Here is a 57,671-nt window from a genome sequence, read left to right as displayed (position 1 = left end):
AACCGCGCCCGACGGTTCGGACGTTCTTAATGGCCTTTTCCCCATAAGGTATTCCTTCTTCCTTCTTCCTTCTTCCTTCTTCCTTCTTCCTTCTTTTTTGGTAAAATTCCCCAAATATTGCGTGTAAATGACCGCAGCCACCTAAAATAAACTCTGTAGTTTGTGAAAGGGTATGCAAATTTGACTGCTTTCCATCACAATTAATGCAACTTTTATGGTGCTAAATATTCTTGCGCTGCCCTTAGCGTTTCAATTTACATCGCCGGGCCCAATTATTTTTCAACTTGGCCCCGTAGCCATTCGCTGGTACGGGCTGTTGATAGCTTCTGCCGTCTTGATTGGGGTCAGTCTGTCCCAATACTTGGCCCAAAAACGCCGCGTCAACCCGGAATTATTGGGTGATTTGGCAATTTGGCTGGTTCTGGGCGCTATTCCCTGTGCTCGAATTTATTACGTGGCTTTCGAGTGGCCGCAATACGCCCAGAGACCTGAAGATATTCTTGCAATTTGGAAAGGCGGAATTGCCATTCACGGGGCGATTTTGGGCGGAACAATCGCAGCTTTAATTTTTGCGAAAATTCAGCGAGTTTCTTTTTGGCAATTGGCAGATTTAATCGCACCTTCGGCAATTCTCGGTCAGGCGATCGGACGCTGGGGAAATTTCTTTAACTCCGAAGCTTTTGGAAGTCCTACGGATTTGCCTTGGAAACTATATATTCCGCCAAACAGCCGCCCGCCCGCCTACGCTAATTTTGAATACTTCCACCCCACATTTCTCTACGAATCGCTGTGGAATTTGACAGTATTTGGGTTGCTTCTGACTTTATTTTTCCGCGATTTGCAGGGCAAAATTCGCTTGAAAACTGGTGCTTTATTTTTGGTTTATATCGCAGCTTACAGTTCCGGTAGAGTCTGGATTGAAGGGTTGCGGACTGATAGTTTGATGTTCGGGCCGCTGCGGACGGCACAGATGGTAAGCTTGACTGGGATTGTTTTAGGGTTGGGCGGGTTAGCTTGGCTTTATTTGCTCGATCGACCTTTACCCGATGTTGTCTCCCCCAATAGCGATCGGGCAAATATCGCTCAGAAATTCCCAGAGGATCAATAAAAAACCCCAGAGAGGTTAGTCTCTAGGGTTCAAAACCAGGGTGCATCTACCATCCCTTACTTCCAACCAAAATAGGTACATCCGGAAGAGTCCGTAAATTTAGCAAATTTTTTAGCAGCAATGAGTTTGACAGAGATTGAAGCCCTAATTCCAGGGGTATACATTGTAGGTGCAGGCCCGGGAGACCCGGATTTGTTGACTGTTAAGGCTCAAAAATTACTGGCTGCAGCCGATGTCATATTATTTGCTGATTCATTAGTCCCAGAGCAAATTTTGCAGGGGGTGCGCGCAGATGCTGAAGTTATTCAAACTGCGGATAAGACCCTCGAAGAGATTGTACCTTTGATGGTGGAACGAGTGCGCGAGGGGAAAAGCGTCATCCGTCTGCATTCGGGCGATCCCTGTCTCTACGGGGCTGTCGGGGAACAAATGCAAGCTTTGGCTTCCGAGGGAATTGCTTTTGAGGTAATTCCGGGAATTAGCGCTTTCCAACTTGCCGCAGCTAAACTTAAAATTGAGTTGACAGTTCCGGGAATTGTACAGACAATTATTTTGACGCGAATTAGCGGTCGAACCGAAGTACCCGAACGGGAAGAATTGGCGAGTTTAGCGGCTCATCAAGCGAGTTTGTGCCTGTATTTGAGTGCTCGCCATGTCGAACAGGCTCAAGCTAAATTGATGGAACATTACCCATCGGATTTGCCTGTAGCGATTTGTTATCGGTTGGGCTGGCCTGATGAAAAAATTGTGCTAGTTCCCCTTGACAAAATGGCCGTTGCTACGCGCGAAAATAATTTGATCAGAACGACAATGTATGTGATTAGTCCGGCGTTGGGAAAATCAGCAGAAGGGCGATCGCGCTTGTACCATCCAGATCACGATCGGCTTTTCCGTCAGTAGTCAGTAGTCTGTTGGCAGCAGTAGTAGGTTGGGTTGAGGGACGAAACCCAACATCTTAAGTACCTACACAAAATTAATTACACATCCGACTTTGTTACTCTTTAGACGTATCAAGGGTTTCAAGTCAACTCAGTCGGCAATTAATTTTGTTTACCTACTTAATGAGTGTTGGGTTTCGTTCCTCAACCCAACCTACAGAATAAAAACTAATAACCAATCACCAATAACCAATGAAAGATTTAACTCGCAGACAATTTATCACTGTCACCGCATTAAGCGCCGGATTTGCCTTAGCAGTTCATCCTATTGCGGCTGCCGTTATCAATACCGATGCTGCTGGTTTAATAGCAGGTGAAGTAAAAATTCCGGTAAAAGAAGGCTCAATTCCAGCCTACAGAGCAATGCCAGCCAGTGGCACTAACTTTCCAGTAATTTTAGTAATTCAAGAAATCTTCGGAGTTCACGCCCACATTCAAGATATTTGCCGCCGTTTTGCTAAATTAGGTTATTTAGCGATCGCCCCAGAAATGTTTGCCCGTCAAGGTGATGTTTCTAAAATCACCGACATCCAAGAAATTATTAGTAAAGTTGTCTCGAAAGTTCCCGACGCTCAAGTTATGTCGGATTTAGATGCTACCGTAGAGTGGGCACAAAAGTCAGGAAAAGGCAATATTAATAAGTTGGGAATTACAGGATTTTGCTGGGGTGGCAGAATTGTTTGGCTGTACTCTTCCCACAACCCGAAAGTCAAAGCTGGAGTGGCTTGGTACGGGCGTGTAGTTGGCAATTCTACGGCTTTAACTCCCAAACAGCCGATCGACATTGCAGCAACTTTGAAAGTGCCTGTATTGGGGCTTTACGGCGGCAAAGACGAAGGAATTCCCAACGATACAGTAGAGAAAATGCGGGAAGTTCTCAAAACTGGCAGCAGCGGTTCCGAAATTGTGCTTTATCCAGATACGCCGCACGGTTTTAACGCTGACTATCGCCCCACTTACCGGGAAAAAGAAGCTGAGGATGCTTGGAAACGGATGCAAGATTGGTTTAAGAAGCACGGAGTCGCACAATAGTTTTGAGATTTCTTCGTTCTTCCCACCCCTTCGCCTCTCTATGAGTTGTGAAGTTCCTAAACCCGGTTGATTCGTAGATATGTAGTCGCCCAACCAGGATTTTTTCGTATAAACGGAACTTCACGGGGTGACAACGCCGTCAAAACGTCCGTATCATCAGGGACATAGCCCTCAAACCCCTCTGAAAAAATGGTAGCTTGTTCCGTCTTATTGCCATTAATTCCTCAATGATTTTTTCACAACCTTCTATTCCTATTACCCAATAATGACCATACAATCCCATCCAAAAACTACTATGTCGGCGTATAGTTCGCGGTTCTTATGTGATGATCCCCACATATTTTTTAATACCAATTTTTTGAATTTATTTTCCTTGTAAAGTGGCGCAACTGTATGCAAAAGCTATCAATAAAATTAAAGTTTTTAAGCGCTCAGTAGAAGCGTAACTTTTTTCCAGATTATAGCCGACTGTTTTACAATCTTTGAACATAGCTTCGATTCCACTCCGACATTTAAAGGTGGCGACAGCTTCTTTCAGAGTTCCTAAATTTGTGAGCAGATACCAACCTTCGTCTTCCCCATGACCTCTATATCAACGATTCCAATAACCTGCAATATCAAATTTGCCAAACCCTTTTTGCTTGCGGTTCTTGAACATCCTTTAAATAAAAGCTAGTACCAGGCATTAAACCTAAATCACTTAACCGTTTAAAATTTTCTCCTTCTTCTTTAATAGATCGCCCCTTTTGTATTCTTAAAATAAACCTTACATTCTTTTCGCCTAACCATTTGGAAAGTTTGACGCTACCAAATTCGCGGTCTCCTATGAGCACGAATTTATTATATTTGCTCGCGCAGCGGGAAAATTGGTCTAATTATTTTTTTTGCTCTCCGATATTACGGCAGCCTTTTTTGGGTAAAATCTGCCAGTACAATGGTAAAGCTCTTTGCTGTCAAATTAGGCAGATGAAAAATATATTTCGCTCACGCCACTGCATCCTATCAATCGCAACTATCAATTCTTTCTGTTTGTTGAATTGAGTCCTTATGATGTATTTAATTAGAGGGAACCACAGTTTTTCAATATTGAGATCCGGTAATTTCAAAAATTGTTGAATGGCGCGTCTTTTAATCTCAAATGTGAGCGGGTATGGCATGACTGTTGCCAGCGATTCAATGCTTACTTGTTTATGTGCTTGCAGCAGAAAAACTAAAATTTGCAGAGTTAAGTATTCCGCTTTTTTTAGTTGTCTTTGGAAACAATTTTGGTAAAATGGAGGTAACATTGTATATAGATGGGTTTGCTTATAAAAATTGACCCCATCTTTTTTTACCAATTTCTTGGTAAGTTCCGATTAAACCCCTCTTGACGCAGAGGATACAGAGAAAGGGAAGAGAGAAAGATGAATAATTCCGATGCCAACGGATTTGATATAAAAAGCAAAACTCCCCACTTATCGGTTCGCGTGTTCTGCCAATAAAGCCTTTGCTCTTGGCTTGTAAATGAGATAAAACAGCGCTTCTATATAGCGGAGCATATCTTCGCAGTTTTCCTTGGAAGAGTAGTTCCAGAAACCGTAAGTCCGCGCCAGCGTCAGCAGCTTGGTAGTGTGAATTTTCCAGGTATACGTGCTATAAACTCGGTCAATGCCTCGCGTTGAAATTTCATACCAATAGTTGGGATTCTGTTCGCATTTCGATAAAAAATCTAGAATTTTTTGGGCGGTGTCCTGGTGGTTTATCGGGTTGATATAAAACCCATTTACGCCATCTTGAATAATTTCCAGCGGGCCGCCAAACTGCGTCCCGAAAGTGGGAATCCCGGTAATCATTGCTTCGAGAATTGTCAAGCCGAAAGCTTCAAATAATGCTGGCTGAACAAATATACCTTGGGTGTCGGCGATTACCCGGTAGATTTCGCCGGACAAACTTTTGGAAAGCCTCACTCCCAACCAGCGAATTTTACCGTGAAGGTTGTATTGGTCGATAATTGCGTAGAGCTTTTTAATTTCTTCTGCTTCTTCATAGTCTTCGGTTTCTTCGACCCGCAGCTTGCCAGCTACTAGAATTAAGTTGCATTTTTCTTGCAATTCCTGGCTTTTTCCGAACAATTCTGCTAAGCCTGTCAGGTTTTTAATGCGATCGAGCCGCGCCATCGAAAATAAAGGGCGCTTTTGCGGATCGTCGAGTTTTCCAAAGACTTGTTCCGGGTCTTCTAGAGTAAATAGTAATTCGTTGAGCCGATCGCGATCGCCCTGCACCCTGTCTTCTATCCGCGTGTAGGGAAAGTACACACTTTCGTTGACTCCCGGCGGCACTACGTTGAATTTAGGGCTGAACAGTTCAATCCCGTTCACAACGTGGTACAAATCCGGCATCGTAAAACAATGGTAAGATTCGTACTGACCGACACTATCGGGTTGGCCCACAATCTCTTGATAGGTGCTGGTGACAATACAATTAGCTGCATTCATGGCAATTATATCGGCAGTAAATTGCAGCGAAAAATGGTACTTTTCCTCTGATTCTTGCCAGTAGAGATTGCTCAACAAATATTTAGATTTTTCCAGCGCATGGGCAATATTGCACTGAGTAGTTTTGAGTTTGCGAGACAGCAAAAACGCTACCAAGTTGCCGTCGGAATAGTTGCCGACAATTAAATCGGGTTTTCCCTGAAACTCAGCCAGCAGTTCTTTTTCTGCATCGATCGCGTAAGTTTCCAAATAAGGCCAAATCTCGAATCTCGAAATCCAATTTTGAGTGAGTTTGGGATTGAACTCCCGGAAGGGAACCCGCAAAATCCAAGCATTTTCTGTGTCGTGAACTTTTTCCAAACGTTCGTTGCAGCGCGTGCCGTCGCTGTTAGGAATTAACCGGGTGAGAATAATGACTTTAGGTTTGACTCCTAAACTATCGAGACCGGCAAGATGAATGTCTTCTTGCAGTTGTTTCTCTAAACTCTTGGCTTGATCGAGGACATAAACTACCTGACCTCCCGTATCCGGTCGCCCCAAAACTCCTTCTTGGCCGAACCAGCCGTGAGGAGAAACTAGGACGATGTTGAAAATCATCGGGATGCGAGAAATAAATGCTTCTAGGGTTTGCGGATCGGGGGCATCAATTAATTCGTCAAGAAGTCCTAGGGTTTCATGCACGCGGGCTGCGGTATTTCCCCAACCTGCCTCCAAACCCATCATTTGCAGAACTAATCGAAATCTCTCGTAGGGTTCTTCTTTTTTAGAAATATCGCTGACACAGGTGAGGGCTTTTTTGATTTGTTCGGAAAGTTGTTCTTGGGATTTTATGCGATCGTTAATTAGTAATTGTACGCCGTTGTAGCGGTGAATTCGCAAGAAATTAAATAGAGTTTCCTGCCACTGTCTGGGGTCTTGAAATAGTTTGCTGGACAGGTATCGGTTGAGGAATTGCACTCCTTTGCCGATGTTTTTGGGGTCGCGAATTGTGGGGGAGTAGTCGTAAAAAGGGCCGAAATCTAGTTCGAGAATGTCGCCTTCTTGGGGGTGAAATTGGTTGACGAAGCGATCGCGCACATCGAGTAATTCTTGCACTGTCATCTGCTCAACAGTCAAGTCATCTGCAACTCGCACTATTTCCATTGTAGCAATTTTTGGTCGCAGCAGGACGCAAAGGCTGCCATCTTCGAGAATAATTTCCTGAACGTAGTCAATCAGTTTGCTTAAAAGAGAAAATTTATGGAACTGTTCGGGCTTTTCGTATTTGGTGCAGTAGGCGGCAAAAGCGTTAACTATGTCGTTTCGCAGTAAATATTTGTTTCCCAAAGCGCGTAAATCGCTGGCAAACTGACGCAAGTCGGCTTTTTCGTCGCTGGCAATAACAGCCTGAAAAAGTTCAGACATAGATACTCCCTTATTTAAAACTTTTTATTTCCGCTGGGAAATTAGGCGATACTCATATCATTTCCGGTGACACCGGAATGATGTTGACTGTTGACTGTTGACTGTTGACTGTTGACTGTTCACTGTCAACTCGAATTTAGTATTCCGATGCTAACGGATTTGATATCAAAGAGTATCGCCCTTTTTTGAAGCGGCTACTTTTTTTGTCATTTTAAAGTCTGCAATCTGAACTTGCTATCCCTCAAATGACATAAAACTCCCCGTATTTGTGGCGAATGTAACGGATAAAGGGATCGATAGTTAAAGGTGAACCGGTAACGCGATCGATCAATTCGACAGCGGTGTATTTGCGGCCGTGCTGGTAGATGTTTTGTTTTAGCCAGTCGTGGAGTACGGTAAAATTGCCCTGTTCTATTTCTACGGGAATTTCAGGATTGATTTTTACTGCTGTTTCGTAGAATTGGGCGCTCATCAAGTTGCCGAGGGTGTAACCTTGGAACATTCCGCCGATCGTACCAACATACCAGTGAACATCTTGCATCGCGCCTTCGCTGTCGGTAGCGGGGACAACGCCGAGGTCGGTTTTATAGCGTTCGTTCCAGGCTTCGGGGAGGTCTCGGACTGCTAGTTTTCCTTCTACCATTGCCAATTCTAGGTCAAAGCGGATGGCGACGTGGAGGTTGTAGGTTACTTCGTCGGCGTCGGTGCGGATGAGCGATCGCGAGACTTTGTTAATTGCCCGGTAAAATGCGTCAGTGGATACGTGTCCCAACTGTCGCAAAAATACGCCTTGGAGTTGCGGGTAGAAACATTCCCAAAAACCGCGGCTGCGCCCGACCAAATTTTCCCAAAGTCGCGACTGACTTTCGTGCACGCCGGAGGAAATGCCGCCTGCGAGAAGCGTACCTTCAAATTCCGGGGAATTTCCGAGTTCGTAGAGGGCGTGTCCGGCTTCGTGGATGCTGCTGAAGAGTGCTTGATCCAGGTGGTCTTCGTAGACGCGAGTGGTTATTCGCACGTCGTCTATGGAGAAGTTGGTCATGAACGGGTGCAGGGTGGTGTCTTGCCGTCCCCGCAGGAAGTCGTACCCCATACGTTCTACGACTGTGCGGGTGAATTCTAGTTGTTGGGATTCGGGAAAGTGTTGATGCAAGCAGGAGTCGTCGGCGGGAGGTTGGGAGGTGATGGCTTCGACTATCGGCACTAATTCTTGACGCAGTTTGGCGAAAAGCGGGCGCAGCAGGGATACTTTCATACCGTAGTCGCTGCGATCGATCAAAGGATCGGCGATGTGTTCGTAGCCGGGGAAAAAGTCGGCGTATTGCCTGCTTAATTCTAGGGTTTTTTCGAGATACGGCTCAACGGCTGCGAAGTTGTTGGCTGCCCTGGCCGCGGCCCAAGCTTCGTAGCTGTCGGCTTGGTGGCGGCAGAGTGCGGACATGAAGGTTGCGGGGACTCTGGAGGCGCGATCGTAGTCTCTGCGGGCGATGCGGATCAGGCTGGCTGCGGTGGAGTCGTAGGGGAGGGTTTGTTCGTAGAAACGCAAGTCTTCTAGGAGTTCACCTATTTTTGGATCTGTAAATTTTTCGTGGGATATTTGTTTGAGAGTAGCCAACTGGCGGCCTCTGGCACTTGCACCTTTGGGGGGCATATAAGTTGATTGATCCCAATGCAGCAGCGACGAGGCTGATTCGATGTCGTTAACTTCTCTGAGGTGGGCTGCCAGTTGAGCGAATTTTGCTTGAGTTTTGTCTAGGGTTTGCATGATTGGGGTTTATGGTGCTGTTTTGCCTACAAAGGTTGCAGTGCGGCATCGGTATCCATCAATCATTGCTACCCTGAAATCAAGCTAAAAACCGCACTTCTTCCCGTATTGTACGCAATTTAGAGTCATTTTTGCACAATTTCCGGTATTTCTGCGGATTGAGTTCGATCGCCTTGGATAGGTTTTCGATCGCCAGCCGGATGCTGGTAGCTACAAGTTCCTGACTGTTTGTGAGCTCGCCTGCTGCTTTTTCCAGGGCATAAACGCAAGCTTTTTGATAGTACAGGTTTGGATCGTCGGGTGTGAGTGCGATGATTTTATCGTAGGAGGCGATCGCTTCGGTAAATCGTTGAATTTTTTTGAGGGCGATGGCGCGGTTGTACCAGGCTTCGCTGTTGTCTGGCTGCAACTCTAGGGTTTTGTCCCAAGAGGCTATTGCTTCTTCAAAGCGTTGTAAGTTGGCGAAGGCTAAGCCACGGTTGTAAAAGGTTTCGCTGTCGTTTGGGTTGAGTGCGATGGCTTTGTCCCAGGAGGCGATCGCTTCTTCAAATTGTCCCATTTGTGCGATCGCCGTGCCGCGTTTGTTCCAGGCTTCGGCGGAATTCGGCCGCAGTTGCAGGATTTTGTCGTAGGAGGCGACGGCTTCCGGGTAGAGTTTTTCATCGGCTAGGGCTAAGCCGCGGTTGTACCAGGCTTGCTGCAAATTTGGTTTGAGTTCGATCGCTTTGTCGTAGGAGGCGATCGCCGCTGTATTTTGGTCGGATTTTCTCAGGGCCAATGCTTTGTTGTACCAAGCTTCGCAGTAGTCTGGTTTGATGGCTATAGCTTTCTCGTAGGAGGCGATCGCTTCTGATAATTTTTCTAAGCTGACGAGGGTGTTGCCGCGGTTCGTCCAAGCTTCGGGGTAGCTGGGCTTGACTTCGATCGCCTTTTCGTAGGATGCGATCGCTTCTGAGAGTCTGTTGAGCTTCCGCAAAACGTTGGCCCGATTATACCACGCTTCGGGATTGTTTGGTTGGATTTTTAGGGATTGGTTGTAGGCTGCGATCGCTGCTTCTAGCTGCCCCAATTTTCGGAGGGCTACGCCTTGGTTGTACCGCGCTTGATAAAAGGTTGGTTCGAGTTCGATCGCTTCTTCCCAAGATTCGATCGCAGCTTGGAATCGTCCCATTGCTTCTAGGGCGTTGCCGCGTTCGTACAAGGTTTGAGCCTTTTGGGTGTTGACTGCTATGGATTTTTCCCCTGAGTCGATCGGCTTTTCTATGCTGGCTAATTTTTGCAAGGGGTTTCACCTCTTTATTTTCTGTCTAATTGATTCTTTTCTTTTTTATATGCGATCTTTTTCGCGTTTGAGTGCTTTTGAGCGCGACTATTTGGCTATTTATGGCAATTTTACAGGAATTTGGGGAGTTTTTCAATTTTTTTCATTGTAATGCTAGAGCTGGGATTTGGAAGTATAGATTAATACTAATTTTTTTATAGGACTGCGTAGAAAAGAGGAAAGGGCGATCGTACTGAGGTGTGACAAACCTCACCCAAGATATCATTTTCACGTAACCCTTTTGAGCGATCGGCGGTTTAAACCGCGTCTTGTCAAGCGAAGTCCGCCTTTGCAGACTAATAAATAAGAGGGATATTTAAGGTAGATATGGTTTACCGTCAGCTATAGTATAAATGTCTTCTTCTGGGTCTAGGATCGAACCAAAATCAGGCTCGATTGCTACTGTTTTAATCCATTCAGGGTCGTGGAATGGCACGCCATCAGCTAAAGTGTAGATATCTTCTGCTGAGTCTCTCAGAGAATCAAAGGCTGGATTTGCGATCGCAGCTTTTAGCCATTCATATTCTTCGAGTTTTGCTTTGTTAATTAGGGCGGCTTCTAGTGCTTCTAGTCGCTTCAGATCGGCATAAGTAATGATAGCAGCGATCGCTCTTCCTTCCTGTTCTATAATGATTCGTTCTCGAGTATCCTCAACGCGGGCGATGAGTTCGGGAAATCTGTCATTAGTTACAGTTACATTTAGTTTAGTCATCTTTTACCTCACTCTTAATTATTCTATCAAACTATCTATCCTTGAATCAAGGCTTGAAATTGAGGGTGCGATCGAATGCTGTCAAAATCAGAGTCAGTTTTTGCCATTTCTCGGTATTTGTCAGGATTCAGATTGATGGCTTGCTGCAAATTCTGAATCGCTTGGTCAATCTGACTCTGTAACGCATAGCAGCAAGCTTTATTATAAAATGTTGCGTCATCATCTGGTTTTAATTCTAAGGCTTTGTCGTAGGAGGCGATCGCCTTTTCAAACAAGCCTAATTGAGCCAGTGCCTTGCCCAGATTGTTCCAGGCTTCGTGATAATCTGGTTTGATTTCTAAGGCTTTGTCGTAGTCGGCTATCGCCTCTTCCACTCTGCCTAAATAATCCAGTCCAACGCCCCGATTGTTCCAGGCTTCGTGATAATCTGGTTTGAATTCTAAGGCTTTGTCGTAGTCGGCGATCGCCTCTTCAAGCCTGCCTAAATAACCCAGTGCAACGCCCCGATTGTTCCAGGCTTCGTGATAATCTGGTTTGATTTCTAAGGCTTTGTCGTAGTCGGCTATCGCTTCTGACCATCTGCCTAAATTAACCAGTGCATTACCCCGATTGTTCCAGGTTTCGTGATAATTTGGTTTGATTTCTAAGGCTTTGTCGTAGTCGGCTATCTCCTCTTCAAATCTGCCTAAATCATCCAGTGCAATGCCCCGATTGTACCAGGATTCGTGTTTATCTGGTTTGATTTCTAAGGCTTTGTCGTAGTCGGCGATCGCTTCTGACCATCTGCCTAAATTAACCAGTGCATTGCCCCGATTGTGCCAGGCTTCGTGATAATTTGGTTTGATTTCTAAGGCTTTGTCGTAGTCGGCTATCGCTTCTGACCATCTGCCTAAATTAACCAGTGCAACGCCCCGATAGTTCCAGGATTCGTGATAATCTGGTTTGATTTCTAAGGCTTTGTCGTAGGAGGCTATCGCCTCTGTATATTCTCGATCAGATTCATACAATACACCTTGTAAAAAAAACAATTCGGCTTTTTGTTCAGGCGTTTGTCCCTCTAGATTAATCAAAATTTGAATTATCACCAATTCCTGTTTTTGTTGGGAATTTAAAGTTTGTTTGTTTTCTATATTCATCATTTATTCCTCTTCATCAAACTCTTATTTTTCCAAGTATAGCCGTAGGGTGCATCAGGGATAAATCCTTGAGTAAGTGGTTAAAATCTTCGGCCATGACGCACCTTACAATCACTATTTTATCAGGTGCGTCGCTATAAGATTGTCGAAATTTAGTTAAGAATTTTTCATGGCAACACACCCTACCACTAAGCTAATAATACCCGAGCGGCAGTCAGCACTAATTCTGGAAAAGTAGGCGAAACAATTTGTTCGTTATCTCTAAACTGAGTACGCTGATATTTCCCTTGAGCATTTAGCGAAAACACAAATACCGTCGGAATTTTCGGATTTCCCAAATACTCTCTTTTTCCAATCGCCAAATAATCAATAATCCAGTATTCAGCAATCCCCAATCGTTCGTATTCATCTAGCTTATCAACATAATCATCTTCCCAATTAGTTGATACTACCTCCACAGCTAACTGAATCGGCGATTCGAGTGCGGTATAGGATTTGCGTTCATCGCGCCACAAAGTGCGATCGATAACACTGACATCAGGAACTCGTCCTTGTTCTGTACCTTCTTTTGTGGTAGTTTTGATTGTGATACCTCGCTTTACTACATAGTTGAGTTTCAGCCGATCGCACTCTCGATAAAACGGTCTGTCTGCAAATTCAGCAACATCATCGTGATTTCTGGTACTTGCCATTTTGACAATTTCTCCGTTCACCAATTCATAAACACCATCTTCCGGGCAAATAGCAATAAATTCGTTAAATTTTAATTTTTGTTTGGTTGCAATCATTTATTTTAAATTCTCCCTAGACTGAACATTGCATCCCAAGGTTCGATCTAACTGGTTCCCAGGCAGAGCCTGGGAACCCATATCTAGAGGCTCTGCCTCGCGAGATAAAAATTGGAGGCAGAGCCTCATGATCTGCGTTCCCAGGCTCTGCGTGGGAACGAGTAGATCGATGATTTTGGGGTAGGGAAACGGCATTTCCGTGTCCGACATTGCTATCTTTTAAGCTTGATATTTTTTCAGAATAGCAACTTTTTCGGGGAAGATTTCGATCGCCATTTTGTCATCATAACGAGTCGCGAGCGATCGCCTCACCTCGCCCAAAAACAGCGGCTGCGACAGCCCAGGTTCAGGATGTACAACTGTACGAACCCGGATGGTCATGTAGTCTCTGCCCCGCCCAGAGCGCCCTGGAGAGTACAAATCCGCAGCCGCTTGCTGCATCGTTGCTTCTAATTCCGATTCGGTGATCGTAGGTGGCACAGTAACTACTGTTTGAGCACCGCCTGTATCGTAAACTAAAGAATAGCGCACTGCACCAGGAATTTCTGTACGGGAAAACAGTCCCAAACCAAGACCGAATATACTCGCAGCAATCACGCCCATAAAGCTTGTCACTCCTACCAATCGGAAGCGAAAACCCCATTTGAAGATAAATGCTATAACTGTTAGAATAGCTAAAGCTACTGTCAGAATTCCCGCCCATTGGGCGTAGATTAAAAGGTTAGAATTTACGCTCATTTGATGATTTGTTGACTGTTGACTGTTGACTGTTGACTGTTGACTGTTGATATTAGTTACCGATGCCCAATGCCCAATGCCCAATGATTAATTAAGCGTTTCGGGCCACAAGCAGATAAGTCATCATATCGCCTTTCCCCTTCACTGGAATCACGCCACGCTCCTCAAAAACGTACTTACCCCGCAAGCGCTCGTAGGTAGCAACTGTCACCTGAATGCTGCCGGGGACGCCTTGAGATTCCATCCGGGAAGCTGTATTTACCGTATCTCCCCACAAATCGTAAGTAAATTTTTTAGTACCGATTACCCCAGCTTCTACCGGGCCTGTGTGGATGCCGATGCGAATGCTGAGCGGCTGACCTCCCTTGGTACGCATCTTAGTCATTGCTGCTTGAATTTCCAGCGCCATTTCGGCGATCGACTCGGCGTGGTCGTCGCTGGGCGTAGGCAAACCACCAACCACCATATAAGCATCGCCGATCGTCTTAATTTTCTCAAGTCCGTAGCGCTCGGCCAACTCGTCAAAAGCCGAAAAAATCTCGTTGAGCAACTCCACCAATTGGGCCGGCGATAAATGAGCCGAAAGCTTGGTAAAACCGACCAAATCGGCAAACATCACTGTTACCTCAGCGAAACTGTCGGCGATCGTAATTTCCCCGTGTTTCAGGCGCTGTGCGATCGCCTTCGGTAAAATATTTAACAGCAAACGCTCGGACTTTTCCTTTTCCTGCGCCAATTCATGTAAATATGCCTGTTCCTTATCCCGCAGCCGCTTCTTTTCCAAACAAGCGCTAATCCGAGCCTTGAGCAATACCGGATTGAACGGTTTAGAAAGATAATCCTCCGCCCCCAACTCTATACACCGGACGATACTGTCGATATCGTCCACCGCCGAAATCATAATCACCGGGATGTAGCGCAAATTCTCGTCCGCCTTCAGACTTTCGAGCACCTGATAGCCGTTCATTTGCGGCATCATAATGTCTAGGAGAACCAAATCAAAAGGATCTCTTCGCAACATTTCCAGAGCTTGGAGACCATCTTCAGCAACAGTCACCACATGGCCTTGACGCTGAAGTCGGCGGGCCAGCAAATCGCGGTTTACCTCATTGTCGTCAACAACCAGCACGCTGCCCTCGTCACCTTTCATGTCAGGGCCTCTTTCAGAAGAGTTTCAATTTTACCCAAAAGTCGGGGAAACTCGACCGGTTTAGTGTCATAGTCATTGCAGCCTGCAGCAAGACACTTTTCACGATCGCCCGCCATTGCGTGAGCCGTCAGCGCAATCACCGGAATCCTGCTAGTTTCAGGAGCGGCCTTAATTTGCTGCGTTGCTTGCCACCCGTCGAGCACAGGCAGACTCATATCCATCAGAATCAAATCTGGTACTTTCGCGAGCGCCATCGACACCCCCTCAGCACCGTCAACAGCAATAAAGACCTCGTGTCCCTTGCGGGCCAGACGCCTGGAAAGCATATCCCTATTCATTTCGTTATCTTCGACCAACAGGATTTTAGCCATTGGTGTTCTCCTTGCCTTTCGAGTCGTACCTGCGATCGAACCTGTCATTGACTATAGAGCGAACATCGCGCAACAAACTATCGCAACTGTAGACTCCCTTTTGTAGCACCCGCTCAACGTAGCCGTTTAGCTGCTGGCTTTCGGCCGGTGTCAGGTCTTTCCCCGTGATCACAACAATCGGTATTGGATCTCCAGAATAAGATTTGCGAAGTTCCCCGATCAACTCAAAACCATCCATTTCTGGCAGCGTCAAATCCAGTAATATCAGGTGCGGGCGAGCAACTTTTAGCCGATCGAGAGCAGCGCGTCCGCTGTCAGCTTCCGTTACTGCCCAGCCTTGTCTTTCTAGTATGCGTCGCAGTATTTTGCGCGTGGCAACGTCGTCTTCCACAATGAGAATCTGACAGGTCAAATTGTTACTTACAACGCCGTTTTGGTCACGTCGGTACTTGTTCAACAAGGCAGCCAGCCGTTTGCCGTCCACTGGTTTGGTGAGGTAGTCCGAGGCACCCAATGCAAAGCCGAGGCTTTTGTTGCCCACAAAGGATAGCAGGATTACGGGAATTTCGGCAAGGTCAGGATCTGCCTTCAGTGCTGAGAGTACCGCCCAGCCGTCCATTCCGGGCATAATCACATCCAGGGTAATGGCGTCTGGCCGTAGTTGCTTAGCGAGCCGGAGAGCTTGCTCGCCACCGCCGGCGACTTCTATGTGCAGTCCTTGGCGAGCGAGGGCGCGCTGGATTAAATCCCGCGAGATCGGGTCGTCGTCCACTACCAGCACCGTGCCGATAGCGGGGGCGTCTGGAGGGCTAGGGCTGTCGTGGACTTTGTTGGGGATTTCCGGCTGTTTGATGGCTTTGGGCAAGAGCACGGTGAAAGTGGTGCCTGCGCCCAAGGTGCTGCTGACCTCAATGCTGCCGCCCATCATTTGACAGAAGCGCTGGCTGATAGCGAGTCCCAAACCTGTGCCGCCGTACTTGCGGGTAGTCGAGGCATCAGCTTGGGTAAAAGGTTGGAAAATTCGCTCCAATTGCTCTTGTGTCATGCCGATGCCGGTGTCGGCGACGCGGAAACTTAAAAATTCGGAGTTGGAAATTAAAATTTGGGAAGATTCCTCTTGATTTTTCATTTTTAATTGTTCATTTTTAATTTTTTCCACTCCGAGCGAAATTGTCCCGTTTTGTGTGAACTTGGCAGCGTTGCTGAGCAAATTAAGCAGCACTTGCCGCACTTTGGTCATGTCCGCGTGCATGGTGTCGAGGTTGTCTGGACAGTACACTTCTAGGGTATTACCGTTTTTCTCTACCAGCGGCCTGGCCGTGGCAACAGCACTTTCAATTAAGGTATGAATGTCGAAGGTTTCTAAGTAGAGATCCATTCGGCCTGCTTCAATTTTAGAAATATCTAGGATGTCGTCAATCAGGGAGAGCAGGTGTTTGCCGGCGCTGCAGATTTTTTCGAGGTCGGGGACGGATTCGCAACTGCCCAATTCTTCGGCTTCTTCTTTGAGCATTTCGCTGTAGCCGATGATGGCATTGAGGGGTGTGCGAAGTTCGTGGCTCATATTGGCGAGAAATGTGCTTTTTGCCCGGTTGGCTGATTCTGCTGCTTCTAGGGCCAACTGCATGGCGGATTCTGCCTGTTTGCGATCGGTGATGTCTTGGGTTGTGCCTTCGTAGTACAAAACGCTGCCGTTTTCGTCGCAGATGCTGCGGGCGTTTTCGGAAATCCAGATTGTGCTGCCGTCTCGGCGGTATATTTGGGATTCAAATTTTGACACTTGGTGGCGCGCGCGCAATTGGGCCATAAACTCGGCGCGCCGATTCGGGTCTACGTAAAGTTGGCGGTTGATATCGGTGAGTTCGGCGAGCATTTGGGTACAGGATTCGTAGCCGTAAATTCTGGCTAGTGCGCGATTGCCGCTGAGGTAGTGCCCGGTCGGCGTTGTCTGGAATATGCCTTCGACTGCGTTTTCAAAGATGCTGCGGTATTTTGTTTCGGATTGTCTCAAGGCTGCTTCTGCTCGCTTACGCTCTAGGACATTGGCGAGCATTTCTCCTACCATTTTTAGCTGTGTGGATATTGTGGATATTTCGGTTGCTTGACCTGCTGTTTGCTTTAAGCCATCGCATCCGAGAAATCCTACTAGGTTTTTACTACAAATTAGGGGAATAATTATCAGCGATTGAATATTTTTTAGCTGTTTTTTAAATTCTAAATTATTTAGGGAAGCGCCACTCGAAGGTATGGAGGCGGTTGCTGTTTGATTGACTGTTTGGGATGGGGAATCTATCTGGAATTGGGCTGGATTTTGACCGAGAAAATAGCCAATTTCGGCGATCGCTGGGGGCGCGAGTTCGCCGATTTCTGGAATATAAAGGCATTCGGCGCGATCGAGCTTTTCTGAGATCCAAGGGATTTGTGCGATGTCTATTGGTTTGTCGGTGCTGTCTTTGACTGGCGGAATGCTTTCGCCGCACCACTCGTAGGTTTTGTCAGCGCGGGTTTGGTCTTCTGATAACAGGTAGATGTAACTGCGGTTAAAGCCGGTGAAGGTGGCGATCGCTTCTAGGGTTTGATCGATGCCTTTGTCTATTTCTGATAAGGGCTGGCTGATGAAATTGGTTGACAAACGGGCAATCAACTGAGCGAATTCTATTCGATACTGCAAAGATTGTTCTACTTTTTTGAGTTCGGTAACGTCTCGAAATATCCAGACTCTACCGACTGTTTTCGCTCCGACTTTTGATAGCAACGAATTTAATTCAAGAATTTTTCCGTCTTTAAATTCTAATAATTCGCTGATTTTAGTATCTGAATCGGCCGACTCTTTGATCGCGTTTTGGAGAAATCTTTGCGGGTCTTTTAATTGTTCCCTGGCGAAGGGGAATCCTGTTTTGAGCGTGTTTTTGAGTGTGCCGATGGTCGATCGGCTCAACTTTCCTTGGCTGGCGGACAAACCCCACATCTCTATAAAATTCTGATTATAATTACATATATTGCCGTTTCTGTCAACCGCCATAATTCCAGCATCTGTAGATTTTAGAACTGCTTGCAGTATCGAGAGCGATTGCTTGTGTTCTCTAATGTCAAAAATGTCAAAAAACACCAAGACTGATATTTCGCTGCCCTCAACTGCGGGATGGAAAAAATAGGAAACTGGTAAAATCTTGCCGTCGCGACACAAAAACTCGTCGTCCCAATTGTTGCAAGGTTGACCGGAAGCGATCGCCTCTTGTAAATCTAGTGTAGGTGCGATCGGCCTATCTTCAGTTTTGCTTGGCGACTGTTTCGGAGCCGTCAAAACTTGGGATTTGTTGCCTTTGTTTTGCTTCCCGATGCGCTCTAGCAGAGAAACCCCTGCAAGTTCCGACTCTCGCCATCCCAGCAAGCGTTCGGCCTCTGGATTCACCGAAATTACACAGCCCTTCGCGTCAAGGATACACAATCCCGCCCCCCAACTGTTGACACTCGCCCGCAGTCGATCGAATTCTGAAGCTGTTGGAGAGTCTTGAGGGCGATCATCGGGCGAGGAGGCAAAATCCTGCTGCGCCACCGACTGGGAGCTCAAACAAGCTTGCAGCAGCGGTTCCTGCTGGCTCCGGGTTCCGTCGTAGCTACAACTTACCTGCTCTAAGAATAGCTGCCACTGCTCGGCAGTTGGAGGGGGAGACTCGCTGGCTAAACCGAGCTGTTCGAGTTGGCGCTGGAGGTCGGGATGCATAATTTCTGGCGCTTTGTAGGCAACTTTCTACAGTATATCTTTATTAATTAATAATATTATTATATATACGCAGCTATACAGTTAGCCGAAAGCTACGGAATCAAGCAAATCCTAGGTTTTATCGAAAAGCCTCTTGAGCATCTTTGCTCTCCACAATTTTTAAAACTGCGCTAATTATATCCTAACGGCTTTAATGATTTTGCTATATGTTTAAAATCTCGATACCTGCTAGCGAAAGAATCAGCAAATTGCGGAGACCAATAAAACTGGCAACGCTCGAAAAGAAATGTCAATAAATTATTATTTATCAGACTTTTCGGTTGAGCTTGAAAGGTCGGTGAAAATAATTGGTAGCCTAATTGTAAAAGTAGAACCTTTGCCTACCTCGCTGAATGCAGTAATGTCTCCGCCCATCATTTCGCAGAATTTCTTAGTAATCGTCAGCCCCAAACCAGTGCCGCCGTACTTCTTAGTAGTTGAGGAATCGGCTTGGGTGAAAGGCTCAAAGATTTTGGCTAACTGTTCGGGACTCATGCCAATGCCGGTATCTTTGACCGTAAAAATGATCCAATCTTGAGCGGGAGATAAGAGAGACAAGCTATTTTCAGCTTGGCCACCTCCTCTATACGCTCCAAGTTTTTTGCCTTTCTTTGCAGCGTCGGCGGAGATTTCGACGGATCGGGTAACGGCGAAGGTAATCGCGCCGGAGCAAGTAAATTTCGCGGCATTGCTGAGGAGGTTGAGCAGAGACTGCCGGAGTTTAGTCAAGTCGGTCTGCATCGAGCCAATATCCTCGGGGCATTGTATTTCTAGGATATTGCTATTTTTGTCTGCCATCGGGGCGATCGTGGCAACTACTTCCTCAACCAGAGTTGAAATGGTGAAGGTTTCGACGTGCAAGTCGGTGCGGCCTGCTTCAATTTTGGTCAAGTCGAGAATATCTTTAATCAGGTCTAGTAGGTGCTTGCCGGCGGTGTTAATTCTCTGGAGGTCGTCAATGAATTCTTCGGCACCGAGGTCTCGGGCGTCTTCTTGCAGGATCTCGCTGTAGCCGATGATGGCGTTGAGGGGGGTTCTGAGTTCGTGACTCATGTTGGCGAGAAAAATGCTTTTGGATCTATTTGCAGCTTCGGCGGCTAATGCGGCGCGGCGGAATTCTTCGGAACGCAAGCGTTCGGTGATGTCGGTGGTCATGATTAAAATGCATTGAGTGTGGCCGAGGTCGATCAGTTCCACTGACAGCAGCCAGTCGCGCACTTCGCCGGCTTTGGTGCGAATTTTGATTTCTTGGTTGCTGGTCGAATTTTGTGATTGCAAAATCTGGGCGAGCCGCCCCCCGTCTTCTGAATTGACCAACATTCCTAAGTCGCTGGGAGTGCGGCCGATAAATTCGTGCCGCAGCCAGCCTAATGAGCGCAAAAAGCTTTCGTTGGCATCGAGGAAGCATCCATCTGTGAGGGTGCAGATGCTGATACCGACTGGGGAGGCGTGAAAGGCTTTGGAAAATCTTTCTTCTGAAGAACGCAGGGCGGCTTCGGCTTGCTTTCTATCTGTGATGTCTTGGACGGTGCTGGTGATGTAGAGGGAGTTGACATCGGCTTGTTCGTAGACTGTGCGGTTGCTGCCGTCGGGGAGTATGAGCCTGTAGTCTATGCTGTAAGGCTGTTGCTGAAATAAAGCGGCTTCGATCGAGGTTTTGACTAATTCTCGGTCTTCCGGGTGCACGTATTCCAAGAAGGCTTCCAGGCTGGGTTCAAAAGTTCCTGGTTGCTGTCCCAGGATGCGGTAAATTTCCTCTGACCATCGCAATTGCTGGGCGTTGCGGTCTAAGTCCCAGTTGCCTAGCTGGGCTATGCGCTGGGCGTTAGCGAGGCTGGCTTCGCTGGCGCGCAGGGAGGCTTCTGCTTGGTGGCGTTCGGCGACGGTGGCAGCTAAAACTAAGCCGGTGACGGCGATGACGGCGATGAAGGCTTGCAGGGATAACAATGCTTGGGGGATACTGCTGGCGTGTTTGAGGAAGGGGCCACTGCCTCGGGCTATACCCCAGATGGCGAAGCCGCAGAGGATGAGGTTGGAGAGGGCTGTGTAGCGCTGACCGAATCGAAAGGCAGCCCAAACTACTAGGGGAAATGGTAAGTATTCGAGGGGATAGCGGGCGTAGGCGGCGCGGGTGCGGGAGCAAAAGACGAGCCAGCCGACTGCTAGTAGCAGTAGCAGCCAAATCGCTCGTTCAGCTATCTGTGTGCGATGGGTGGGGACTTTGGGCAATTGTTGCCACGTCAGCAGCAGCGGGGCAACGAGCACAATTCCCATCGCGTCTCCCACCCACCAAGTCCCCCAAATCGTGCCAAAATCGCTCCAGCTAGATAAACCGGTCAGGCAGACGACGATGCTGCCGATGGTGGAGTTGATTAGGGTAGATCCCAAGGCTGCTAGTCCGACTATTCCTAAAACGTCTTTGAGCCGATCGAGCCTGGCGCTAAAGTTAACGCCCTGGAGTAGATAAGTTCCCGTCCACGCTTGCAGGGTTCTGGCGCCTGCCGAGATCAATGCCGTGCCGATGTTGGCCGACGGTACGCTCATGCTGAACAGGAAGCCTCCGATCGCGATTCCCGGCCACAGTTGCCGCCCAAACAGCAGCAGGGCGACTTGGGCAATTCCTGCTGCTGGCCACATCGGGTAAATTTCTGAACTGAGGGTGAGGGTGGAAATGGCGAATTGCGACGCCCAATAGTAGACCAGGGCGATCGCGCCTACTACGAGGAAGTACCGCCAGGAATGTCCTTTGATTGCATTAAGGAACTTTGTCTGCATGGTCGTTTGGGGAAAAGGTGGACGGTTGTTGGGGTCTCAGTAGGTGGCACGGGACAGGCACAGGGTAGAGAAAATGTTTCTATTAGGTGATGGTAGGTCATGGGTGGTAGGTAGTGGGAGAAGCTTTTGAGCTAACTTTTTGTGGTGCCGTTGAGGGTTCGGTTTTTTTGTTCGAGCAAATCTGCCCATGAATTTCGGGAGTATCGCTTTTTTGTAAATATATCTCTAATGGCTAAGCAATTGGTTTGTAAATTTTTGGTTTTTCTTAAAAATTTATTACCGAGCGACAGCGGGTGTCTTTTTGTGTCGGGCGATCGTAAGTCAATTCACCCTAACATCTTGCACCATTCTCAATAATACCTAAAATACCTAAAATACCTAAAATACCTAAAATACCTAAAATACCTAAAATACCAATAATAGCGACGTAAAATCTCTGCTTTTAGGTAAGTTTCAGGCAAGGAACACGGTTTTTGATTAGAAGTGCAGGCGGTAGTGATTTTCACTAGATTTTTTAACCAATCAATCGAGGCTTTAAGTCTTTCGCTCGAATACAGTGAAAGCGGATCTATTACAGCTAATAAAAATATTTTTTATTGTCTATTTCTCTTTGGCTGTTGCAATATCTAAGGTTAGTGTCAAACGCTCTTGAGATTCTTTAAGGGCGTCTTGAGGGTTGCGGCCGAGAAGGGTTGCCTCTATGGCGCGACCGAGGTTTTCTGATAGGCGGGAGTAACCTGATATAATGGGTCGCGCTCTGGCTGAGTTCATTTGCTCTAAAAATACTTGCAAAACAGGGTTTTTTTCCACAAAACTTTGATAAGCTTGGCTCTGTCTCGATTTTAAGTTAATGGGTAAATAACCTGTTCCCAATGCCCATGCTGTTTGGAATTCTTCACCTATAACGTATTCTAAAAATACTAGGGCTGCTCGCTCTCGTTCTGGCGAGGTTTTCATTAAAAATAGGTTTTCACCCCCTACTACGGCAGCGGGGCGTTTGAGGATCGGTAAAGGCATTGCTCCGTAGTCGATCGCGCTTTGCTGCAACTGTGCTAGCGTCCACGGCCCGGTGATTTGCATGGCGACTTTCCCGGCGATGAAATTGTCGAGTTCGTAACCGCGTTCGGGTGCTGACAATATTGCTGAACCTTCTTTTAACAAGTCGCTCCACAATTCTAAGGCGGCGTGAGAACCGGGATTATCTATTTGGGGTACAGGACTTTGAGGTGTTTCGCCTTTGAGTTCGCCGCCTGCGCTGAACATGAATGGCAGCCAGGTAAATACTGTCCATTCTCCTTTGCCTAGGGGGAGCACTATACCGTGTTGATCTGTGCGACCGTCTCCGTTGGTGTCTCGCGTGAGCGATCGGGCTACTTGCTTTAATTCCGCCCAATTCTGCGGCACTTCTTTGATTCCTGCTGCTGCAAATAAGCTGGGACGGTAAAAGATGGCGACGTTGTTTGTCGCTAGGGGAACTGACCAAGTGTGTTCGCCAAGTTCCATTGACTCGAAGAGTGCCGGGTAGATTTCGGCTTTCCGAGGCGATTTGTCGAGCCAGTTTTCTAAGGGTTCAATTGCGTTGAGTTCTGCTAGTTTTCCTGAAATTGTGGCAGCATTCCACAGCAAATCCGGCGGTGCATTTCCAACTATTGCTGTTAATATTTTTGGGAGTTGTTGGTCGGGCTGACCGATGTAAACTGGTTTGATCTGGATGTTGGGATGGGTTTTGTTGAATTTGTCCGTGAGGGTTTGAAATACGTCGCGATTTGGTGGAGGATTGATGCCGTGCCACAGTGTGAGTTCGATCGGTTCGCCGTTTTTTGAGGCTGGGGTTGTGCTGTTTTGACAGCCGCTTAATATTAGCAGATTTAAGGTAATTAAAATGCCGATCGCTAGTTTGAATTGTCTTTTAATTGCTTTGGATAATTTGGATAATATCATTTTTTAGTTAGATTCAGGGAAGAAGACTTTTTTAACCGCAGATGAACGGGGATGGACGCGGATAGTTAGAGGTTGGTAAAACGAGCTAAATCTAGAAAATCTGCTGGTAGCTGATTTCTCTCTCCATCCGAGGTGTTTTGAAACAAAACGGTGAAAGCTCCTGCTCCTAGTCTATCTTGCGGCCACATCCGATAGCAAGGAATTTCTGTCAGGTGCGATCGATATTTTTCTAAATGAGGAACAGTGACTGGCTTAAATCCGGGGAATTTGCTTAACAGCCATTCGCTGACTTGTTCATTTTCTGCTGTTGAATAAGTGCAGGTCATGTATGCAAGATAACCTTGGGGCGCTACAATTTTAGCAGAATTGGCTAAAATTCTTTTTTGGCGGTTGGCATTGCTGTTGATGGTGACATGATGAAAGCAGCCGGGTGCTTTGTCTCCTTTTGCTAAGAGTGATTGACCAGTACAGGGAGCATCTACTATTACTAAATTAGCCGTTTGTGGCATCTTTTCGGCAAGTATTTTTGAATCGACGTTGGCGGCGGCGGATGGGTTAATTTGGCAGCGTCTTAAATTAGATATCAGCATTCCCATGCGTTTGCCTATGGCTTCGTTGCACAAAAGCAATTCGGGCTTTAAGGTTTTCCAGGCAAATATACTTTTTCCTCCGGGGGCGGCGCACATATCTAAGATTAGTTTGATTTGCTGGGGTATTGTTAACAATGTGGAGGCGGCGAAGATTGAGGAAAACTCGAGACAGTAGTAATGTCCTGCTTGATGTAAGAAATGTTTTCCGGGCTGGGATTTTAATGCTAGTCTATCTACAAATTGCGGTTGCCAACTAACTGGAATTTCGACAGCAAATGGGTTTTTTGTGGGTTTTGGTTGCAGCCACAAGATGGCAGGATTAAAAGGTTGAGGATTGTTGACGGCATGAAGGAATTTTTCTTGTTCTGCGGTGTCTGCAAATAAGCTGCGGCTGAGTTTCAGCAGGAGATTAGATGGGCTTTCCATGCTCTGACAGATATGATAAGATTGAGATGAACACTAAAAACTGTAAATCCGATGATAATTCCTAGTGTAAAACAATTAGATTTAACTTTGGAAGAATGGATGCAAAATCCTCCTGACGGGACGGAGTGGGCGGACGGTAAAGTTATAGTCAAACACCCTGTAGAATTTGTCAATGGAGAAGTAGTCGGGAAACCGGGAATGACTGCAAAGACTCGCCGGATTCAAGCTAGATTAGTACGATCTTGGGGCATTTACATGGACTCAAGCGGCCAAGGGGGGCGAGGTTTATGTGGAAGTCACTTGTCAAACTATGAAAAAAGGGCGAATCCCCGATGTATCTTATATTACTCCTGAACTGTTGGCGCAAGTTGGGGAGTTTTCAGTTTTGCCCCAGAGTTTTCCGCTGCTAGCTGAGATTGTTTCGCCTAGCGATTTTGCAGATGATGTTTTTGCTAAGGCACAGGAGTATTTAGAATCGGGATCTTTGGAAGTTTGGCTGCTGTTTCCCAAGAGTAGTTGGGTGTTAGTAATTACTCAAAGTCAGGTGGTTTGGTTCAAGCCTGGTGAGGTGGCGATAACTCAGGTTGTTTTGGCAGGATTTAGGGTGGCGGTGGATGAATTAATGGCGTAGTTTTGTTGTTATTATTGTACTGTACGAAATAAGTAAAAATTTATGAAAATTGTATTTTTTGGCACTCCCGATTTTGCTGTTCCTACTTTATCCAGTTTGCTAAGTCACCCAGACTTTGAGGTGGTGGGTGTGGTGACTCAGCCGGACAAACGTCGGGGAAGAGGGAATCAATTGATGCCTTCACCTGTAAAAGATGTGGCTTTAAATCACAGTCTCCCGGTTTGGCAGCCGCGCCGAATTAAGAAGGATGCGGAAACGCTTGCTAAGTTGCGGGAAGCGGAGGCGGATGTGTTTGTGGTGGTGGCCTACGGTCAAATTCTTTCTCAAGAAATTCTGGATATTCCTAGTTTGGCTTGCGTTAACGTTCACGGTTCAATTTTGCCGAAGTATCGCGGTGCAGCACCGATTCAGCGCTGTCTTTTTGACGGGGAAAAGACAACAGGAATTACTACTATGCTGATGGATGCTGGGATGGATACTGGGGCGATGCTGTTGAAGGCTTTTGCTGGTATTTCACTGTTGGACAATGCTGATTCTTTGGCGGATAGATTGGCGGAGGTTGGGGCGGATTTGTTGGTGGAAACTTTGGTGAAATTGAGGGACGACCAAATTGAAGCTGTTGTTCAAAATGATGCTGAGGCGACTTATGCGCCGATGATTAAGAGTGCGGATTATGTGCTGGATTGGTCGAAAAGTGCGATCGCGCTTCACAATCAAGTTAGGGGCTTTTTCCCGGATTGCACGACGACTTTTCGTGGCAATTCTCTGAAGGTGATAGCTACTGTGCCCGTCGGGCCGGAATATTGGCTGCAAATGCCAGCAGATTTGAGAGTTTTGGAACGCGAATGGCCTGTTTTGGATCAGTTATCGGGCGCAAATGGGGAAGTTGTGAAGGTTGTGAAGGGGTTGGGGGCGATCGTCCAAACTGGTGATGGTTTATTATTATTGCGGGAGGTGCAGTTGGCGGGGAAAAAGGTGCAGTCTGGGGTGGATTTTGCCAATGGAACTCGGTTGGTTATAGGGGAAGTTTTTGGGAGTTAAATTGTATGTTTAGGGCGGGCAGGATGCCCACCCCACAAGAGTTGGAATAAAAATAATCCTGTGATTAGATGCGCGACAGTTGACCTAAAATTCTACCAAAACCTCCTCTTTCTCTCCCAACAAACCCTGTGCCGCTTCTAACATACTCTCAGCAACATCTTTCAAATCTTCGCGACTTGCCAGATAAGTTTTCAAAGCTTCTAAGGGTTCTATACTATTATTAGCATTCAATTCTGGCAACCGCGGCCTCGCTAACTGACTGACTAATTCCGGCTGGATTGTGTAGCTGTGCGCTTCGCCCAGAAGTGCGTGCAATTCTGCGTTGTCAATTAAATCTAATTGTTCGGATCGCAATTGGTAGATCAATCTCACAACCGCGTCTGCGAGATCCTTCTTCCCAATAGCTTTCACCAGCTCAGCTTGCGGATTTTCCGATTCGGAAACATTCACTTTAATCGTCTGAAACACCCGCACCGGCAATGTGCAAAATTCCCACTCTGCTTTCCCCCGTTCCACATTAACTAACACAAAACCTTTATCTTCTTTCTCTTCGCTAAAATCAACTCGTTCGATACTTCCGGGATAGATTACGGGCGGATTGTTGGAAGCATTGAGATTTTGGTGTTTGTGAACGTGGCCGAGAGCAACATAATCAAAACAAGGGCGAGTTAGCATGGAAACGGGAATGTTAAAACCTTTGCCAACTGCTAAAAAACGTTCGGCGCCCAGACTGGCTTTATCTGCCATTAAGTGCGCTAAAAGTACGGTTGGTATGTCGGGGTTAAGGCGGCGGATTTCGCCTTCCATTGCGATCGTCAGTTTTTCGGTTAATAATTGGTTAACATCGCCCATAGACAGGCTTTCAGTCTCGGAACGTGTCATTAAGGTCGATCGAGTCAACCAAGGCAATGTTACCACCTGTACCGGGCCGCTGCGGGTTTGAATCAGGTGAGTGTCCAGGCGATCGCCTACAATAAACTTAGGTATTCCCAAAGTCCGATAAATTCCCAAACTCGCGCCGCCTTGTCCCTGAGAATGTTGGTCGTGATTTCCTACTAGCAAAACCGTGGGAATTTGCGCGTCAACCAAGCGGCTGAATTGGCAAGCAAAAGCCTCTTTTACAAACGGTGGAGGCGTCGAATCCGGGAAAGCATCACCCCCGAATATGACTAAATCTACGGGTTCAGAAATTGCTCTATCCATACATTTACTCAGCGTCGCCTCGAAGTCTTCCAAGCGCGTATTTAAACCAGTTTCGGGATTAATCCGGCCGTGAGAAAAGCCGCTGCCCATGTGAATGTCTGAAAGGTGTAAGATTTTAATCATTGTTTTTTCTATTTGTTAGCTATCGTTTCGGTTCGTAGTGAGGACTTCAGTCGTCATCGGTTCGTAGTGATGACTTCAGCCCTCCTTTAGCTTCGGCAGAAAAACTAAAGTCTTTACTAAAAACTAGGTTTAAGGTTTTTGTCAAAGTACAGACGAGAGGAGATTACTACTAAAAATCTTGTTTCATACATCACAATACCATTCCGGGGACTTTTTGATAAACTTGTGCGATCGGGCAGCGAAAATCTATACTCATTAACTCTAACTCATCTCCTTGTCGGTAAGTCTGAGAAACCCAATTTCCCTCAGCATTGAGTCGAAAACACTCTATTTTGATTTCTGATTGAGTTATGAGCACGTATTCCTGCAAACTCCGAGAAGTTTGGTAATCTGCAAATTTATCACCTCTGTCAAAAGTTGCCGTTGACGGCGACAATACTTCAATAATCAAAGACGGATGAAGAATGAAATCCTCGGTTGAATTTATCTCTCTTTCGTCGCAAGTAACTGCTATATCGGGGTAGTAATAGCAATTTGCCTCTTCCAATCGGACTTTTATATCTGATGTTAGAACGATGCAGTCAGTACCATCAAGATGATTTCCAAGCCGCCTTACTAAGTTGCTAGCAATAATAATGTGAGGTTTTTTTGCCCCCGTCATTGCATAAACCTGTCCGCGTCTGTACTCATGTTTGATCGGGCTTACTCGTTCCCCTTCTAGGTAATCTTCTGGGGAGATGTAGAAATTGTTTTTGCTGATAACCATTGATTTTTAATCCGCTGATTTTATCTGATACTATGTGTTGGAAATCCCATATTTGGGGAAGGAAACGGCAGTGCCGTTTCCCTACAAATTTAACAAAACTCCAGAAATCGTGCGTGCCACAGTTTGCCGCTTTCCGTCAAACCCTGCGATCGCACTTTAATTTTGACACTTTTGGGGTTAGCCTCGTAGAGTCGGGCAATTTCCTGCATTTCCTCCCCGCTAAACCCGGTTCCCACGGTTCCTACTGGGACTAATTTGCCATCAATTTCTTGCGCTACTTTGACGGCGCTAAACGGCCGCCCCGCAACTTTTGTCGCCGTCAAACCCACAATAAACAAATCGTGTTCTTGACAGTATTTAGTCCTCACTATCGGATATTTCTTAACATCTTTGCCGCCGATATACTGGCAGTTGTGCAACACCCAAACTTCACCTTCTCTATTTTCAGATTCCTGCTGATTTGCCAGGACTAGCTTTTCGGCGGTGGTGCGAAATGTCGGTAGAACTTCAAAGGCTGGGGATAAATTCGTCAGCATTTCGCCAACTTCAACTCCCGCTGCAATTCGTTCGGATTCTGCCACGGTAGTTAAATCATTGCCTTTGAAAAACAAACTTTTAAAAATGGCATAAATTGCGCTGGGCTGAGTAGTCGGAAAACCGCTTTCAATATTAACTGTAGCAGCTTGCGCCCCCGTGCGATGTTCGCTGCCCGTGCAGCTTTTGTAATACAGTTCACCGTCTAAAACAAAGGTGCCAATTTTAGCTGCTGTGTCGATTAATGTGCGATCGATTTCAATCGATGCCTGTTGCCGCAGGTTAGTCGATCGCGATTGGTAGTATACTTTATCTGGCGTCGCGATGACAACTACTCGATTGCCGTCGCGCTTTGGCTGTCCCCAATAATCGGGATTTTCGATGTAATAAGAACGTTCACTGGGCGCGTCAACCGGCTGCATTGTCACAATCCTTCCCGGCTGTAAGTGCGGTGGCAATTCGGCAACAATGGGATTGTTGGCAGTTTCTATTTTTGGGGCGGAAGTTGATTGTTTAGCAGGAGCGAAATCGGCGGTAGAATTGTTTGGAGTGTTGAGGGCGATCGGCTTTTCTCCGGTTTCCAATTCAAATGCTCTTTTCCAAAAGCCAAAAGCCATTTCCGGGTATCCTTCCGACTCGGCGCAGAGTGCAAAACCGATAACTTTTGCCGTACCGATGCCGCGCCCATAATCAGATAAATACTGCACGGCCCCCGCTTCTCCCATCAAGTGCAATCCTCGCGTGACGATGCGATTGTTCCAGCGTTCTCGAATGTCGGCGCTAATTTTTTTGGCTGCTTTTCGCTTGGCTTCTGCGTATTCGGTGCAGTCCATACTGCCTCCTTTATGTAGGGCTATTTATATACTATACTAAAGATTGATTTATTAGTCAAGCTCAAGTAAACAATTAGGTGGTGTTAATAACTTTAAATCTTTCATTTGTGAACTATAGCAATCCTAAATCCTTTGTGAATTTCTTACTCCCTCCCCTTGATAAGGGGAGGGTTGGGGTGGGGTAAAAAGTTTACGACTCCTGCAAGGATTGCTAGAGATTTATTTTTTTACCGCAGAGGCGCAGAGGGCACAGAGGAAGAGAAGAAAGAGATTGTCAAGTGCGGTAATCTGTTCGCTGCCAATGCTAAGATAACTTCGATCGCGCATTGCGACCAATAAAGCCGTGAGTTGCATCTTACTCGCGTTTGGTTCGCCAACTGGCGATCGGACGTTTAACAATTTAAGATCGAGTTTAATTTTACTGTTATGATTCGATTGATTTTGTACAGCAAACCCGGCTGCCACTTGTGCGAAGGGTTGCAAGAAAAACTCGAACAGATTGAAAGCCTGAAGTTTCAACTCGAAGTCAGAGATATTACCGAACGCGATGAGTGGTTTCAAGCTTATCAGTACGAAGTTCCAGTTTTGTTTAAAGTGCAGCCCCAGCCCACAAATTCTGTTGGCGAGGCTGCATTCTCCGCTGAAGAACTGTTACCCCGTCCTTCTCCCCGCTGTAGTGTCGCCCAATTGGAGCAAATGTTACAGAAATATTTGCAAATCGATCCGTCACAATAATACGATTTACCCAAAAACTCAGGTTTTAATCCTGACTTCGGGGTGCTCGGTGTGCAGCTTACTCTAGGCCGAGAGCTTTTACAGCGCGCATAAAAAAAACCTAGGGTTTTGCACCGCGCACAGCAAAAACCTGTAGATAGTGGCTCAAACAATGTGTTCCGCCAGTCATATTCAAGACATCCAAGTGAGGAGTTTTTCAGATGAAATTGAGAGAATTATTAGCAGCAGTTCCCAGCATTTCCTTTGACGCCAAACATCCCGCCCTCGATGCCGAAGTCAAGGGTTTATCCACTAATTCCCACGCTTGTCAGGCGGGAGATTTGTTTTTGGGAATGCCGGGAACTCGGGTTGATGGGGGAGATTTTTGGCAAAGTGCGATCGAATCTGGTGCCATTGCCGCCGTAATTTCCACCCAAGCCGCGGAGAAGACACCCCCCCAACCCCCCCTTGCTAAGGGGGGGCTAGAAGAGGTTCCTTCCACCAGCAACGGGCTAGAAGAGGTTCCCTGCGTCATCGCAGCAGCGGATATGGCTCAAGTTTGCGGTCAAATAGCAACTGCTTTTTACGGCAATCCAGCTAGCAAATTAAAACTTGTCGGCGTTACCGGGACTAACGGCAAAACTACAACAACTCATTTAATCGAATTTTTGCTCAATGAAATGCAGTTGCCGACGGCGATTTTTGGCACGCTTTACACTCGCTGGCCTGGCTTCCAACAAACTGCACTTTACACCACACCTTTTGCAGTTGACCTGCAAAAGCAATTAGCAGAAGCTGTCGCAGCCGGATGTAAACACGGGGTGATGGAAGTCAGTTCCCACGCTTTAGCACAGCAGCGAGTTTTGGGCTGTAGTTTTGAAGTTGCTGTCTTTACAAATTTGACTCAAGACCATCTCGACTATCACCGCGATATGGAAGATTATTTTGAGGCAAAATCGCTTTTGTTTGGTTCGGATTACCTCGCAAATCGCGCTGTAATTAATATTGACGACCCCTACGGGAAGCGGATATTTGAAACCCTCAAATCTGACGGAGTTTGGAGTTACAGCACTAGCGACAAAACGGCAGATTTGTATGCTTCAGATTTGCAGTATCAGCCCAATGGAGTTAAGGGAATACTGCACACTCCGAAGGGTGAAACTGCTTTTTCTTTGCCTTTAGTCGGTCAGTTCAATTTATCAAATATGTTGGCTGCTGTCGGTGCTGTTTTAGAATTGGGTTTAGATTTGTCCGCAATTGTGGAGAAATTATCTCAGTTTTCGGGAGTTCCGGGACGGATGGAACGGGTGCAAATTAGTTCCGACCAAGATATTAGCGTTATTGTGGATTACGCGCACACTCCAGACAGTTTGGAGAACTTGTTGAAGGCGTCGCGGCCGTTTATTCCGGGTCAGATGATTTGTGTGTTTGGCTGCGGTGGCGATCGCGATCGCACTAAGCGCCCGATCATGGGTAAAATTGTGGCAGAATTAGCCGATTTAGCTGTTGTTACTTCCGACAATCCGCGCACGGAAAATCCCGATCGCATTTTGGAGGATGTTTTAGCAGGAATTCCCGCCGCAGTAAAGCCCGTCGTGATGTGCGATCGATCCGCTGCAATTCGCACTGCTATTATGGACGCTAAACCGGGAGATGGCGTGCTGATTGCAGGAAAGGGACACGAAGATTATCAGATTTTGGGCACCGAAAAAGTCCATTTTGACGATCGAGAACAAGCGCGAGATGCCTTGAAAGCCAGAATGAATTCGGTTAAGTGAATTCGGTTAACAGTTAACAGTTAACCGTTAACTGTTAACTGTTCGCTGTTCGCTGGCTGTAAAATTTATTGGATTTTTAAGTATGGATACGAAGGTATAATCTAATTTGCACTAGATTATAATAGTAAAAGAAAATATTTTAATAGCAAAATAATTATTGTTATGATAGAACTAACTGGCTATCAAATTCTCGCTCGAATTTATTCAGGCACTCGCACCCTAGTTTATCGCGGAACTCGCCTCTGCGACCAAAAACCGGTCGCCATCAAAGTCTTGCGAAACGAGTATCCCAGCTTCAGCGAACTCTTGCATTTTCGCAATCAATACACGATCGCCAAAAACCTAAATTTGCCCGGAATCATCCAAACCTACAGCTTGGAACCCTACCGCAACGGCTATGCGCTGATTGTGGAAGACTTCGGGGGAATTTCTCTGAAGGAATGGAGGGGGAAAGGAAAAACCGTGCAATCTCTGGTTGATTTTTTCCAAATTGCGATCGACCTGAGCAATACATTAGATATACTTTACCGCCACCGCATCATTCACAAAGACATTAAACCCGCTAATATTCTGATCGATCCTGATACTAAACAAGTCAAACTCATTGACTTTAGTATTGCATCTTTGCTGCCGCGAGAAACTCAAACACTGATGAGTCCCAACGTCATCGAAGGAACACTCAGCTATCTATCTCCCGAACAAACAGGAAGGATGAATCGCGGCCTTGACTACCGCACAGACTTTTATTCATTAGGTGTAACCTTTTACGAATTGCTGACAGGAAAATTGCCATTTCAATCTACCGATCCAATGGAATTGATCCACTGTCATATTGCCCAGCACCCACCATCTGTACATGAAATTAATCCCAAAATTCCCCTTGTTCTCTCGGAAATTGTCAGCAAATTGATGGCCAAAAATGCCGAAACTCGCTATCAGAGTGCATTAGGGCTGAAATTCGATTTAAAAGTTTGTTTGCAACAACTCAATGAGACAGGTAAAATTGAGAGTTTTTCCATTGGGCGGCGGGATTTTTGCGATCGCTTTATCATACCCGAAAAACTCTACGGCAGAGCAACCGAAGTCGCTGCATTATTAGCAGCATTCGATCGAGTAGCAAACCCCTCTAAATCTCGTTCTCCAGAAGAGCCTAGAACCGATAGAAATGATGTAAAAGGAGACCTCGCCTTGATTAAGGAGGACTGGCGTGACTCCAACTTATCCCGCAGCGAAATGATGCTAGTTGCCGGATTTTCCGGCATTGGAAAAACCGTTGTAGTCAACGAAGTTCACAAACCCATAGTTCGCCAGCGCGGTTATTTTATCAAAGGCAAATACGACCAATTTCAACGCAACATTCCCTTTAGTGCTTTTGTGCAAGCCTTCCGAGATTTGATGGAGCAATTACTCTCAGAAAGCGACGCTCAGCTAGAACAATGGCAAAGGAAAATTATCAATGCTCTGGGCGAAAACGGTCAAGTTATTGTAGAAGTAATTCCCGAATTGGAACGAATTATTGGCAAACAACAGCCTGTCTCTGAACTTTCGGGAAGTTCCGCCGAAAATCGTTTCAATTTACTATTTCAAAAATTTATCTCTGTTTTTGCCACCAAAGAACATCCCTTAGTGATTTTTTTGGATGATTTGCAATGGTCAGATTCAGCATCCCTGAAGCTTTTGCAAGTGTTGATGAGTGAAAAAGATAGTCAGAATTTGCTGGTAATTGGGGCATATCGAGATAACGAAGTATCCCCAGCTCATCCATTTATGTTGGCAGTAGCAGAGATGGAAAAATCCCAAGTAACGGTAAATACTATTACCTTGGAACCTCTGAGTCAAGCCGATATTAACGATTTGATAGCAGATACGCTCTCGTGCGAGATCCTTCTTGCTCAGCCATTAACCGAGTTAGTTTATCAAAAAACCAAAGGCAATCCATTTTTTGCCACGCAATTTCTCAGGGCGCTACAGGAAGATGGGCTGATTGCGTTTGACCCCACCCCCCTTTCCCAGGGGGGACAGAGGGGGGTAACAGGGGGGTGGCAGTGTGATATTGCCAAAGTCAAAGCCCTAACTATCACTTCGGATGTGGTGGAGTTTATGGCGCTGCAATTGCAGAAGTTGCCGCCAGAAACTCAGGATGTGCTGAAGTTGGCTGCGTGCATTGGAGCGCACTTTGATTTGAATACATTGGCGGTAGTCAGCGAGAAGTCGCCGGAAGAAACTGCTGCCGATTTATGGAAATCATTGCAAGAAGGATTCATCTTACCAACCAGTGACATTTACAAGTTTTATCAAGGAAAAGAACCTCGGGAAAAAACCGATATATTGCCAACTACCACCGCTCAATTACCTAACTACAAATTTCTACACGATCGCATTCAACAAGCGGCTTATTCCCTAATTCCAGAAGATCGAAAACAAGCCACTCACCTGAAAATAGGGCAACTGTTGTTGCAAAAAAGTAGTGAAACTCAACGTCAGGAAAGGATTTTTGATATTGTCGGTCATTTCAACTTTGCCCGCGGGCTGATTTGCGATCGAACAGCGCTTTATGAATTAGCCTCGCTCAACTTGCAGGCTGGGAAAACCGCAAAGGCTGCCGCAGCCTTTGACGCGGCATTGATATTTGTCAATACAGGTATTAGCAGCTTACCAGCCGATAGCTGGCAGGAACAATATACTCTGACGCTGGCCCTGCACAATTTGGCAGCCGAAGCAGCGTATTTGTGCAGCCAATTTGAACAGATGGAACAGCTAATTACTGCGATTTTGCAACAAGCAAACCAACTGATCGACAAAGTTAGCGCTTACGAGATTCAAATCCTCGCTTACCTTGCCCAAGGTCAGCCCCAGGATGGCGTTTACACAGCAATTGATGTGCTCGGGCAGTTTGGGATTCGGCTTCCCAAAAACCCTACTCAGCCTCAAGTATTGCTGGGTTTAGCCACAACTAAGTTGATTCTCGGTAACAAGAAACCGGAACAGCTTGTGAATCTGCAAAATATGACAGATGCTAACAAATTGGCAGCGATGCGAATTCTTTCTAGTGCTGCTTCTGCTGCCTATCTTTGTGCTCCGAAGTTGATGCCACTACTGGTATTTGAGCGGGTTAACTTGTCTGTACGGCACGGCAATACCGCCCTATCAGCTTTTGGCTATGCTTGGTATGGACTGATCCTCTGTGGCATACTCATGGATATCGAAGGAGGCTATCAGTTTGGACAACTTTCTCTGCAATTACTAGAGCGTTTTAACGCGACGGATTTGAAAGCGAAAGTGCTATTTATGACTTATACGTTTATCAGCCATTGGCGCGATCGCATCGCAGATACAATGCCAGCGCTGTTAACAGCTTACCAGAGCGGTTTAGAAACGGGAGATGTAGAATATGCTGCTTGGGCAGCTTTGGTTCATTCTTACAATCGCTACTGGACAGGGGAGAACTTAACGGAAGCAGAAGCAGCAATTCGTTCTTTGATAACGGCGATCGCTCCTTTCAACCAAAAAAACGGCTCTCTTTACATCCAGATATATCATCAAGCGACCTTAAATCTTCTGGGTCATTCTAGCGATCCGAGTTGCTTGTCCGGCGAAAGCTATCGGGTTGCTGAAGATATTCCCGCACAGGTGGCGGCGAACGATCGTACAGGGTTATTTTTTAGTTACGTTTGCCAGCAGCATCTTCATTATTTGTTCGGGCAGTATGACGCAGCAATTGAGAAGTCAAACGCTGCTAAACCCTACTTTGATAACTGCGTTTCCTCGCTGCCAACGGTTCTGCACTACTTTTACGATTCTCTGGCACAACTGGCAATTTACGCGACTGCAACCTCTCCACAACACCAGCAAATCTTGAAGTGCATTCAGGCGAATCAGAAAAAGCTGAAGAAATGGGGGCACTATGCCCCAATGAATTACCAACATAAGTTTCTTTTGGTAGAAGCAGAACGGTATCGGGTACTGGGGCAAAAACTAGAAGCGATCGACTATTACGATCGCTCCATTCAACTCGCTAAAGAAAACCAATTCCTCAACGAAGAAGCCTTAGCCAACGAACTCGCCGCCAAATTCTACCTCGACTGGGGCAAAGAAAAAGTCGCTGCAGGCTATATGCAGGAAGCCTACTATTGTTACGCCCGCTGGGGAGCCAAAGCCAAAACCGATGACCTAGAAAAACGTTATCCCGATCTGCTGCGCCCCATCTTACAACAATCCGCCCAACCCATCACTCTTTTAGCAACCCTATCCACACTCACCAATCCCACCTACTCAATTCATTCGAGCATCTCCCACAGTACCTCCAACACCTCCATCAACCAGGCTCTAGATTTTTCGACTCTGCTGCAAATCTCCCAAATGATCTCCAGCACGATCGACCTCGATGAGTTGCTGCAAATTGTGACCCAAACCATGTTACAAAACTCGGGAGCCGATCGCTGTGCACTGATGCTCTGCCAAGATCAACAATGGCAAGTGCGGGCGATCGCTACCAGGGAACACATTAGCCTGCAAAGGGAACCTCTAGAGAATAATCCCACCGTTCCTGTTAAATTAATCCAGTATGTCAAAAACACCCTAGCAGCAGTTGTCATCGATCACGCCAAAACTGATCTGCCTGTGATTGACGATTATTTAGACCACCACCAACCAGAGAGTTTGCTGGGTTTGCCAATTCTAAATCAGGGCAATTTGGTCGGCATTTTATATCTAGAAAATCGGATAACAAGTGGGGTGTTTAGTCGCGATCGGCTCCTAGTGCTGAATTTTCTCTCTAGTCAAGCGGCGATCGCTCTGGAAAATGCCCGTCTCTATCACCAAGTGCAGCAGACTTTGAATGAACTTCAGCAAACTCAGATGCAAATGATCCAAAGTGAAAAGATGTCAGCATTAGGTAATCTAGTGGCAGGGGTTGCCCATGAAATCAACAACCCCGTTGGTTTCATTGCCGGGAACATTAATGAAGCTCATGCTGGAGTCCAAGACTTAATTGATTATTTGCGCCTCTATCAAGAAAAGTTTCCTCCATCCGAAGCAGAATTGATTAATAAAGCAGAGCAAATAGATTTAGATTATCTAGTAGAAGATTTACCCAAAATGTTGAGTTCCATGAAAATAGGATGCGAGCGCATCAAAAACATCAGCACATCCCTCCGCACTTTCTCTCGCGCCGATACGGCCCATAAAGTTGAGGCCAATATCCACGAAGGCCTCAATAGCACTTTGATGATTTTACGCCATCGCCTGAAAGCGAACAACAAGCATCCAGAAATTAAAATCATTAAAGAGTACGGCAAGATTCCCAAAGTAAAATGTTATTTGGGACAATTAAACCAGGTATTTATGAATTTGTTAGCAAATGCGATCGATGCCTTAGAAGAATCCAATCAAGGAAAGAATTTTGCCGAGATTGAAGCCCATCCCAATCAGATCACTATTCGGACAAAAGTAGAAAGTGAAAAGGTAAAAATCTCCATCGCCGATAACGGAAAAGGAATGTCAGAAGAGGTGAGAAATCGTATCTTCGATCATCTATTTACCACTAAAGATGTGGGCAAAGGAACTGGGTTAGGACTGGCGATCGCGCGTCAAATTGTAGAAGAAAAACACGGCGGCAAACTGAGTTGTTTTTCTACACCGGGAGAAGGAACGGAGTTTGTCATTGAGATTTTAATAGATTAAAACTAATGACTAATGACTAATGACTAATGACTAATGACTAATGACTAATGACTAATGACTAATGACTATTGCAGTGGCAAAAATACCGTCATCACCTCACCCTTTTGGGGCCGCTGGCGAATTACCAACTTCCCGCCAGCAGCCCGAAATAAATTCTTAGTCACGCTCAAATTTAAACTCAAACTTCCCGTCTCCGGCTGCACCATCAACAAAGGCCCGATCGATCGCAAAGGAGCATTCCCCTTAGCTGCAAAAGTCGATGCGACATTACCTTCAGGTAGGTGTTCCGATTCCAACTGCAACTTTAACTGATCGCCCGCCAATGTCACCTCCACCTGAATGCGACTCCCCGAAGGCAAAGTTCGAGTAAAATTCTCAATCAAATTAGTTAAAACCTGATCCAACATCGTCGGATCGCTGACTACCGCCGGCAACTTTTTCGGCACAATAACTTCTAAAGTGTGGTTTCGCACAGCCGCCTGTTTTTGCCAGCGGGGAATGCTATTTTGTAGCACTTCACCGAGGGACATTGCTGTTAGCTGCACGCCTGAATTTTTAGCTTGCGACATTTCCAATTCGACGGCGCGGAAAATTAAACCGAAGCGATCGATCTGAGCGGTACACTCCGCATCAATCATTTCCAAACGCTTGACCACCACCGGATCGAGTTTGGGACGTTTCAGCAGCAGCCGAGTCAGCGTGCGAATGGTAGCCAAAGGAGTGCGGACTTCGTGGGCGATCGCCTGTAGCAATTCCACCTCTTTAGTAGCCAGAGGCATTGAAGATTTGCAGTTGATATCTGTAGCCGATAACTTGTGATGTCTATGGTTCAAACCATCATCAATTCTTTCATCCTTTATTCTGCCTGCTTCATCTTTCCCAATCGGCAAATTATGCAACAGCAAGCGGCTGAACTGCATCACTGTTTGATAATTCGGCTCCACAGGCGAAAACTCCTCGAACAGCGCGTCTAATTTAGTAGAATTATTAGTTAATTGGCTAACTTGTAAATTGAAGCTACCCTCAGAATTGGCAAGCAAACATTCGCTTTCAGTCACCCTGCGCCGCAAAACCTCCCAAGCTTTGGCGACTACTTGCGGATCGAAAGAAAATAGAAAAGCCGGAATTCCGGCAGAATTTTCACCCAAAACCATCACGAGGCTAAAACTAGCAGTTAAAACCAAACAAAACTGCTCGTTGGCTAAGGGATCACCACTTGCCAAAGCCAAAGCCGGGGCCGCCGCAGGCACTGAGGTTTGCACATCAGCCGCCGGCATTAAAGCTAAAGTTTGTCTAGCCCGAAAAGACCACAAAGCTGCATCGTTGTCGGGAATACTGGTAAAAATCCAATTGGCAAAGCCGTTGGCCAAGGCGGGGCCAGTCAAAACCGATGATGGGCCCGACAACACCAATCCCTGACAGTAATTGGGGATTGTCGATCGACAATTTGCTCGATCGGCATCTGTTTTTTGTCCTGCTTTTTGCCGATCGAGCATTTGATTCAAAGCTGCGATCGCCCCGTACCATTCCTGTTCAGCTTTCAGCCGAGAAGCCCCACGGCTTGCAGGACAGCGATGGCGGTTTTTTTCTCCCGCCAACTTAGCATCAAAGAGACTGAGGTCATTTTCTTGGCCTTCGGAGGCTAAAATTTCGCTTATTGTCGGTAAAAAGTAAGTATTCACAGTTATAAACCCACCTTCGGAGGCATGAAGGGTGAAGTATTTATGTATAGGAAAGTTCAGGAGTTAGGAGTCAAGCACCAGCACGATCGAAAAATCCCGCATAATTTCTTGCGCCTTCCTCCTAACTCACAGGATATCCACATTTGTCAACTAACGATATTGGCAGAACCGTACCAATAAGTCGCAATCTCCGCGCTTGGGGCTATATTTTGTACGATCGCCCTAACAAAAGTGCAAAATGAAGTAAGTTAAACACCGTGCTTTCCTTATGCCCACCTCGATCGCCGACTCGAAAAATCTGCTGTCAGACTTAATGGCACGCTACCGCCACCAAGTCGATTATCTGGCAATTCGACTGGAAGAAGCCGAAGGCACCGACATCCTGCTGCGGGGCGAAAAAATTGAAACCCTCAGCGAAGGAGTCTCAATTGGCGGCCAAGTCAGAGCTTGTCACAAAGGCGGCTGGGGCTTTGCCAGTTTTAACCGACTTTCCACCCTCGCCGAAAGAATCGAAGAAGCCATCGCCGCGGCAAAACTGATCGGCGAAGAAGAAACGATCCTAGCGCCTGTCACCCCAGTACAAGACATTTGCTTGCTGCCGCTGACAGGAACAGACCCCCGTCTGGTTCCCCTAATTGACAAAAAGCAATTGTGCGATCGCTACGCGGCCATTCTCCGCAGCATTGACCCCCGCATCGCCACCATCTCCGTGCGCTACGGCGACACCACCCAGCGCATCATCCTCGCCACCTCCGAAGGCACCATGCTGGAACAAGGTTGGGCAGACATGGAAATGCGCTTTGCCGCCACAGCCCGCAGCGGGGAAACCGTACAAACCGGCCGCGAAACCACAGGTTCCCGCAAAGCTTACGAAGACTTAACCGATCTCGATGTTCAAGTTCGCAGCGCCGCCCAGCGCGCTGTAGATTCCCTAGCCTTACCCCCCGTCCAAGGCAACACCTACACCGTCGTCATCGACCCAATTTTGACCGGATTATTCGTCCATGAAGCCTTCGGACACCTTTCCGAAGCTGACATGGCCTACGAAAATCCCGACATTTTGGAAATTATGACCCTCGGCCGCCAGTTCGGCCCCAAAAACTTGCAAATTTTCGACGGTGCAGCGCCAGAGGGACACCGTGGCAGCTATTTCTACGACGATGAAGGCACTCCGGCGACTACTACTCAATTAATTAAAGACGGTGCTTTAGTCGGGCGGCTGCACTCGCGGGAAACGGCGGGCAAGTTGGGAGAAACGCCTACTGGCAACGCTCGCTGTTTAAATTATCATTATCCGCCGATCGTCCGCATGACGAATACTTGGATCGAACGAGGTGACACGCCAGTTGCTGACTTATTTTCGGACATCAAAGAAGGAGTTTATGCGCGCAATTGGCAAGGCGGCATGACTAACGGCGAAATGTTTACTTTCAGTGCCGGCGAAGCTTGGATGATCCGCGACGGAAAACTAGACAATCCGGTGCGGGATGTTACTCTTTCGGGTAATGTTTTCAGCACTTTAGCTGATATTGAGGCGATCGGCGACGATTTCTACTGGGATGAATCCGGCGGCTGCGGCAAGGCAGGACAAAGTGGTTTGCCGGTGGGCTGCGGCGGCCCGAGTTTGCGGATTCGCGATGTCGTTGTTGGTGGCGAAGCTGCGGAAGAAGATTAAAGCTGCAAAAGTTTAAAAAATCAAGGTAAAGCGCCAGATTCCTACTCGCGCTTTACCTTGATTTTTTGAGTGTAACAGTTGGCTCCCGTTTGTGGCATCTGATATCTTGAGTATGCTTGGCCAAAAAACCGGAACAGCCAAAAATTAGGTCTTGAGTCGTCAAATACCGCTAAAAAATCGGTTTTTTGGTAGGCAGTACGTAAGCCCTGAATTAATGAATCGAAATCTTCAAGTTTTCTCTTCTTCTCCCAATTTTCGATTCTCCCCGTAATTAGCTAATTCCCAACAAAAATTATCGCTTTTTTCGCCTTTATCTCCCGCTTCCTCGTTCTGGCGGCGTATCTTTATCGTTATCTGCGTAAAAGGTCTGAGTGTCGGCTAGAGCGGTTAAAATTTCGGGAGCAGAGTTGTGTTGAGCAAAAAAGGTCGATCGAGTTTCAAAGCTTTGAGTGTTAACTGCGGTGCCGCTCAGTAACACGCTTGACATCAGGATGGAAGAGTAAACGCGCATCATAAATTTTGGTATTTGTATTTTCCCCTTCTTGATACGCAGTCTGTACTCTGCTATCAGGATAAAAAAAATAATTGTGGCGAAATCATCAATTAATAAGTGAGGGCACCTGCAATTTTTTTTGAGTTTTGATTAAAAGCGGGTGAAATCCATCATCTAGCTCGCTTGTTCCCTGGTAATTTCTAGTTATCTGCTACTTACGGGCAACAAGCAGAATTCAAGACCATGTTCAAAAAAAAGAATGCTACTCTATGCCCGTGTTCCCAACCGTGGTAGTGATATAGCAATCCTTGCAGGAGTCGTAAATTTTTTACCCCACCCCAACCCTCCCCTTGCCAAGGTGAGGGAGTAAGAAATTCACAAATGATGCAAGGATTGCTATAAATCATGCCCAAACCTAAAATCTAAAATCTAAAATCTAAAATCTAAAATGGTATGACCCCTGGAATCCTCTGGAAACGCTCTTCCAACAAGGAAACAAAAACCGCCAATTGTAAAGTTTTACTACTTTTATGATTAACTTCATAATTTATTGATGTGAAGTGGCAACCCGGGGATTAAAGACACAACAGGAGAGTACCCAAGCGCGCCATCAGCACCTTAGATATCAATATAGCGTTTCCTTAGCTGAGCAGATACAACCAATCCTTATCTATTAAGGGTTTTAGCTCTAAAAATGTACCTCACTTGACAGAGAAACGCTATATCTTGGTCAAGGAGATTCCTTAAAGCGGGCAATGCCTAATTCTTCACACTAACTTCATAAATGGTTGCTATGATATTTTCAAATAAATTGTGAACCTTTTATTTTTTCTGATATTTTCTGACTTTTCTGAGCTTGCTTTGTGACCAAAAAAATGGGATACAAGTCCCGTCCTTTTAGGACGGCTTTATGCTATAGTTTAATTGGTTGAAATCCCCACCTAAGATTGCAGCGATATATACTTATTTTGAGTTGAAACCGGGACTGATCCAGTAATAGGGAAAGACTGAAGGGCAATGGTTAAAATCCAACCTGGAAGCAAAACAAAGTATTGTTAATGTTTTTAAACAAAACGATACATAGTCGGGATGGGGAATCGCCACGACTCAAAATGGGCGCAGAGGGATTGTCAGACTAGCAACGGTTAGCAGAACCCGATGAAGCGTCAAGAATCACCGCTCCTTCAGGACGGTGAGTATTTCAAAAGAGCGGTTACGCACCACTCCGAAGGAGGAGTCGAAAGCGGTTGGGGAAAAAAGCCCGTTCACACAATTGTGGAGTCAATCTCAAATCTCAACTCTCAAATCGAACTGGCGCGCAGAAAGTAAAAAAACCAGGTTTTAAAACCGATATCGCGGAGTCAATCTCAAATCTCAAATCTCAAATCGACTGACTTGCGCGTCTACCTGCACCAAAAGCGAGTCAAGGGTTGACGAGTTGTCCAAAATAACATCAGCTTGTTGACACTTTTGAGCTAGCGGCAACTGGGCGTTAATGCGGGCATTAGCTCGATCGTAACTTAAGCCGTCTCGCTGTATTAGTCGTTCTAACTGCACTTCGGGCGAACAGTACACCACCCAAATTTCGGTACACAAGTCAGTCATGTTAGCTTCAAACAGCAGCGGCACTACCAAAACCAAAGTCAACGTGTCAGCCTTGGCACAGAAACCGGGTTTTTTTTCAACAATACTCGGTTCTGACTTTTGATGAGGGTGAAAAAAGCCGGTTTCTTGAGTCTTTGTACTTAAATCCTGTGTGTCCTGGGATACCGGAATCGCTGCAGCAATGCAGCTTTGAGTTTCCTCAACTAATCGGCGGCGCACGTAAGGGTGAATCTGTTGTTCCAACCACTGCCGCTCGTCTGCGTTACAAAAAATAATACTTCCCAACTCTGGCCGATTTAAATTGCCGTCCGGGAGCAAAATACCCGCGCCGTATCGTTTTACAATAGAGTCAAGTATTGGCGAATCTGGGTTCACAGCTTCGCGGGCGTAAATATCGGCATCTAAAATCGGAAATCCACAGGCATCTCTCAGATAATTAGATATAGCGGTTTTACCGGTGGCGATGCCCCCAGTTAAACCAATCAGACGCACAATTCGATCGCTCATAATTTTCTCTGTTTAAACTTCCTGTGTTTCGACACTTACTGTCAGTCTTTGCTATGTTGGTGACACAATCAAATTTAGACTGAAAATTTAAGATTTGCGATCGAGAGTTCGCGTTAGGAAGTGTCAGCATTGGGGTGCGATCGACTCTTTTTTACCTAAAATCTCAATTTTAAACTCGAATTCAGGTCTAGATCGAGGCAAACTTATGAATGGTCAACGTGCTGTGCGATCGATTCTGGCAGCAATTCCCCTTGCTGGATTTTTGATAGTAGATTTTTTCCCCAACCTGGTTTTCCTCAAAGAAAACAGCAGCGGATGGGTACTCGTGGCAATTTATCCTCAATCTCAAATTGCTGCAGCACAATCTATTACTCCAGCCCCAGACGGCACCGGAACCACTGTCACCGCCCCAGGTACAGGGTCGCCTCCTCGCTACGACATTAAGGGCGGCACTCCCTCCAGAGACGGAGCAAATTTGTTCCACAGTTTTACTCGGTTCGGTCTGAATTCTGGCGAAACTGCCAATTTCATCTCCAACCCAAGCGTTAAAAATATCCTCGGCCGCGTTGTCGGGGGCGACGCTTCCTTAATTAACGGTCTAATTCAAGTTAGTGGCGGCAATTCTAACTTGTTGCTGATGAATCCCGCAGGCATTATCTTCGGAACGAATGCCCGACTCGATGTGTCCGGGTCTTTTTTTGCTACCACCGCTAGCGGTATCGGTTTTGACAACGGCTGGTTCAACGGTACTGGGGCAAACGACTACGCGGCCCTAGTCGGAACGCCGAATGCTTTTGCTTTTAGCACACAGCCGGGGAGTATTGTCAATGCCGGTAACTTGGCTGTCGGAACCGAGCAAAATTTGACTTTGCTGGGCGGTACGGTCATCAGTACAGGACAACTTTCAGCCCCGGGCGGTCAAATTACTGTGGCGGCTGTTCCGGGCGAAAATCTGGTGCGGTTGAGTCAAAACGGACTTTTGCTGAGTTTAGAAGTTTCTCCGGCTGCGGGAGTGTCGGGTTCGGAAGCTCTTCCCTTCTCTCCGCTGACTTTACCTCGGCTGCTTTCGGGCCCCGGCGTGGCTAACGCTACGGGTATAACTACGAACGCTCAAGGTGAAGTCGTGCTCACAGGCGGCCAAACAGTGCCTGCAGGTGCTGGAACTGCGCTGGTAGCGGGTGCTGCGGACGTGTCTGCCAGGGGGGGTGCGGGAGGAAGCGTCAACGTGTTGGGCGACAAGGTAGGGCTGTTTGGAGCGAAGATTGATGCTTCGGGGCCGGACGGTGGCGGAACGGTGCGGTTCGGGGGAGATTACCGAGGCGAGGGAACTGTGCCGAATGCAACAATGACTTACGTGGATGGCAAAAGTTCGATCGCCACCAACGCAACTGAATCAGGCAACGGCGGCAGAGTTTTTGTCTGGGCTGACAACACAACAGCATTTTTGGGCAGCATCAGCGCAAAGGGCGTTTCTGCAACGGGAACCGCAGGTGTTGGCGGGTTTGTGGAAGTTTCGGGCAAGCAAAGATTGATTTTTAACGGTACTGTCGATACCTCCGGGACTAACGGTTTGGGGACTTTGCTGTTAGATCCAGACAATATCTTAATTACAGATTCCCCAGAAGGTGCGGGCGATGCGACAATAATTGCCAACAATAATATTTTGGCAACAGGAACGCTACCAGGACAGGAAAACAATTCTGAGCCTTCGCTGACAATTTCGGCTAGAGCTTTGGAAAGTATGTCGGCTACGTCAAATGTGGTTCTCGAAGCGCTCAATGATATTACAATTGCTGATTTGGCGGACAATCAGTTGAGCTTTCAAGCAACTACTGGTTCGGTAACATTTAGAGCAGATGCCGATCGCAGTGGTGCAGGTGTTTTTTCGATGAATTCTGGAGATACAATTAGCACGGCTGGCGGTGCGATCGCCATTTCGGGAAGTCAAATTACTGCGGGCAATTTGTCGAGTAACGGCGGAAATATTAGTTTGATTAGTCCGGGTTCGACTGTTGCCAACAATATTTCTTCATCCAATCCCAGCACCGGCAGCAGCGGGAATATTTTGCTCGACGGCCTGAATGTAACGGCCCAAAAACTTGATGCCAGCGGCCGGGAAGCGAGGGGAAATGTAACTGTGACGGCTCGGAATGTTCTGGGAGTGAGCTTCGTCGCAGCGGGTTCGGGAAACATTACTTTGACTGGTAATGAAATTAATTTCAAAGGTGACAAAAATTCGGTCAGCGGCACTGGCTTTTTGGTAATGCAACCTTGGAGTCCAGGTCAAAATATTGCGATCGGCGGTTCTGGAGATGTTGGCACTAATATTTATTTGAATCTGACGGCAAACGACCTCGGAAGTTTGGAAAATGGGTTTGCTGGAATTACGATCGGCCGCAGCAACGGTATCGGTTCAATTCTGATTGCCAACGATTTCATATTTTACGATCCGCTAATTATTCAATCGCCAGCGGGTTTGGGAACAATCACTACCACAAATTCTTTGACAGCGGCCGACAATGCCTCAATTACTCTCAAAGCTGACGGCAATATCAGAACCGGAAATATCACTACCAACAATCAGGAAATTCGCATCGCCAGCACCGCAGGCAATGTCACAACCGGTCAGCTACGTACTGGAACTGCCCGCACCATCAACACTTCTGTCAATTCTTCCGAAGATATAGGCAATTCGGCGGGAGATGTTAGTGTTACCGCACAGGGCACGGTGACGGCCGGGGCGATCGACACGAGGGGCGATCGCGCGGGGAATGTGACGCTGACGGGGCGCAATGGAGTCACTGCAGGGGCGATCGAAGCTGGTGGCTCGAAAACACCGGGAGATATTACCCTGACGGGCAACGAAATGGACTTGACGGGTGACAAAAATTCGATCGCCAGCAACGGCAATCTGGTGCTGCAACCGGCTGATCCAAGCCAAAATATTACAATTGAAGGTTCTGGCGATACAGAAGCTCTGAACTTGACTGCTGCTGAATTGAACACTTTTCGGAATGGGTTTGCTTCGATCGCGATCGGGCGCGCTGACGGTAGCGGTGTGATTTCGATTGGTTCTCCAACGCCAAATTCAACGCCAAATTCAACGCCAAATTCAACGCCAGTGGCGGTGACATTTCAAGATCCGACGACGATTCAATCGCCCAATGGCGCAGGCGCGATCGTGGGAACGGGTGCGATCGTCGGCACTGATAACGCCACGATCTCTCTGATGGGCGGTACTGTAGCCGTCGGAGACGTTACCTCGACTGCGGGGATTAACATCACTAGCAGTCAAGGCAAGTTGACTGCTGGTACGGTTTCATCTCGCTCAACTTCCGGGGTGGCGGGCCCTATCAATATTCGCAGCGCCGGTGCGGTAGAAACCGGCAACATCGATGCTTTTGGTGCCAAAAGCGGGGGAGATATTTCGATTGCGGCGCCGGGCCGGATCGTTACAGGGGTGATCAACTCGAGTTCGCAATCGGGAAGTGCAGGTTCGAGCCAAATTACCGGGCAGAAAGATGTTGAAGTTGTTTCGATCAAAGCTCGCGGCAATACGGGCGGCGATGTGGCAATCGAGGCGGGGGGAGCATTTCGGGCTGCGGGAACAGGAACTGCTGCTGAGCGCGCCGAGGTCAGCATTTCTACAGACGGGCTGGCTCAATCGGGTTCACAGACGTTGCTGCAAAGCACTTGCTCGTCGGGAACCTGCACGGTGGCGACTGTTGGGACTGGAAACTCGAAGTCGAACACTGCCACCTCCTCAACTGCGATCGGGCCGCTGGCGATCGTGCCGAGTCCGGCACCAACTACCAGTGTGGAACTGCAAACTACAGCCAATTCTCAACAAATTGTGACTCAGGTGAGTCTCGGCCCTGCAGCGTCGGTGCCAAAGAGCAGTACCACAAATGTCTCGCCAGAACCTGCTGCTGCGCCTGTTGAGGCTCAGTCGAACGAGACTGCGACTGGATCATCGGTACTGCTGTCGCCGTCGGTGTTAAAAGGCAATTTTGGTACGCCTGCGGCGACAGAAAACGCCAGCGTGGCAACAACTCCACAGAAGCCGGCGAGTGCGGTGACAGCAGAAAGTATGGGGAATGTGAGGGTTCCTGAGATTTCTCGATCGAACTCGATCGCGCAAATAAATCCGATCGACGCAGTGCAGCAAAGGGATATAACTCAGGGTCGGGAATTTGAACGTTACTTTGGGGGCAATCTCGGTCAAAAGTCGGTCACGCAGCAAAGTATTCGAGATACTCTCAGCAGCGTCAATCGGTTGACTGGAGTTAAACCCGCCATCCTTTACGTGTGGGCAAAAGACAAAAATTTAGAACTTGTGTTGTTATTGCCAAACGGCAAAAATGTTTTTAAAAGCGTGCCTGCAAGCCGCGAGACAGTCCTGCAAGTTGCTAAGGAATTCACTAATGCTATCAGAAGTCCCAGGAGATTGAATGCTGCTGACTACAAGCAACCTGCCGAGGAACTTTATCAGTGGTTAATTGCACCGCTGCAACCGGAATTGGAGGCTAACAAGATTGACACTTTGGTGTTTTCGATGGATGTCGGTTTGCGAACTTTGCCTTTGGCTGCTCTTTACGACGGCAAGCAGTTTTTGGTAGAAAAGTACAGTTTGGGGCTGATTCCCAGTTTGAGTTTAACTGATACTCGCTATGCCGATGTTAAGGGTTCTGAAGTTTTAGCGATGGGTGCGTCGAATTTTCCCGCCAAATATGAGCAAAATCCTTTGCCGGCAGTGCCACTGGAAATATCGACAATTGTGGGCAAGATTTGGCCCGGTTCGTCTTTTCTCAATGAAGCTTTTACTTTGGCAAATTTGAAGGACAAGCGCAATCAATCGCAATACAAAATTATTCATTTAGCTACTCACGGCGATTTTCAACCTGGGGGGGCCCAAAATTCTTACATTCAGTTTTGGGATACTAAGTTGCGGTTGAATCAGTTGGATCAGTTGAAGTTATCTAACCCGCAGGTGGAGTTGTTGGTTTTGAGTGCGTGTACTACGGCGGTGGGAGACGAACAAGCTGAGTTGGGGTTTGCGGGGTTGGCGATACACGCGGGGGTAAAATCGGCTTTGGCGAGTTTGTGGTATGTCAGCGATGTCGGTACTTTGGGGCTGATGACTGAGTTTTACCAGCAGTTGCGTACAGCGCCGATTAAGGCTGAGGCTTTGCGGCAAGCGCAGTTGGCGATGTTGCGGGGTGAAGTGCGGTTGCAAGATGGTTATTTGGTACGATCGGGCAACAATCAAGCTCTGCCTTTACCGTCGGAGTTGACCGCTAGGGGCGATCGAAATTTGTCGCATCCTTATTATTGGGCCGCTTTTACAATGATCGGTTCGCCGTGGTAATTCTGAAGGAAGAGGGTGCGATCGCCGAAAAAACCGGGACAGAACAAGTCGCAAAACTCTGAGGATGGCAATACCTAAAAAAGTGCGGTAATATCATTTCCGGTTACACTCCTTATGATGTTGACTGTTGACTGTTGACTGTTGACTGTTGACTGTTGACTGTTGACTGTTGACTGTTGACTCGAATTTACTATTCCGATGCTAACGGATTTGATATAACTCACACTAGAGACCGCGACATCAACATCGAAAAGGGGATAAAATGGAACAAGAAAAATTCCAAAAAAACTCGACTGCTAGCGCCAGAAATATTGATCGTATACAAGTCTTGACTAAAAACTTTTAGCCCAGATAAATTATGATAATTCAATCAAAAAGTTTCGATTAGCCAACAACAATCAATCGCTCTTGGTTATCAAGCCATAACGCTCGGCGGTAAGAATAAACTCATTGGGAGCCACGATTTCTCCGTTTTTGTCTAGCATTTTTAACAAAATTTGATAATGCTCTAATAATGGGTTAAAGGTAATAGAGCCAATCTTTTGGGAGTAGAGACAAAAACGATTGGTTTCTAACGCACGGCTGATTTTGGAAATCCACTGCCTCTCACCACGTTGTCTAATTATATTAGTGCGCCATCATCTAGACGATAAACATGAACACAGTTACGACCTTTGCCTTTGGCAGCATAACAAGCTGCATCAGCCGCCCCCATAACCTGCCTCAAATCTTGGCTGGTTTGGTTAATCGCAACAACTCCAATACTGACCCCGATGATAAAGGTTTTGCTATCCCAAATAAACCGAAACTGATGCACTCGATCTTTGAGGTTTTCCGCAATCTGAGCTGCTTTAGAGAGGGGACATTGAGTAAGCAAAAGACCAAATTCATCACCTCCCAAGCGAGCCAGTGTGTCATTAGCGCGGACTCCCTTTTGTAAAACTGTAGTGATTTGGCGCAGTAGCTCATCCCCAGCACAATGACCTGCGGTATCGTTAACGACTTTGAATTTATCTAAATCTAAATAACAGAGAGCGTGCTGCTGATTGCTATCTTGAACAGAGGCGATCGCTTCCATTAGTCGCTGCTCAAATCCTCGACGGTTGATTAAACCCGTCAGAGCATCGTGACTAGCTTCCCAAGAGAGTTGACGAGCAAAATTGCGCGATTCGGTAACATCATGAAAGACGATGACTGCCCCGATAATTTGACCTTGGCAGTCTCTAATCGGTGCTGCTGAGTTCTCAATGGCATACTCAGTCCCATCGCGCGCAATCAGTATAGTATGGCTAGCTAAGCCCACAATTCGCTTCTCCAACAGAGCCTTGCCGATCGGATTATCTACTGGCTTTCGCGTTACTTCATTGACAATTTCAAAGACTGTAGACAGGGGGAGTCCCTTAGCCTCATGAGCCTTCCAGCCTGTCAGTTGCTCAGCGATAGGATTGAAAAATCGCACATTACCTTGAGCATTGGTAGTAATAACTGCATCAGCAATCGATTGGAGGGTCACTTGAGCTAGTTCTTTTTCGGCAAAGAGGGATGCTTCGAGACGTTGGCGTTCTTCCATTTCTCTCAAGAGACGTAAGTTCTGCTCTTGGAGGCTTTTTTGCAACCGTCGGATGGTTAGGTGAGTTTCGACACGAGCTAATACTTCTTCGATTTCAAACGGCTTAGCAATATAATCTACGGCACCAACAGCAAACCCCTGAACCTTATTGAAAGTTTCATTGAGAACACTCAAAAAAATTATCGGAATGCCTGTGGTTTGCTCGTTAGATTTTAATTGTTTACAAACTTCATAGCCATCCAAATCTGGCAATTTAATGTCGAGTAAAATTAATTCCGTCCATGGCGATTGGGCGGCTCGGATCGCCATTTCACCTGTTGTGGCACAGCGAACTTTATAACCATGTCTCCTCAAACTACGGCCCAGAAGACGCAGGTTATCAGGCAGATCGTCAACAATTAAAATATTGCCGCGGTAGTTGGTAGCTGGATCGCTAGTTCTATCGAGAATCCTACTCCTTTCCATAGTTTTTTGCCAGAGGACTATAAGCCTATGAATAAGAGTATAGTTGAACTATTAGGTGATCAACTCACTTTACGCAGAAAGAAGTCCTGCGATCGCAGAGTTCGAGGACTGGCACGCTACCACAGCCCCTACAAAATCTGACTTATTGAGGTAGGGATAATCCCCCCGTAGTTGCCCTTCTTCGTTTCGGCTAACATGATGAGAACATTTTTTCAACCCTAGGAGCCGATTTATGAACAAGCACATTTCTGAAAGGGCAAGTCTACTCGTCATTGCGATCGGATGTTTCGTGCTGCTAGGTTGGCAACTTGACATCTCCCTACTCAAAAGTGGTTTTCCCGGTAAGACTTCGACCATGAAGCGGGCAATGGCAGTCAATCGCTAAGCACTTCAGCACTCATGAATAATGCAGGTTAGATATGATTACACAATTTTTTGAAAGTGGAGGATTCATTCCTCATGGTCACTGCTATCTCTGGCAAACAAACTTAGTAGGATTACATATTTTATCCGATGGTTTAATTGCTTTAGCTTACTACTCCATCCCCATCATGCTAATCTACTTTGTGCGACATCGCCAAGATCCTCATTTTCAGAAATTATTTTTGCTGTTTGGCGCTTTCATAATTGCCTGTGGTACAACTCATATTATGGAAATTTGGACGCTTTGGTTTCCTATTTATTGGGTTTCTGGAGGAGTTAAAGCTATTACGGCTCTGATTTCTATATATACTGCATCTGAGCTAGTGTTTTTAATTCCATCAGCCTTAGCTTTACCTAATCCAGCTCAACTTATTGCGGCAAATCAAGCCTTAGAACAGGAGATTAATGAGCGCAAGCGGGCTGAAAACGAACGCAAACAAATTGAGGTGGAATTACGAAACAGTGAAGAGCAGTTTCGCAAGGCGTTTCAAAATGCGTCAATTGGAAAGGCGCTCGTTTCAGTTGATGGGCACTGGGTTAAAGTCAATCCTGCCTTATGTCAGATTCTTGGCTACTCCTCAGAAGAGTTGTTAGCGTTAACTTTCCAAGACATTACCCATCCCGACGATTTAGAACTGGATCTTATTTATGTACATCAGCTATTAGCAGGAACAATTTCAAATTACCAAATAGAAAAACGGTATTTCCATAAACAAGGAAATATAGTTTGGAGTCTTCTTGATGTATCGCTAGTACAAGATGGACAGGGAAATCCACTGCATTTTATTTCTCAGATCCAAGAAATTACTGCTCGAAAAGAATCTCAAAAGACGCTAGAGCTTCAGAGTGTTATTATGCATAACATGGCAGGTGGAGTGTGTTTAATCAAAGCATCAGATCTGACGATCGTCTACACCAATCCCAAGTTTGATGAGATGTTTGGCTATGCAGAGGGTGAACTCGCCGGTCAATCTGTTGGTGTAATAAATTACGTCGATACAGAGGTTACACCCGACGAAACCGTTGAAGATGTTGTTGCTCAACTTGAGCGGGATGGGGAAGCAAAATATGAAGTCTACAATAAGAAAAAAGATGGAAGACTTTTTTGGTGCAGGGTTCATACATCCAGGTTTGAGCATCCTGAATACGGAACTGTATATGTTGCCGTTCAGGAGGATGTGACAGAGCTCAAACAAGCTGAGCAAGCCTTGCAAGCTACCACAAATCGCCTCAACTTTCTCCTGAACTACAGCCCCGTCGTTATTTTTAGCAGTAAACCTGATGGCAATTATCCAGCAACGTTCATCAGCGAAAATGTCAAAGAGGTATTGGGCTATGAAAGCATGGCGTTTTTAGCAGATGCTGAATTTTGGGTGGATAACTTACACCCAGACGATCTAGAACGAGTGCTTAATGGCTTAGCCAATCCATTCGTCAATGATTTTTATTTCCATGAATACCGTATTCGTCGCTCAGATGGGGTTTATCGCTGGATACTCAATCAACTCAGACTAATTCGAGATCCTGCAGGTAGACCAGTGGAAATGTTGGGATATTTAATTGATATTAGCGATCGCAAACAAGCCGAGTTGGAACTTCAGCAAGCTAAAGAAGCAGCAGAAACAGCAAACCGAGCCAAAAGTATGTTCCTGTCCAATATGAGCCACGAACTCCGTACTCCTCTCAATGCTATTTTGGGATTTACGCAATTGATGAGTTACGATCCTGTTCTGACTCCCGAACTCCAAGAAGATCTGGCGATCGTCAATCGTAGCGGCGAACATTTATTGGAATTGATTAACGACATTTTAGATTTATCCAAAATAGAGAGCGGACAGATGACACTCTATCTTTCTGACTTTGACCTAAAAAATTTGCTGAATTCTCTTGAAGAAATGTTGCAAGTTAAAGCCCAATCGAAAGGATTGAAACTAATTGTCGAGCGAGACCCCAATCTTCCCCAATTTGTGCATACCGATGAGAAAAAACTGTATCAAGTCTTAGTCAATCTGCTCGGTAATGCGATTAAGTTTACTAATAAAGGAAGCGTCACTTTACGAGTAAGAGCGGAACAGAGCGACCAAACTTCCTGTCGCCTATGTTTTGAAGTTGAGGATACTGGAGTGGGAATTTCTCCAACAGAAGTTGACAGCTTATTTAAGGCGTTCGTGCAAGCTGAAGCTGGGAATAAATTGAATCAAGGTACTGGTCTAGGTCTAGCTATCAGCCAAAGATTTGTCCAACTCATGGGTAGTCAGATTCGGGTTCAAAGCACATTGAATCAGGGCAGCATTTTTTACTTTGAACTTGGGGTAAAGTTATCTCAATCAGTCTGCCTTGCTTCAGAATTGCTTAAACAAAGAGTGATTGGTATAGCTCCAGGACAACCAACTTACCGCATCCTTGTGGTTGAAGATGTAGAGGAAAATCGCCGCTTATTGGTCAAACTCCTTACCTCAGTCGGTTTTGAGGTGCGCCAAGCAACACAGGGAGTTGAAGCACTATCTCTGTGGGAAAGTTGGTCCCCACAACTGATTTGGATGGATCTACGAATGCCGATCATGGATGGCTACACAGCTACTAAACGCATTAGAGAACACCCTGATGGACAAGAGACTGTTATTATTGCTTTAACTGCCAGTGCTTTTGAACAAGAGCGAGAGAAAGCTCTTATGGCTGGTTGTGACGACTTTATGAGCAAGCCATTTCAGGAAAGCCTCGTCTTTGACAAGCTCGCTAAACACTTGGGAGCAGAGTACATCTACACAGTTGTAGGAAAAGATTCCCAAAAACTATTTGTTGATTGTTTATCTTCAGAAGATCTAGCCGTGATGTCCTCTCAGTGGTTAGAAGAAATGTATCAAGCTGCCTACGATGTTGATCATGAAGTCATGAACGAGCTAATCAAACAAATTCCCGCATCTCAATCAACCCTTTCCAGTTCGCTAATTGATTGTGTCAATAACTTTAACTATGACCAAATTCTGGAGTTAATTCGACCTCTGCTCCCGAATCCAGTTTAGTTATCGATTTTAAGGACAAAGAAGCTATAGCCTTTCTCAGTAACATGAGGTGCACGCTTGATAAGCGGGCATAGGTCTCCGTGGGCATATCTCACTTTATTGAGAAGTGCTGTATATTGATCTAAGAAGTGGCTAGGGAGCATCTCAATGAAAGCAGCCAAGCTAGAAATTGGAGTTTTGAGGCTCTCTTGTTGCGAGGAAAGAGGAAGAAGGAAGGAGCCAGAAGAAGTGTTTTTACAAATATGAGATGCTCCCCTCCCGATCCAACTCGCTCTGATTTGCATTCCTCACTACGAAATGGTAACGGTTACTTTATTTATTGAAGATGATATAATAAGTCAAAATTGAATTCTGCTAATTCCAAATTTTTTGCAAATTGAGGACAAATCCCGGCAAAACATTTTCCCCAGAAAGGGTGAGAGGAGATTGTAAAACTTCCACATTTTGACCGGGGCGATAAACTTCAACTTCGCGTTTTTTGCGGTTAATCAGCCAACCCAAACGGCAGCCATTTTCCATATATTCTTGCATTTTTTCCTGAGTCTTTTTCAGGCTGTCTGTTGGGGAGAGAATTTCGACAGCAAAATCGGGACAAAGCGGGATAAATTTTTCTCTTTGTTGAGGTGTCAAAGCTTCCCAGCGGGATTTCTCTACCCAAGACGCATCGGGAGAGCGATCGGCTTTATTGGGCAGAGTAAATCCTGTTGAGGAATCAAAGGCTTCACCGAGTTCGGTTTGTTCGTTCCACGTCCAGAGTTGAGCCCCTGCTGTTAAGTTGCGTTTCCCTGTTTCTCCTCCGGTTGGCGGCATGACAATTAATTCTCCGTTGGCGTTGCGTTCGAGTTTTAAGTCAGGGTTTTCTTCGCACAGTTGATAAAACTGTTCTGAAGTTAGTTTAATCAGGGAGTTGAGGTTTAAGGTGATAGCAGTCATTGTGATTTACCTGCTGTTTTTATGAACTACATTAAGAATTAAAAATGGGATTAATCATTTTTAATTCTTAATTATTAACTTCTCATTCTACTGCAATTGTTTGATTCTGCTGAGCGCGTCTAGATACGCACTTGTTCTGCCGCCTTGCTTGTAAAGTTCTGCTGCTTTTTCAAAGTCGGCAATTGCTTTTGGTTTGTCTTCTGTTGCCAGGTAAGCTAAAGCTCGGTTGTAGTAAGCGTCGGCAAAACCGGGATTGCTTGCGATCGCCCGCGTGTATGCTTGAATAGCAGTGGAACCGCGTGTGGGTTCGGTTTGAGGCAAGCCGGCGGTGATGAAAGTGCGGGCATTACCGATATTAAAATACAATTCAGGAGTATATTTGGGCTTGAAAGCGAGTGCTCTGTTGAAATCCGCGATCGCCTCCCAAGCATCTCCTTGATCTAACAGCGAAAGTCCTCGAAAATAATAGGCTTGGGCGTCTTGGGGATTGGCGGTGGATACCGGGCCGATCGTTGCGGGAGTATTGTCTACTTTCAACTCGGATTTGTTTATTCCCGCCGCCACTAGCTTGGCGATAAATGTATTGATGGGAACTGCTGCGTTAAATCCGGTTTTAATCGGGGCGACTTCGCCGGAACTCGTTTGCGCGAAACCGAATTCGCCTTGTCCGTGTAAACCGATGACTCGGGCTTCGGAGTCAAAAACTGGGCCGCCACTCATGCCACTCCAAGTTACTGCCTGATACCGCAAAGTGTAACCTTCTGGGCGGTTGCGCGGGCGGCTGGTAACGAGTCCGGGAGAGAGTTCGGGTTCTCGTTCGGCGCCGAAAAGTCCGCCGGTAGCGGGATAGCCGTAAACGAAGATTTGAGTGCCGATGACGGCTTGATCGGAATCTGCGATCGTCGCGACTGGATATTCTTCGGGACTTTCAAATTTGACTACGGCTAAATCCGGGTCAGTTTCGGCGGTTTGCAAACGGGTGACGGAGGTTGCTTGATAGTTTTTGCCTTTAGACGTGCGAACAGTGTATTTCACGTCTGCTTTTTCTACGACGTGGTTGACTGTTAAAACTGTGTAAGTTTTGCCTGTTTTGGCAATAATTACGCCAGAACCGTCTCCGAGGGAACTGTTAATTTGTACTGTCAGCGGCCCGGCAATGCTGGCGACTTCTTGGGGGGTTTTGGCGATCGCACTTTGGCTGATGACTATGGTTAAGGCTGCGGTAGTTCCTGCTAGCAGGGTGGTTAAGGTGTCGTAACGGGAAAAATTTATATTCATGGCTATTGCTAATTAGTAGTTGGGTAGCGGGATTTGCGGGAGAAAGGGCGATCGGCGGTTGGTGCTATTTTCTGTTTAGTTTTATTACTGATTTGACGCAAAGGATCTAGGCTTTGTTATTTAGTGATAATTTTACTCGCTTTTTTGTTCCGCGATTCGCTATTTCAATGTAGAGTGCTTATGGGCGCACCTTACTTAATCTCAATGTGGCGCACTGCCCAACTTACTTATTAAAACTAAACAATACATGACTCAAACTCGGTGGTTAGTTCTTCTTTAGTTATGGTTCCCCGTGCGACTCGCATGACTAAATCATATGCTCGATCGTCCGTCAAATTCAGAGCGCAACCATTCAAACGCAAAGAGGTATCTGTCACGGCAAAAGCTGTTCGTTTATTGCCGTCAATAAAAGGATGATTCATCGCTAGGTGATAGAGATAGGCTGCAGCTTGTTCGGCAATTGTCGGATGCAACAATTGACCGCCAAAAGTTGCTTGCGGTTGAGCCAAAGCCGACTCCAACAAGCCTTCATCTCTAACGCCTGGAGTGCCGCCAAAGCTAGAAATTTGGTCGTCATGAAGTTCTAGCACTTCATCTAAAGATAGAAATTTAGGAGTTGGCAAGGCGACGGTAAACCTCCTCTCGTTCTTTTTTAGATGCTAGGTAAGCCTTCCAGACCTCACTTTTTTCTGATTTTACAGGGTGTTTTGCCTTTAGGGCTAGTACAAACTCAAGCACTTCTTTCAACATAGGTTCTGGTACTTGATCGAGTTCTTGAAGAAGTTGGTCTTTTGCGGTCATGTTTCCTCCTAGTTATTTTACCACTATTTTATCCTAATACCATTTCTCTAAAATCGTGCAACACTCTTCGACCCCCCCTAGCCCCCCCTTGCTAAGGGGGGGAACAAGAAT

At 46.4% G+C, this 57,671-nt stretch carries 41 protein-coding genes (1 of these 41 running past the window's edge); 14 read left to right on the top strand and 27 right to left on the bottom strand.

Annotated features, from left to right (window positions below; translation table 11 throughout):
- Positions 1–178, bottom strand: partial view of a hypothetical protein gene (locus QUA43_RS05740; RefSeq protein ID WP_333371792.1) — the 5' portion only. It extends 29 nt beyond the left edge of the window; the window shows 178 of its 207 coding nt (coding positions 1–178); the start codon lies at positions 176–178; its stop codon lies off the left edge, out of view.
- A 36-nt stretch (positions 179–214) separates the two neighbouring features.
- On the opposite strand from QUA43_RS05740, the gene lgt reads away from it, so the two are divergent.
- From lgt to QUA43_RS05725, 3 genes are all read left to right on the top strand, one after another.
- A complete protein-coding gene (gene lgt / locus QUA43_RS05735) occupies positions 215–1,108 on the top strand; it encodes a prolipoprotein diacylglyceryl transferase (RefSeq protein ID WP_333371790.1) in 894 nt (297 codons plus the stop codon).
- A gap of 120 nt (positions 1,109–1,228) precedes the next feature.
- Complete coding sequence (cobM, locus tag QUA43_RS05730; protein WP_333371788.1) at positions 1,229–2,008, top strand: precorrin-4 C(11)-methyltransferase; 780 nt, start codon at positions 1,229–1,231, stop codon at positions 2,006–2,008.
- Positions 2,009–2,238: 230 nt separating this feature from the next.
- On the top strand, positions 2,239–3,078 hold the full coding sequence (locus tag QUA43_RS05725; RefSeq protein ID WP_333371786.1) for a dienelactone hydrolase family protein: 840 nt from the start codon (positions 2,239–2,241) through the stop codon (positions 3,076–3,078).
- Positions 3,079–3,695: 617 nt separating this feature from the next.
- Here the strand turns inward: QUA43_RS05725 and QUA43_RS05720 are convergent.
- From QUA43_RS05720 to QUA43_RS05650, 15 genes are all read right to left on the bottom strand, one after another.
- Positions 3,696–3,911, bottom strand: a complete 216-nt coding sequence (locus QUA43_RS05720) for a hypothetical protein (protein WP_333371784.1) — start codon at positions 3,909–3,911, stop codon at positions 3,696–3,698.
- 120 nt (positions 3,912–4,031) lie between these two features.
- The gene (locus tag QUA43_RS05715; RefSeq protein WP_333371782.1) at positions 4,032–4,415 is read right to left on the bottom strand and encodes a hypothetical protein; all 384 of its coding nucleotides are present in this window, start codon (positions 4,413–4,415) and stop codon (positions 4,032–4,034) included.
- Positions 4,416–4,532: 117 nt separating this feature from the next.
- Positions 4,533–6,956, bottom strand: coding sequence for a sucrose synthase (locus QUA43_RS05710; RefSeq protein ID WP_333371780.1), 2,424 nt, complete (start codon positions 6,954–6,956; stop codon positions 4,533–4,535).
- Between the two features lie 241 nt (positions 6,957–7,197).
- Positions 7,198–8,721 carry a carboxypeptidase M32 gene (locus QUA43_RS05705; protein WP_333371778.1) on the bottom strand — a complete coding sequence of 508 codons (1,524 nt, stop codon included), beginning with the start codon at positions 8,719–8,721 and terminating at the stop codon, positions 7,198–7,200.
- Positions 8,722–8,800: 79 nt separating this feature from the next.
- Positions 8,801–10,003, bottom strand: coding sequence for a tetratricopeptide repeat protein (locus QUA43_RS05700; RefSeq protein WP_333371777.1), 1,203 nt, complete (start codon positions 10,001–10,003; stop codon positions 8,801–8,803).
- Between the two features lie 355 nt (positions 10,004–10,358).
- The gene (locus tag QUA43_RS05695) at positions 10,359–10,754 is read right to left on the bottom strand and encodes a type II toxin-antitoxin system Phd/YefM family antitoxin (RefSeq protein ID WP_333371775.1); all 396 of its coding nucleotides are present in this window, start codon (positions 10,752–10,754) and stop codon (positions 10,359–10,361) included.
- Between the two features lie 35 nt (positions 10,755–10,789).
- Positions 10,790–11,893, bottom strand: coding sequence for a tetratricopeptide repeat protein (locus tag QUA43_RS05690; protein WP_333371773.1), 1,104 nt, complete (start codon positions 11,891–11,893; stop codon positions 10,790–10,792).
- Positions 11,894–12,078: 185 nt separating this feature from the next.
- Positions 12,079–12,678, bottom strand: coding sequence for a Uma2 family endonuclease (locus QUA43_RS05685; RefSeq protein ID WP_333371771.1), 600 nt, complete (start codon positions 12,676–12,678; stop codon positions 12,079–12,081).
- A gap of 219 nt (positions 12,679–12,897) precedes the next feature.
- Complete coding sequence (locus tag QUA43_RS05680) at positions 12,898–13,416, bottom strand: Ycf51 family protein (protein ID WP_333371769.1); 519 nt, start codon at positions 13,414–13,416, stop codon at positions 12,898–12,900.
- A 91-nt stretch (positions 13,417–13,507) separates the two neighbouring features.
- On the bottom strand, positions 13,508–14,566 hold the full coding sequence (locus QUA43_RS05675; protein WP_015177894.1) for an adenylate/guanylate cyclase domain-containing protein: 1,059 nt from the start codon (positions 14,564–14,566) through the stop codon (positions 13,508–13,510).
- Entirely contained in the window at positions 14,563–14,937 is a 375-nt protein-coding gene (locus QUA43_RS05670; RefSeq protein WP_015177895.1) for a response regulator, read from the bottom strand. The genes QUA43_RS05675 and QUA43_RS05670 overlap by 4 nt, the downstream gene beginning before the upstream one ends.
- Positions 14,930–18,661 carry a response regulator gene (locus QUA43_RS05665; RefSeq protein WP_333371767.1) on the bottom strand — a complete coding sequence of 1,244 codons (3,732 nt, stop codon included), beginning with the start codon at positions 18,659–18,661 and terminating at the stop codon, positions 14,930–14,932. Before QUA43_RS05665 ends, QUA43_RS05670 begins: the two co-directional genes overlap by 8 nt.
- A 300-nt stretch (positions 18,662–18,961) precedes the next feature.
- Positions 18,962–21,475, bottom strand: coding sequence for an MASE1 domain-containing protein (locus tag QUA43_RS05660; RefSeq protein WP_333371765.1), 2,514 nt, complete (start codon positions 21,473–21,475; stop codon positions 18,962–18,964).
- Positions 21,476–22,075: 600 nt separating this feature from the next.
- Positions 22,076–23,416, bottom strand: a complete 1,341-nt coding sequence (locus QUA43_RS05655) for an ABC transporter substrate-binding protein (RefSeq protein WP_333371763.1) — start codon at positions 23,414–23,416, stop codon at positions 22,076–22,078.
- Positions 23,417–23,481: 65 nt separating this feature from the next.
- Positions 23,482–24,432 (bottom strand): RsmB/NOP family class I SAM-dependent RNA methyltransferase, encoded by a 951-nt coding sequence (locus tag QUA43_RS05650; RefSeq protein ID WP_333371761.1) that lies wholly within the window; start codon positions 24,430–24,432, stop codon positions 23,482–23,484.
- 51 nt (positions 24,433–24,483) lie between these two features.
- Between QUA43_RS05650 and QUA43_RS05645 the strand changes: the two genes are divergently transcribed.
- Genes QUA43_RS05645 through fmt form a run of 3 tightly spaced genes read left to right on the top strand, consistent with a single transcriptional unit; the run spans position 24,484 to position 26,104 of the window.
- The gene (locus tag QUA43_RS05645) at positions 24,484–24,786 is read left to right on the top strand and encodes a hypothetical protein (protein WP_333371760.1); all 303 of its coding nucleotides are present in this window, start codon (positions 24,484–24,486) and stop codon (positions 24,784–24,786) included.
- The gene (locus QUA43_RS05640) at positions 24,743–25,063 is read left to right on the top strand and encodes a Uma2 family endonuclease (RefSeq protein WP_333371758.1); all 321 of its coding nucleotides are present in this window, start codon (positions 24,743–24,745) and stop codon (positions 25,061–25,063) included. The genes QUA43_RS05645 and QUA43_RS05640 overlap by 44 nt, the downstream gene beginning before the upstream one ends.
- A gap of 42 nt (positions 25,064–25,105) precedes the next feature.
- Positions 25,106–26,104, top strand: a complete 999-nt coding sequence (gene fmt, locus QUA43_RS05635; protein ID WP_333371756.1) for a methionyl-tRNA formyltransferase — start codon at positions 25,106–25,108, stop codon at positions 26,102–26,104.
- Positions 26,105–26,188: 84 nt separating this feature from the next.
- Here the strand turns inward: fmt and QUA43_RS05630 are convergent, their stop codons facing one another.
- The 3 genes from QUA43_RS05630 to QUA43_RS05620 all read right to left on the bottom strand — a co-directional run bounded on the left by QUA43_RS05630 (position 26,189) and on the right by QUA43_RS05620 (position 29,563).
- Positions 26,189–27,430, bottom strand: a complete 1,242-nt coding sequence (locus QUA43_RS05630; RefSeq protein ID WP_333371754.1) for an exonuclease SbcCD subunit D — start codon at positions 27,428–27,430, stop codon at positions 26,189–26,191.
- Between the two features lie 190 nt (positions 27,431–27,620).
- Positions 27,621–28,196, bottom strand: coding sequence for a Uma2 family endonuclease (locus tag QUA43_RS05625; RefSeq protein ID WP_333371752.1), 576 nt, complete (start codon positions 28,194–28,196; stop codon positions 27,621–27,623).
- An 89-nt stretch (positions 28,197–28,285) separates the two neighbouring features.
- Positions 28,286–29,563, bottom strand: coding sequence for an ATP-dependent DNA ligase (locus QUA43_RS05620; protein ID WP_333371751.1), 1,278 nt, complete (start codon positions 29,561–29,563; stop codon positions 28,286–28,288).
- A 429-nt stretch (positions 29,564–29,992) separates the two neighbouring features.
- Between QUA43_RS05620 and QUA43_RS05615 the strand changes: the two genes are divergently transcribed.
- From QUA43_RS05615 to QUA43_RS05605, 3 genes are all read left to right on the top strand, one after another.
- Positions 29,993–30,298 carry a glutaredoxin family protein gene (locus QUA43_RS05615; RefSeq protein WP_333372020.1) on the top strand — a complete coding sequence of 102 codons (306 nt, stop codon included), beginning with the start codon at positions 29,993–29,995 and terminating at the stop codon, positions 30,296–30,298.
- A gap of 200 nt (positions 30,299–30,498) precedes the next feature.
- Positions 30,499–32,055, top strand: coding sequence for a UDP-N-acetylmuramoyl-L-alanyl-D-glutamate--2,6-diaminopimelate ligase (locus QUA43_RS05610; RefSeq protein ID WP_333371749.1), 1,557 nt, complete (start codon positions 30,499–30,501; stop codon positions 32,053–32,055).
- Between the two features lie 162 nt (positions 32,056–32,217).
- A complete protein-coding gene (locus QUA43_RS05605) occupies positions 32,218–37,737 on the top strand; it encodes an AAA family ATPase (protein ID WP_333371747.1) in 5,520 nt (1,839 codons plus the stop codon).
- 65 nt (positions 37,738–37,802) lie between these two features.
- Here QUA43_RS05605 and QUA43_RS05600 read toward each other — a convergent pair whose 3' ends face one another.
- On the bottom strand, positions 37,803–39,419 hold the full coding sequence (locus QUA43_RS05600; RefSeq protein WP_333371745.1) for a HAMP domain-containing sensor histidine kinase: 1,617 nt from the start codon (positions 39,417–39,419) through the stop codon (positions 37,803–37,805).
- Positions 39,420–39,687: 268 nt separating this feature from the next.
- Here QUA43_RS05600 and QUA43_RS05595 point away from each other — a divergent pair, with 268 nt between their 5' ends.
- On the top strand, positions 39,688–41,094 hold the full coding sequence (locus tag QUA43_RS05595) for a TldD/PmbA family protein (protein WP_333371743.1): 1,407 nt from the start codon (positions 39,688–39,690) through the stop codon (positions 41,092–41,094).
- A gap of 310 nt (positions 41,095–41,404) precedes the next feature.
- Here QUA43_RS05595 and patX read toward each other — a convergent pair whose 3' ends face one another.
- The gene (patX, locus tag QUA43_RS05590; protein WP_333371741.1) at positions 41,405–41,608 is read right to left on the bottom strand and encodes a heterocyst-inhibiting protein PatX; all 204 of its coding nucleotides are present in this window, start codon (positions 41,606–41,608) and stop codon (positions 41,405–41,407) included.
- A 1,137-nt stretch (positions 41,609–42,745) separates the two neighbouring features.
- Here patX and QUA43_RS05585 point away from each other — a divergent pair.
- Entirely contained in the window at positions 42,746–42,916 is a 171-nt protein-coding gene (locus tag QUA43_RS05585) for a hypothetical protein (RefSeq protein WP_333371739.1), read from the top strand.
- Positions 42,917–42,961: 45 nt separating this feature from the next.
- Here the strand turns inward: QUA43_RS05585 and coaE are convergent, their stop codons facing one another.
- Positions 42,962–43,699: a dephospho-CoA kinase gene (gene coaE, locus QUA43_RS05580; RefSeq protein ID WP_333371738.1), complete on the bottom strand. Its 738-nt coding sequence runs from the start codon at positions 43,697–43,699 to the stop codon at positions 42,962–42,964.
- A gap of 205 nt (positions 43,700–43,904) precedes the next feature.
- On the opposite strand from coaE, the gene QUA43_RS05575 reads away from it, so the two are divergent.
- Positions 43,905–49,067 carry a CHAT domain-containing protein gene (locus tag QUA43_RS05575; protein ID WP_333371736.1) on the top strand — a complete coding sequence of 1,721 codons (5,163 nt, stop codon included), beginning with the start codon at positions 43,905–43,907 and terminating at the stop codon, positions 49,065–49,067.
- 622 nt (positions 49,068–49,689) lie between these two features.
- Here QUA43_RS05575 and QUA43_RS05570 read toward each other — a convergent pair.
- The gene (locus tag QUA43_RS05570) at positions 49,690–51,102 is read right to left on the bottom strand and encodes a diguanylate cyclase domain-containing protein (protein ID WP_333371734.1); all 1,413 of its coding nucleotides are present in this window, start codon (positions 51,100–51,102) and stop codon (positions 49,690–49,692) included.
- A 232-nt stretch (positions 51,103–51,334) separates the two neighbouring features.
- Here QUA43_RS05570 and QUA43_RS05565 point away from each other — a divergent pair, with 232 nt between their 5' ends.
- Complete coding sequence (locus tag QUA43_RS05565) at positions 51,335–51,487, top strand: hypothetical protein (protein WP_333371732.1); 153 nt, start codon at positions 51,335–51,337, stop codon at positions 51,485–51,487.
- 34 nt (positions 51,488–51,521) lie between these two features.
- On the top strand, positions 51,522–54,548 hold the full coding sequence (locus QUA43_RS05560) for a PAS domain S-box protein (RefSeq protein ID WP_333371730.1): 3,027 nt from the start codon (positions 51,522–51,524) through the stop codon (positions 54,546–54,548).
- A 354-nt stretch (positions 54,549–54,902) separates the two neighbouring features.
- Here the strand turns inward: QUA43_RS05560 and QUA43_RS05555 are convergent, their stop codons facing one another.
- The 4 genes from QUA43_RS05555 to QUA43_RS05540 all read right to left on the bottom strand — a co-directional run bounded on the left by QUA43_RS05555 (position 54,903) and on the right by QUA43_RS05540 (position 57,560).
- Positions 54,903–55,481, bottom strand: a complete 579-nt coding sequence (locus QUA43_RS05555) for a Uma2 family endonuclease (RefSeq protein WP_333371728.1) — start codon at positions 55,479–55,481, stop codon at positions 54,903–54,905.
- A gap of 87 nt (positions 55,482–55,568) precedes the next feature.
- On the bottom strand, positions 55,569–56,759 hold the full coding sequence (locus tag QUA43_RS05550) for a tetratricopeptide repeat-containing serine protease family protein (RefSeq protein ID WP_333371727.1): 1,191 nt from the start codon (positions 56,757–56,759) through the stop codon (positions 55,569–55,571).
- Between the two features lie 236 nt (positions 56,760–56,995).
- Positions 56,996–57,382 carry a type II toxin-antitoxin system death-on-curing family toxin gene (locus tag QUA43_RS05545; protein WP_333371725.1) on the bottom strand — a complete coding sequence of 129 codons (387 nt, stop codon included), beginning with the start codon at positions 57,380–57,382 and terminating at the stop codon, positions 56,996–56,998.
- On the bottom strand, positions 57,369–57,560 hold the full coding sequence (locus tag QUA43_RS05540) for a DUF2281 domain-containing protein (RefSeq protein WP_333371723.1): 192 nt from the start codon (positions 57,558–57,560) through the stop codon (positions 57,369–57,371). The genes QUA43_RS05545 and QUA43_RS05540 overlap by 14 nt, the downstream gene beginning before the upstream one ends.
- Positions 57,561–57,671: the final 111 nt, after the last annotated feature.

Origin of the sequence: Microcoleus sp. N9_B4 (genome assembly GCF_036701635.1) — a bacterium.
In the GTDB taxonomy this organism is placed as follows: domain Bacteria; phylum Cyanobacteriota; class Cyanobacteriia; order Cyanobacteriales; family Microcoleaceae; genus Microcoleus.
The sequence above is the reverse complement of the archived record's forward strand: the minus strand, read 5'-3'. Positions and strand labels throughout refer to the sequence as shown.

Excerpts from the sequence above, each read along its gene's own strand:
- QUA43_RS05630 (WP_333371754.1), bottom strand. The coding sequence starts at position 27,430 with ATGATTAAAATCTTACACCTTTCAGACATTCACATGGGCAGCGGCTTT.
- QUA43_RS05645 (WP_333371760.1), top strand. The coding sequence starts at position 24,484 with ATGATAATTCCTAGTGTAAAACAATTAGATTTAACTTTGGAAGAATGG.
- QUA43_RS05670 (WP_015177895.1), bottom strand. The coding sequence starts at position 14,937 with ATGGCTAAAATCCTGTTGGTCGAAGATAACGAAATGAATAGGGATATG.
- cobM (WP_333371788.1), top strand. The coding sequence starts at position 1,229 with ATGAGTTTGACAGAGATTGAAGCCCTAATTCCAGGGGTATACATTGTA.
- lgt (WP_333371790.1), top strand. The coding sequence starts at position 215 with ATGGTGCTAAATATTCTTGCGCTGCCCTTAGCGTTTCAATTTACATCG.
- QUA43_RS05570 (WP_333371734.1), bottom strand. The coding sequence starts at position 51,102 with ATGGAAAGGAGTAGGATTCTCGATAGAACTAGCGATCCAGCTACCAAC.
- QUA43_RS05550 (WP_333371727.1), bottom strand. The coding sequence starts at position 56,759 with ATGAATATAAATTTTTCCCGTTACGACACCTTAACCACCCTGCTAGCA.
- QUA43_RS05705 (WP_333371778.1), bottom strand. The coding sequence starts at position 8,721 with ATGCAAACCCTAGACAAAACTCAAGCAAAATTCGCTCAACTGGCAGCC.
- QUA43_RS05690 (WP_333371773.1), bottom strand. The coding sequence starts at position 11,893 with ATGATGAATATAGAAAACAAACAAACTTTAAATTCCCAACAAAAACAG.
- QUA43_RS05725 (WP_333371786.1), top strand. The coding sequence starts at position 2,239 with ATGAAAGATTTAACTCGCAGACAATTTATCACTGTCACCGCATTAAGC.
- QUA43_RS05585 (WP_333371739.1), top strand. The coding sequence starts at position 42,746 with ATGAAGCGTCAAGAATCACCGCTCCTTCAGGACGGTGAGTATTTCAAA.
- QUA43_RS05555 (WP_333371728.1), bottom strand. The coding sequence starts at position 55,481 with ATGACTGCTATCACCTTAAACCTCAACTCCCTGATTAAACTAACTTCA.
- fmt (WP_333371756.1), top strand. The coding sequence starts at position 25,106 with ATGAAAATTGTATTTTTTGGCACTCCCGATTTTGCTGTTCCTACTTTA.
- patX (WP_333371741.1), bottom strand. The coding sequence starts at position 41,608 with ATGATGCGCGTTTACTCTTCCATCCTGATGTCAAGCGTGTTACTGAGC.
- coaE (WP_333371738.1), bottom strand. The coding sequence starts at position 43,699 with ATGAGCGATCGAATTGTGCGTCTGATTGGTTTAACTGGGGGCATCGCC.
- QUA43_RS05620 (WP_333371751.1), bottom strand. The coding sequence starts at position 29,563 with ATGGACTGCACCGAATACGCAGAAGCCAAGCGAAAAGCAGCCAAAAAA.
- QUA43_RS05660 (WP_333371765.1), bottom strand. The coding sequence starts at position 21,475 with ATGCAGACAAAGTTCCTTAATGCAATCAAAGGACATTCCTGGCGGTAC.
- QUA43_RS05560 (WP_333371730.1), top strand. The coding sequence starts at position 51,522 with ATGATTACACAATTTTTTGAAAGTGGAGGATTCATTCCTCATGGTCAC.
- QUA43_RS05650 (WP_333371761.1), bottom strand. The coding sequence starts at position 24,432 with ATGGAAAGCCCATCTAATCTCCTGCTGAAACTCAGCCGCAGCTTATTT.
- QUA43_RS05685 (WP_333371771.1), bottom strand. The coding sequence starts at position 12,678 with ATGATTGCAACCAAACAAAAATTAAAATTTAACGAATTTATTGCTATT.
- QUA43_RS05610 (WP_333371749.1), top strand. The coding sequence starts at position 30,499 with ATGAAATTGAGAGAATTATTAGCAGCAGTTCCCAGCATTTCCTTTGAC.
- QUA43_RS05625 (WP_333371752.1), bottom strand. The coding sequence starts at position 28,196 with ATGGTTATCAGCAAAAACAATTTCTACATCTCCCCAGAAGATTACCTA.
- QUA43_RS05565 (WP_333371732.1), top strand. The coding sequence starts at position 51,335 with ATGAACAAGCACATTTCTGAAAGGGCAAGTCTACTCGTCATTGCGATC.
- QUA43_RS05540 (WP_333371723.1), bottom strand. The coding sequence starts at position 57,560 with ATGACCGCAAAAGACCAACTTCTTCAAGAACTCGATCAAGTACCAGAA.
- QUA43_RS05575 (WP_333371736.1), top strand. The coding sequence starts at position 43,905 with ATGAATGGTCAACGTGCTGTGCGATCGATTCTGGCAGCAATTCCCCTT.
- QUA43_RS05665 (WP_333371767.1), bottom strand. The coding sequence starts at position 18,661 with ATGCATCCCGACCTCCAGCGCCAACTCGAACAGCTCGGTTTAGCCAGC.
- QUA43_RS05710 (WP_333371780.1), bottom strand. The coding sequence starts at position 6,956 with ATGTCTGAACTTTTTCAGGCTGTTATTGCCAGCGACGAAAAAGCCGAC.
- QUA43_RS05655 (WP_333371763.1), bottom strand. The coding sequence starts at position 23,416 with ATGATATTATCCAAATTATCCAAAGCAATTAAAAGACAATTCAAACTA.
- QUA43_RS05695 (WP_333371775.1), bottom strand. The coding sequence starts at position 10,754 with ATGACTAAACTAAATGTAACTGTAACTAATGACAGATTTCCCGAACTC.
- QUA43_RS05675 (WP_015177894.1), bottom strand. The coding sequence starts at position 14,566 with ATGAAAGGTGACGAGGGCAGCGTGCTGGTTGTTGACGACAATGAGGTA.
- QUA43_RS05640 (WP_333371758.1), top strand. The coding sequence starts at position 24,743 with ATGAAAAAAGGGCGAATCCCCGATGTATCTTATATTACTCCTGAACTG.
- QUA43_RS05595 (WP_333371743.1), top strand. The coding sequence starts at position 39,688 with ATGCCCACCTCGATCGCCGACTCGAAAAATCTGCTGTCAGACTTAATG.
- QUA43_RS05605 (WP_333371747.1), top strand. The coding sequence starts at position 32,218 with ATGATAGAACTAACTGGCTATCAAATTCTCGCTCGAATTTATTCAGGC.
- QUA43_RS05680 (WP_333371769.1), bottom strand. The coding sequence starts at position 13,416 with ATGAGCGTAAATTCTAACCTTTTAATCTACGCCCAATGGGCGGGAATT.